We start from the raw sequence: 51,554 nt of genomic DNA on the forward strand, positions 1-51,554 counted from the left end.
GTATAACACATACCCAGCTCAAGTGTTTATGGGAGATACAGGAAGTTTAACTATTGGCGGTATTATTGCTGTAATAGCTATTGCTATTCGTAAAGAGTTGTTATTGCCTATTCTAGCAGGAATTTTTGTGGTAGAAAATTTATCGGTAATTCTTCAGGTTTCTTGGTTTAAATACACAAAAAAGAAATTTGGAGAAGGAAGACGAATTTTTAAGATGTCGCCCTTACATCATCATTATCAGAAATTAAGTTATCATGAAAGTAAAATTGTAGTTCGTTTTTGGATTGTCGGTATTTTACTAGCGGTAGTTTCTATAGCAACATTGAAATTGAGGTAAATGAAACGATTGGTAATTCTTGGAGGAGGAGAAAGCGGTGTAGGTACAGCCATTTTGGGTAAACAAAAAGGTTATGAAGTTTTTGTGTCTGATAAAGGAGAAATAGCATCAAACTATAAAAAAGTTCTTATACATAATGAAATAGATTTTGAGGAAAAACAACACACAGAAAGCAAAATCATAAACGCAGATGTGGTCATGAAAAGTCCTGGTATTCCAGAGAAAGTTCCTTTAGTTGTTATGTTAAAAAGATTAGCTATACCTGTAATTTCAGAAATAGAATTTGCTGCAAAGTATACAGATGCTACACTTATAACAATTACAGGCTCTAACGGAAAAACAACTACAACACTGCTAACGCATCATATTTTAAAAAATGCAGGGTTAAATGTTGGTATTGCAGGTAATATAGGGGTAAGTTTTGCGCAACAAGTTGCTGAACAAACCTATAAAAACTATGTTTTAGAGATAAGTAGTTTTCAGTTAGATGGTATTAAAGAGTTTAACAGCCATATTGCAATTTTAACCAATATTACACCAGACCATTTAGATAGATATGAATATGATTTTAACAAATATGTAGCTTCAAAATTTAACATTACTAAAAATCAAAAACCAACCGATTATTTAATTTATGATGCAGATGATGAAGTAATTAATACTTGGTTACAAACAAATAAAACAACAGCAAAATTAGTTCCTTTTTCAATTGAAAAAGAATTGAAATTTGGAGCTTACGTAAAAGACAACAATATAATAATCAACATAAACAAAGAAAAAATAATTATGCCACTATCCACCTTATCAGTAAAAGGAAAACACAATACAAAAAATGCTATGGCAGCTACAATGGCTGCGCAATTATTAAAAGTTCGAAAAGAATCTATCAAAGAAAGTTTGTCAAGTTTTGAAGGTGCAGAACACCGTCTTGAAAATGTTGTAAAATTAAGAGATGTTCAATACATAAACGATTCTAAAGCTACCAATGTTAATGCAACTTTTTATGCTTTAGAATGTATGGATAGGCCAACTGTTTGGATAGTAGGAGGTGTAGATAAAGGAAATGATTATAATGATTTGCTAGCTTTAGTAAGAGAGAAGGTAAAAGCAATTGTGTGTTTGGGTACAGATAATGACAAAATAAAAAACACATTTGGTAATGTGGTAGATATTATAGTTGAAACAGCAGGAGCAGAAGAGGCTGTAAAAGTATCTCATAAACTAGCAGAAAAAGGAGATGCTGTTCTGTTATCACCTGCGTGTGCAAGTTTTGATTTGTTCGAGAATTATGAGGATAGAGGACGTCAGTTCAAAAAAGCAGTAAGAAATTTATAGTATATTATGATTTCTGCTTAGGTAAGATATAATCATTAAAAAGAAATATATTAATATAATTCCTGTTTTCACAGGAATGACAAAAAAGAAATGAAAACCATATTTCAACATATAAAAGGAGATAAAACTATTTGGGCAATAGTGGCTATTTTGGCAATATTCTCGTTTATGCCAGTGTATAGCGCAAGCACAAACCTGGTGTATGTTGTGGGATTTGGTTCTACTTTTGGCCATTTGATTAAGCATATTGTCTTACTGTTTTTTGGTTTTTTAATAATCTATGGTGTACATAAAATTCCGTATAGATATTTCTCTGGCGGATCAGTTATAATGCTTCCTGTAGTTATTATTTTATTGATATTTACTTTGGCACAAGGAACAACAATAGGAGGCGCAAATGCAAGTAGATGGATTAGGATAGGTGGTATTGGTTTTCAACCTTCTACATTAGCTAGTTTGGTTTTAATGGCTTATGTGGCTAGGTATTTGGCAAAAAATAAGGAAAAAGAAATTAATTTTAAAGAAAGTATGTGGCAATTGTGGTTGCCTGTATCAATGGTTTTGTTATTAATTTTGCCAGCAAACTTTTCTACAGCAGCTATCATTTTTATGATGATTTTGGTTGTTGCTTTTTTAGGAGGATATCCGTTGAAGTACTTAGGTTTTATTTTAGGATCTGGCATAGTGGCATTGTCTATCTTTATTTTAATTGCTAAAGCTTTTCCAGATGCAATGCCTAATAGGGTACAAACTTGGGAAAATAGAATTTCTAGATTTTTTCCTTCAAAAGAAGAAGAGAGCCAAAAAAAAGGAACGCAGCATAATATAAAAAGAACTGAAAATTATCAGGTAGAAAAAGCAAAAATAGCTATTGCTACTGGTGGAGTTTTAGGGCTTGGTCCAGGAAAAAGTATACAAAAAAACTTCTTATATGCATCAGAGTCTGATTTTATTTTTGCCATTATAGTTGAAGAATATGGTTTGGTTGGTGGCTTTTTAATTGTCTCTATTTACTTTATTTTACTATTTAGAATTTTTGTGGTCGTAAAAAAAACAACTACAATTTTTGGAACATTGTTGGTGCTTGGTTTAGGAATTCCAATTATTGCTCAAGCAACTATAAATATGGCAGTTGCAACTAATTTGTTTCCTGTGACGGGGCAGACATTACCGTTAATTAGTAGTGGAGGAACGTCCATTTGGATGACCTGTGTAGCACTTGGAATTATTTTGAGCGTTAGTACATCTAAACAAGAAACAGAAGAAGATATTTTAGATGATAACCCTTTAGACATATTGCATGAAACAATCGATTAACATACTAATTTCTGGAGGTGGAACAGGGGGGCATATTTACCCTGCTATCGCCATTGCAAACGAATTGAAATTGCGTTTCCCTGATGCCAATTTTTTATTTGTTGGTGCAAAAGATAAAATGGAGATGGAAAAAGTGCCTCAAGCAGGTTATGAAATTAAAGGATTGTGGATTTCAGGAATTCAACGAAAAGCAATTATAGATAATTTTTCATTTCCTTTTAAAATGATAAATAGTTTGTCTAAAGCAGCAAAAATAATTAGACAATTTAAACCAGACGTTGCTATAGGTACTGGAGGTTTTGCAAGTGGACCAACATTAATTATGGCAAATAGAAAAGGAATTCCCACTCTAATTCAAGAACAAAATTCTTATCCAGGAATAACCAATAAATTACTTGGAAAAAGAGCGCATAAAATCTGTGTGGCTTATGATCATTTAGAACGTTTTTTTCCGGCCAACAAAATTGTAAAAACAGGAAACCCTGTTCGTCAAGACTTGTTGTCTATTCACTCTAAAACAGAAGAAGGCAAGTTGTTCTTTGATTTAGGAAGAGATACAAAAACATTGTTGATTTTAGGGGGTAGTTTAGGAGCTAAAGCAATAAACCAGTTGATAGAAAAAAATTTAGAATTTTTTAAAAAACAAGATGTACAGATAATTTGGCAGTGCGGAAAATCGTATTATCAAGAGTATAAAAAATATAATGATTTAGAACATGTGCAAGTTCACGAATTTTTAAATAGAATGGATTTGGCTTATGCCGCTGCAGATATTATTGTTTCTAGGTCTGGTGCAAGTTCTGTTTCTGAATTATGTATAGTTGGTAAACCAGTAATCTTTATCCCTTCACCTAACGTGGCAGAAGATCATCAAACTAAAAATGCCAAAGCAATAGCAGATCAGCATGGGGCATTACTGTTAAAAGAAAGTGAGTTAGGTACCTTTCCAATTGTATTTGAAACTTTACTAAAAGATAAAGGAAAACAAGAGCACCTTTCAGAAAATATACACGAATTGGCGCTACCAGGAGCAACAACTGATATTGTAAACGAAATCGAAAAGCTATTAAAAAATTGAAATTAAACAGCATACATACTATTTATTTTTTAGGCATTGGAGGTATAGGAATGAGTGCAATTGCTCGTTATTTTATAGCGAATGGAAAACAGGTTTCGGGTTATGATAAAACAGCTTCTCCTATAACCAAAGATTTAGAAAAATTGGGGGTGGTAGTTCATTTTGATGAAGCCTTAGCTAGTATTCCTATATCATATTTAAATAATAAAAAAACACTGGTTGTGTACACACCTGCTATTTCAAAAGAAAATACGGCGTTGACATATTTTATAGACAACAATTTTACCGTGCTAAAAAGAGCTGACATTCTTGGAGAAATTACCAAAACAACGTTTTGTTTGGCAGTTGCAGGTACACACGGTAAAACTACCACGTCATCTATTTTAGGCCATATAATGGTTCAAGAAAAGGCTACTTCATTTTTAGGAGGAATAGCAGAGAATTACAATTCTAATCTAATTTTGGGAGAAGATAAAGTTAGCGTTGTAGAGGCTGATGAATTTGATCGTTCGTTTTTAAAACTAAATCCAGATATAGCATGTGTAACGTCTATGGATGACGATCATTTGGATATTTACGGAGAACCAGAAGCCCTTAAAGAGTCTTTTATAGCTTTTGCAAACAAGGTTTCTAATACGCTAGTTGTAGCTAAAGGGTTGCCGCTTAAAGGGCTTACTTATGCTGTTGAAGAAGCAGCGGATTATGAAGCTTTTAATGTTAAAATAGAAAAAGGAAAATATGTTTTTGATGTAAAAACACCAACATCACAAATACAAAATATTCAATTTCATTTGCCAGGTAAGCATAATGTAATGAATGCTTTGGCTGCCTTAGCTATGGCAGATGTTTATGGTGTTTCTTTAGAAAAGATAAAAAATAGTTTAGCTACTTTTAAAGGTGTAATGCGTCGTTTTTCATATAAAATTAAAACAGATGATTTTGTTTTGATAGACGATTATGCACATCATCCAACAGAAATTAATGCCGTAGAAAATGCTGTGAGAGAAATGTATCCTAATAAAAAGGTTATGGTAGTTTTTCAACCACATTTGTTTTCTAGAACACAAGATTTTATTGATGATTTTGCTACTGCTTTATCAAAGTTTGATGAGGTAGTTTTATTAGATATTTACCCAGCTAGAGAACAACCGATAAAAGGTGTGAGTTCTAACTGGTTGTTACAGAGGATGGATCATCAACATAAAAAATTAAGTCAAAAAGAAAATATTGTAAAAGATATTAAGAACTCTAGAGCAGAAGTAGTTGTAATGTTAGGAGCAGGAGATATAGGAGTGTTGATTAATGAGGTTACTCAAGAACTTTTAAAAACAAAGGTAAATGAAGTTTAAAAAGACCTTAAAATACATAACATTCCTTTTGATGATAATAGGTTTGACGTTTTTGTATAGTTTTTCGGTAAAGCGAAATGCAGCAAAAAAAATTGAGAAAATAGTAGTGGAATTTGAAGCAGGAGTCAACAATTTTTTAACGCATGAGATGGTTAATAAATTGTTAATACAAAATGATACAACCTTGAAAAACCAAGCAAAAACTGTAATAGATTTATATAGTTTAGAGAACAACGTGCTTAAAAATCCATATGTAGAAAATGCATCTGTTTTTTTAACCATAGATGGTACACTAAAATCAATAATAAAACAACGTACACCTATTGCAAGAATTATGAGTAATAATTCTTCGTATTATATTGATAAAGAAGGGGTAAAGGTGCCTTTGTCAGATTTGCATTCTGCAAGAGTATTGTTGATTACAGGAGTAAATATGAGTGAAGATATTAAAGAGATATTACCATTGTTAGCTATCATTTTAGAAGATAATTTTCTAAAAAAAGAAGTAGTGGGTATTCATAAAAAGGAAGGAGAAGAGTATCAATTTTCCGTTAGAAGTGGAGATTATAAAATTGATTTTGGAACGTTGGCAGAAATTGAAGTAAAATTTAAAAAATTAAAAGCGTTTTATAACAAAGCATTTTTAGACAAAACGATAGAAAATTATAAAACGATTAATGTAAAATATCACAACCAAGTTGTGTGCACAAAATAAATCAAAATGGAAAATAACAAAATAGCTGTTGGTTTAGATATTGGTACCACCAAAATTGTTGCAATGATTGGTCGTAAAAACGAATACGATAAAATAGAGGTTGTTGGTATTGGTAAAGCAAAAAGTTTAGGGGTAAAGAGAGGAGTTGTAAGTAACATTACACAAACCATACAATCTATTCAACAAGCAGTAGATGAGGCAGAAAGTGTATCTGGTATTAAAATAGAAGAAGTTGTAGTAGGTATTGCAGGACAACACATTAGAAGTTTACACCATAGTGATTACATTACTAGAAATAATGCAGATGAAGTTATTGAAGACTCAGATATAGACGATTTGGTAAACCAAGTTCATAAATTGGTAATGCTACCAGGAGAAGAAATTATTCATGTATTACCACAAGAGTTTAAAGTAGATTCTCAGGCAGATATTAAAGAACCTATAGGAATGTACGGAGGGCGTTTGGAGGCTAACTTTCATGTAGTGGTCGGTCAAGTCTCTTCTATCAGAAATATTGGACGTTGCGTAAAAAGTGCAGGTTTAGGTTTAAATGAAATTACATTAGAGCCCTTGGCATCTGCATCTGCAGTACTAAGTCAAGAAGAAAAAGAAGCTGGAGTAGCATTGATAGATATAGGAGGAGGTACAACAGACTTGGCAATTTTTAAAGACGGCATTATTAGACATACGGCGGTAATTCCTTTTGGAGGAAATGTAATTACAGATGATATTAAAGAAGGATGCTCTATTATAGAAAAGCAAGCAGAATTGTTGAAAATTAAATTTGGTTCTGCGTGGCCAGGAGAAAATAAAGAAACAGAAATTGTTTCTATTCCTGGATTAAGAGGTAGAGAGCCCAAAGAAATTACTTTAAAAAATTTATCAAAAATTATACATGCAAGAGTTCAAGAAATTATAGAACATGTGTATTTAGAAATAAAAAATTACGGACATGAAACTGCAAAAGGAAAGTTAATTGCAGGTATCGTGTTAACAGGAGGAGGCTCTCAATTAAAGCATCTAAGACAATTAGTAGAATACATTACAGGTATGGATGCAAGAATTGGTTTTCCTAATGAACATTTGGCTGGCGATTCTGATGAGACACTGTCTAGCCCCTCTTACGCAACAGCTGTAGGTTTGTTAATGGAAGGTTTAGAAAGGTATACTAAAGATGAAATAGAAGAAGAGGTAGTGGAGGCCGAAGAAACATCAGAAAACATAGAAGAAGAGTCTATAGAAGAAACACCTGTAGTAGAAGAAAAACCAAAACGAAAAAAGAAATCGTTTTTTGAAAAGTTTACAGAAGGTCTTAAAGACTTTTTAGACAACGCAGAATAAGAAAAATAAAAAAATATATAACAATCATTAAAAAAGATAAACGTTATTATGAGCGCAGAATTTGATAACATTTTATTTGATATGCCAAAAACACAATCTAATACTATTAAAGTAATTGGTGTTGGAGGTGGAGGTAGTAATGCTGTAAATCACATGTTTAAACAGCATATTAAGGGCGTAGATTTTGTAATCTGTAATACAGATGCACAAGCTTTAGAAAACAGTCCTATTCCAAACAAAATTCAACTAGGAGCAAACTTGACTTCTGGATTAGGTGCAGGTGCAAATCCAGAAATTGGAGCACAAGCGGCCAAAGAAAGTATGCAAGAAATTCAGCAGATGTTAAATACCCAAACTAAAATGGTATTTATTACAGCTGGTATGGGAGGAGGTACAGGTACAGGAGCAGCCCCAATTATAGCAAAAATAGCTAAAGATATGGATATTCTTACCGTAGGAATTGTAACCATGCCTTTTGCATTTGAAGGAAGAATGCGCTCTAAACAAGCTCAACTAGGAATCGACCAACTGCGCCAAAATGTAGATTCTTTAATTGTAATTAACAATAATAAATTACGAGAAGTTTATGGTAACCTTGGGTTTAAAGCCGGTTTTTCTAAAGCTGATGAAGTTTTGTCTACTGCGTCTAAAGGTATTGCAGAAGTTATTACGCATCACTATAAGCAAAACATTGACTTGCATGATGCAAAAACTGTTTTATCTAATAGCGGAACAGCCATTATGGGGTCTGCAAGAGAAGAAGGTCAAAATAGAGCAAAAAATGCAATTGTAAAGGCTTTAGATTCTCCTTTATTAAATGACAATAAGATTACAGGAGCAAAAAACGTATTGTTGCTAATCGTATCTGGAACCAATGAAGTTACTTTAGATGAAATTGGAGAAATTAATGATTTTATACAAGATGAAGCTGGTTATGATGCTAACATCATTATGGGTATAGGAGAAGATGAGGAATTGGGTGATGCAATTGCTGTAACAGTGGTGGCTACTGGTTTTGCTGCAGATCAACAAAGTACAATAACTAATACAGAGGTAAAGAAAATAGTACACACTTTAGAAGACGAGCAAAAAGCTACATACAATTTTGGTGAGCAAAAAGTTACAAAATCGCCCGCTTTAGATCAGCCATTAACAATTCAAAAAGAAGAAAAAATTGTACACACTTTAGAAGATATAACAGAAGATGTTAAACCAAAAACAACTGAAGCAATAGAAGACTTAAGTGTAATTTTTGATGAAGTAGTGGTCGAGAATGTTTCTGAGGATGACTTTGTCATTACAGATATGACACCTGAAAAAGTAGAGGAAGTTCAAGAAGAACAAACTCACGTTCAAGCAGATTTGATGTTTGATTTACCATTACATTCAGAAAATGAAGTAAAAGAGAACGAAGTTCGTTATAATTTATCAGACAAAGAAGATTTAAATAATATAGAAGTTCATCAACCAGAAGAAATTACTTTAGAGACCAAAGAGATAGAAACTCGTTATGTTTTAGAAGATTTTGATGCTAAACCTACTATAGGTAAAAGCTCTAGTATCTCAGCACAAAAAAAAGATATAGAAGATGAGATTCAATTTGAACTAAAAAGTACAGTAAGAGATACAGAAACACAAGACGTTGATACTTATAAAAGTGATGAGGTTTCGCCTTTGGATTTAACGATTAGTGAATTGCAAAAAAGAGCAGAAGAGCGTCGTAAAAAAATGAAGGGATTCAACTACAAGTTTAATGATCAGCTTAACAAAAATATTGATGAGATTGAGCGCCAACCAGCATATAAACGTTTGGGTGTAGACCTAGAAGCTAATGCAGCAATAAGTAAAGCTAAAACATCCATTCAAAAAGACACTGATGATTTGGGGCTAAAATCAAACAATTCATTTTTGCATGATAATGTAGATTAATAAAAAAAGTAGTAAAAGTATAAAAAAGCCACATCAATTTTGATGTGGCTTTTTTGTGTAAAACGGTTTATCGAATAAACCAGTACCATTAGTCGATACTTAAAAGTCAAGAAGCAAAATACAAGAAATTAACTTCTTTTCTAATCTTACATTTGTCTAAAATCTAAAAAAATGAAACTAAAAGTACAAGACAGAAAGACAGCTACGATATCTATTTTTATACTATTAATAGGGTTGTTTAATTATGCTCAAGAAGCTCCATTCAATTGCGATTATAACGCATATTTATTTCAATACAATGATATTTACGCTTTAGATCTCGCTTCAGGAAATTCATATTTAGTTAAAGAAAATGTAACTACTGGAAACGTAAATGCTGTTGGATATAATCCTGCAGATGGTTACATCTGGGGTTCGTTATCAACGCCATCAAGATCTATAGTAAGAATAGGAAAAAATTTTAATACACAAGTATTTTACATTCCAGAGCTTCCAACAAGTAATAGATATGTGGGAGATGTAAGAGAAGATGGTATATACTATTTAAAACCAGGAGGAAGTACCTATTATTTGGTAGATATAAATCCCAACTCTTCAAATTATGGTAAATTCCAAGAAACCAAAACCTTAACGCAAAATTTAAATATTCATGATTGGGCATTTAATGCGGTAGACGGAATGTTGTATACTGTTGAAAAGAAAACCAATAACTTATATAGAATAGACCCAGAATCTGGAGATGTTTTAAATTTAGGAATTGTACCTATTTTGGAAGGCTTGAATTATACTTTCGGAGCTGTATATTTTGATGTAGAAGGTAGGTTTTATGTATCTGCAAATCAAACAGGAACAGTGTATGTAATTAATGATGTTCAAAACTTAGAATTGGGTTCTTCTATAGTTTCTAATTTATTTGCTTTTGGACCATCTAGTAGTTTAAATGACGGAGCAAGATGTCCTACAGCACCTGTACCTCAAGAAGATTGTGTAAATGGTATTGATGATGATGGAGATGGCTTAACAGATTGTGATGACCCAGCATGTTCTGGTATTGCAGAATGTCCTACAATAGATTTAGAAGTTTCTACAGGAAATGATGGAGGTTTGGAGAGTAATGATAGGCTATCCAGCTTAATTAATAAAAGAAATTATTTAAGAAGTAAATCTAACTATACATTTAACAAAGCTCACGCAAAAAAAGTCGTGAAGACTAAAAGCTATAAAAAAACAGCATCAAAGTCATCAGAATTTACCTTAAAAGATTTAATTCCTTTAGATATTATACCTGGTACAGAAGCAATAGAATCATCTCCTGCAGATTTATTAACAATTACAAATGCCACAGAACTTTTTTCGGTAGATTATGTAAAAGAAGACAAAACCATTGCTGTTATTTTGGCGACCAAAACAGAAAACGGAGTTTATGAACATACAAAATATATTTGTGATCGTTTATTAGGTGCAGAATTACTATCGGTTTCTACTATAGAAATAAAAGGACAAACGTTTATAAAGTCTATCATTAAAAATAGAGATGGCTCTAAAGAATTTGTGTTGAGTTTTTCAGGAAGATTGTCTCAAGACAATAATAATTTTTTAATAGAAAGCCATTGGAACATTGATAAATACACAGCCAACCAAACGTTTTATAATTTTCAAATATGGACAAATAAAGTAGATGACTTAATTACACTTGGTGCAGAAGCGTTAGAATTATTTGAAACCCAAAAAACGATTACAGCATATCATATTTCTACTCCACCACCAGTTTTTGTAAAGAAAGGAAAGTATGTAGACGGAGCTTTAGAGTTAGAAATTATAAACACAAATAAAACGCAAAATATTGTTTTTGATGCTGGTTTTAAAAGAACAGAATCTTCACAAACAGAGTACTCAAACAAAACTATTGCTCTTGATGGAAATTATATTACGACGTTAAGAATTAATACAGGAAACATTTTTGATATCGGTTTTAGAATTGAAAATGACAAAAACCAAACTCCAGATGATTTGTTTATGTCTGATGGACCTTGGGGTGTAGATGATTCCTCTGAAGATACCACAATTGATGCTTTTTTAATCTCTCAAAATGAGCAATTGTATGCTGGAAACGGTTATAGAGTAGAAAGAAACATTGCACTTAAAGCTACTACAAAATCTTATGTAGCTGCTTACAGAGCATTTACACCTAGATTTAAAGCTGTAGACTTATCTGATTTTGATGTATTAGAATTTGATGCTAGCGGAACAGGAACTATAGAAATCACTATCATAAAAGAAACTATTGCTGAATGGAAAAATCAATTTAAAACAACGGTAACATTGGATGATAATGAAAGTCATTACGCTATTCCTCTAGCGCATTTTAAGTCTTCGTTGATAGATAATATAGACTTAAAAGATGCAGTAAGTATTGTGTTTACAATGTCATCAAACGGAGTTGATGTAGTAAGCAAAGAAATGAACTTAAAAAATATTGATTTTTATAAACAAGTATTAAGTACTGGTGATGCTGTTTTTAATGAGAACGAAACAATAGTATATCCTAATCCTTTACAAATGAGTTCAGAATTGAGTTTTTATTCAGAAATAGCCACTACTTCAACATTAGAAATTTACAATTTAGCAGGAGTTTTAATAAAGAGTATAGTTGTAGAAGTAGAAATTGGAAATAACAGTATTCAGATATTTAGAGATAATTTAAAATCAGGATTGTATTTGATGAAGCTTTCTAACAAGTTTAGAAATTATACTGTTAAAAAATTGGTGGTAAATTAATAGTTGCTTTATTTTTTGAGTTTATGGTTTTATATAAAAGCTGACAATTTTATTGTTGGCTTTTATTTTTTTTCTCCTTCTCGTAAACCATGAATACTGTAAATTGTTGTTTTATAGAGAGTTTGTGAATTTTAGTTGTGTAACATTTTGAAATGGGTGTCGTCTACTTTATATAATCAATAAAACCAAACATGATGACATATTTACAAAAACAACCAGTAATTGAAAGAGGAATTCTAACATCTTCTTACAAAAGAGAAATCAAATATCAATCTCACAAAATTAAATCTAAATCTATTTCTCAAATGAAATCGATGATATTTAATCAACCCAATTTAGAAAGTCAAACAGGAACAATCTTAAGAGTTTCATTGTTTTTGGCTGCAATTATTATGATGATATCATAAAAAATCCCAAAGCATTGGCTTTGGGATTTTTAAAATAGTAGATAAAGCAATAAGGTTAACTCAATGCTTCTTTTATTCTTTTAATAGCTTCTCTAATTTGTAATTCTGAGGCTGCATAAGAAATTCTAATACAATCAGGAGCACCAAAAGCTTCACCGGTAACAGTAGCTACGTTTGCTTTTTCTAATAAAAATAAAGAAAAATCGCTTGCGTTATTTATGGTAATGCCATCGATAGTTTTTCCGAAGAATGCAGATACATCAGGAAAAACATAAAAAGCCCCATCAGGTACATTTACTTTAAAGCCATCAATTTCTCTAAGTAAATCAATAACAATACCTCTTCTGGTTTTAAATTCGTCAACCATATATTGTATTTTACTAACAGGTGCTAAAACAGCAGTAATTGCAGCTCTTTGTGCAATACAGTTTGTACCCGAAGTAATTTGTCCTTGCATTTTAGTACACGCTTTCGCTATCCATTCAGGAGCTCCTATATATCCAATTCTCCATCCTGTCATTGCAAATGCTTTTGCCAAACCGTTTACAGTAATGGTTCTATCATATAAACTATCAATAGCAGCTAAACTAAAAGGTTTTGTTTCATAGTTGATGTGCTCATAAATTTCATCAGACATGATGTAAATTTGAGGGTGTTTTTCTAAAACAGCAGCTAGTGCTTGATACTCTTCTTTTGTATAAATAACACCACTTGGGTTATTTGGAGAGTTAAATAAAATTAACTTTGTTTTAGGAGTAATTGCAGCTTCTAGTTGTGCTGGAGTAATTTTAAAGTTAGCTTCTATGGATGAAGGAATTTCTATGGATTTTGCTTCACAAAGTGTAGCAATAGCAGAGTAACTAACCCAGTAAGGACAAGGTAATAAAACTTCATCTCCGGGGTTAAGCAATACCTGCATTACGTTTGCAATAGATTGTTTAGCTCCTGTAGATACTACAATTTGGCTAGGTTTGTACTCAATAGCATTATCTCTTTTAAATTTTGTACAAATAGCTTCTTTTAATTCTAAATAACCATCTACAGGTGTATAAGAATTGTAATCTTGATGAATTGCTTCTACTGCAGCCTCTTTAATAAAATCTGGTGTATTAAAATCAGGTTCTCCTAAGCTTAAGCCAATGATATCTTTACCTTCTGCTCTTAATTCTCTTGCTTTTGCAGCCATTGCCAAGGTTTGAGACGCTGGCAAACTGTTAATTCTGTCCGATAATGGATGTGACATTTTTTATAAATTGTTGTTATTTGTGTTTATTGTGCTAATTCTGGTTTTTTTCCTAAAACGCCTAAGTGTCTAAAGTGTTCTATAATTGCTCTACGTGTAGTTTTGTATTCATTATAGGGTAAATTAAACTCTTTTGCGGTTTCTTTTACAATTTTAGCCAATTTACTATAATGAACGTGAGAAATATGCGGAAAAATATGATGTTCAACTTGATGGTTTAGACCTCCTGTATAGAAATTTACTAACCAATTACTAGGGGCAAAGTTAGATGTTGTGTATAGTTGATGGACTGCCCAAGTGTGTTCTAAGTTTCCGTTTTTATCTGGTACAGGCATTTCAGTTTTTGGTACAATATGAGCCAATTGAAAAACCAAGCTCAAAATCATACCAGCTGTATAATGCATTACAAAAAAACCTATAAGAACTTTCCACCAGGAAATATCTAAAACTAATATTGGCAAAACAATCCAAAGAAAATAATATGCAATTTTAGAAACCACTAGTTTTGTCCATTCTGTAGCAGGGTTCGGAAACTCTCCATAAGACAGCTTACGCTTTAAATACCTGCGCATTTGTTTAATGTCTGTAGTAATTGCCCAATTTATAGTTAATAAACCGTATAGAAATACCGAATAATATTTTTGAAATTTGTGAAAATTAAACCACTTTGAGTGTTGTGAAAAACGAATAATTCTTCCGGCATCAATATCTTCATCATGATCTTTTATATTGGTAAATGTATGGTGTAATACGTTGTGTTGTACTTTCCAATTGTAAACGTTACCTGCTAAAATGTAAATACTTCCGCCCATTAGTTTGTTAACCCATTTTCTTTTAGAAAAAGATTCGTGGTTTGCATCATGCATAACGTTCATTCCAACACCAGCCATTCCTATTCCTGTAAGTACCATTAATAAAACCATTATCCATTGTGGCATAGTAACGGTTAAAATGAGTGCAAAAGGAATTAAAAATAATGAAAACATAATAACGGCTTTGGTGTATAACTTCCAATTACCAGTTCTTTTAATATCGTTTTCTTTAAAGTAAGAGTTCACTCTTTTGTTTAAAGTTCTAAAAAACTTTGCTTTGTCTACTCTAGAGAAATTTAATGTCTTCATGAATTAATTTAATGTTTGCAAAAATAGTTTATTTAAAATAGCTTTATATGATAAACGTCAGTTTTTGTTAAGAATTGTTTGTTTCAAAAGCCTATTTTTGCATCAATATTTTACACATATGCAGATAATACACAAATATTTTAAAAATTTAACAGAAAACCAAATAGCACAATTTGCAAAACTGCAAGAGTTGTATAAAGATTGGAATTTAAAAATAAACGTGGTTTCTAGAAAAGATATAGATGAGTTGTATTTAAGACACGTGTTACACTCTTTAGGAATAGCTAAAGTAATGCAATTTAAGCCAAATACAAAAGTAATGGATGTTGGAACAGGAGGGGGGTTTCCTGGTATTCCACTAGCCATCTTATTTCCAGAAACAGAATTTCATTTGGTAGATTCTATTGGAAAAAAAATAAAAGTGGTAAATGAAGTTGTTGCTGGTTTGGGGCTAGAAAACGTAAAAACAACCCACGGAAGAGTAGAAGAAGTAAAAGAAACTTATGATTTTATAGTAAGTAGAGCTGTGGCACAAATGGAAACTTTTGTAAGATGGACAAAAGGTAAAATTTCTAAAAAACAACACCACGATTTAAAAAATGGTATTCTATATTTAAAAGGAGGAGATCTCACAGAAGAACTACAAAAATATACATCAGCTACGATTTACGATTTGCCAAATTATTTTGATGAACCATTTTTTGAAACTAAAAAAGTAGTACACCTGGGTATGAAATATGTGGGCGGAAAGTAAAATTTCATTATTTTTATATACTAATTCAAAAAAAAACGACTATCAAAAATTATAAGCATACATTTATACTCTTCTTTTTCTTAGGAGTTTATACCGTATTTTCACAAAATATAACACCGTCTTTACGTTTAGATAAAGACAGAGATATGTGGCAAAAATTTACCTATGATTTAGGAAACATAGCAAAATCTATGGGGCATGCATACTCTAGACCTTTGCACTGGAAAAAAGATCAGTTTTTAAATTTAGGATACATAACAGCAGGAACAGCGGCTTTATATATAATAGATGATAACGTTGATAATTGGGCTGATGGCTGGAGAAACGATGTACCACGTTGGGTTACCGATTATGGTAACGATATTGGTGGACCCAACAGAAATTTTGCACTTACAGGAGCTGTATATTTAACAGGATTGTTTACACAAAACCCAAAGTTAAGAAGAACAGGAGTTTTACTAATTTCTTCTGCAGCTGCTTCAGGGTTATTGCAGCAAATTTCTAAACGAATTATTGGAAGAGCAAGACCAAAAGCCAATGTAGGTAAAGATAAGTTTGATCCATTTCATTTAGATAGAGTATTTAATTACGATTCTTTTCCGTCAGGTCATACCATGTTGGGTTTTACCAATGCGTATGCAATTGCAAAACATTTTGATAGCCCTTGGGTAAAAGCAGGTTTGTATACCATTGGTTCTATTCCTGGTATTAGTAGAATTATAGACCGTTTTCATTGGTTGAGTGATGTTGCTTTCTCTACAGCAATTAGTATTTTTATTGTAGAAGCCATAGATAAGTTTTTAGATACTAAATACGATCAAAAATACAACGATAAAAGAGTTGAAAAAAAAGTAGTTTGGGACTTGCAAGTTACACCGCAGCGTTTTGGTATTACAATGAATTTTTAAGTTGTTAACTATTTCTTTGCAGCCAGCATAATATGAGGGCTAAAGGGGAGTAGGTATTCATCATTCTGCGTAAGTTTTTGTAATTTGTTTAATGTTTTTGATTTCTGTTTGTCTATCATATTTGCAAAATATTGATGATCTAACCAAACCAAACCTTCTACGGCAAATAGATTGATAAACTCTAAGTCTTGTTCTAAAAACTCTTTTTTTAATTGTTCTGGTTTATGGTAAAAAGCATCAGCCAACAAAAAAGGAAAATCTTTTGGTGCGTTGTGTATTCCTGTAGTCAATTCTTCTTTACACATTTCAAAAAAAGAATTCGCATGAATCATTCCGTTCATTAAACCAACCACAGTAGATGCAGTAGCATTTATAGCAAAACCTAAGACTACACCTCCTTTTCTTAATACTCTTTTGGCTTCTAGAATGGCTGCAACTCTATCTTCTTTATTTTGCAGATGATATAAAGGACCATGTAAAATTACTAAATCTGCACTATTATTTTTGTAAGGAAGTTTTTGTGCTTTTCCTTGAGTAATAGTAAAGCTGTTTTTAAGTTTTTTTGCTCTTTTTTCTGCGAGTTTAATATGTTTTAGAACAGGCTCTAGTAAGTGAACTGTATTTCCGTTTTTCGCTAACCATTCGCTATATTTTCCTGTACCACCACCAACATCTATTATTGTCGCATTGGGATGGTAGAGATGAAGTGATATAAGTTCTTTTATGCGCTCAAACTCAAAAATACCCATTCCTTTTTCTAAACGGGTTTCTTCTGAAGCAGTATTGTAAAAATCTTCTAATTCTTTAGAAATATAGCCCTTTTTCATAAAGTTCTATTAAAAAAATAATGATATTTTAAACTAAATAGCTCTTTCTAAAGCAATATAATGTGTTGTTTCTAAATAAGATAAAGGGTATACCTTTATTTCACATTTATAAGGAGTTTTATCTTTCTTATAATTTAAAACAATTTCTTTAAAAGGTTCATTTTTTTGAAGTTTCTTTCTAATTCTAGATTTTGTTGTTTGGCAAGTATTAGTTCCTTGTAAGAAAGAAGGTGTTTTGTGTAAACTATCATTTTTATTGTAACCGGTCATTTTTTTAAATCCGTTATTTACCCATAAAATTTCTTGCTTACTATTGGTGATTACTATAGCTTCGAAACGTTCATTTTCAAATATTTCGTCTACATTGTTTTCCCATTTGTGTTTTTTAGCAAAATGTTTTACCATATTGATGTCATTTTTTCTGTTCAATTTTTGAATTTCAGAACTAAAATTATCAATAAAAAAATTGAAACTGAGTATAGGTAACTGTATACTATTAGAAGGTATAAGTAAGTGTTTTATAGCATCGTAATTTTGTTGGCTTTGAGACGCAACAAAAAAATCCAGACACTTCATATTTACTAAATTATTTTTCATCAAATAGGTATTTGTTTAAAGTGGTAAAATTAAGCAAATTAGATTAGCTATTGTGTTAAAGTAATAAGTTTAAAGGTATATTTTTACATGTTTCTGCGGTATTGTCCGCCAACCTTAAATAATGCTTCTGTAATTTGCCCTAAAGAACAGGTTTTGGTAGCCTCCATTAGTTTGTCAAATAAGTTTTCATTTTGAACAGCTGCCTCTTGCAAAATTTTAATTTGTTTTTTTGAATGATTTCTTTGTGCTTGTTCCAGATTTTCTTTGGTTTGTATTTGGTTTTGTTTTTCTTCTTCCGTAGCACGTATAACTTCTGCAGGTAAAACGGTTGGAGAACCTTTAGAACTCAAAAAAGTATTAACTCCAATAATTGGGAATTCTCCATTGTGTTTTAGTGTTTCATAATACAAACTTTCTTCTTGAATTTTAGAGCGCTGATACATGGTTTCCATAGCACCTAAAACACCGCCTCTTTCGGTTATTCTATCAAATTCCTCTAAAACAGCTTCTTCAACTAAATCTGTCAATTCTTCAATAATAAAAGAACCTTGAATAGGGTTTTCGTTTTTAGTTAAACCTAATTCTTTGTTGATAATCAGTTGAATGGCCATAGCTCTTCTTACAGATTCTTCTGTTGGGGTGGTTATGGCTTCATCATAGGCATTTGTGTGCAGAGAGTTACAGTTGTCATATATTGCATATAGAGCCTGTAATGTTGTTCTAATATCATTAAAATCAATTTCTTGCGCGTGTAAAGAACGTCCAGAAGTCTGAATATGATACTTTAGCATTTGTGCTCTCTCATTTGCACCATATTTTAATTTCATCGCTTTTGCCCAAATTTTTCGAGCAACTCTACCAATTACCGCATATTCAGGGTCAATTCCGTTTGAAAAGAAAAACGACAAGTTAGGTCCAAATTTATTGATATCCATTCCTCGTGACAAATAATACTCAACGTAAGTAAAACCATTGGCTAACGTTAGCGCTAATTGTGTAATTGGGTTTGCGCCAGCTTCTGCAATATGATATCCAGAGATAGAAACCGAATAAAAATTTCGTACCTGTTTTTCTATAAAATACTCTTGTACATCACCCATTAATCGAAGCGCAAATTCTGTAGAAAAAATACAAGTATTTTGTGCTTGATCTTCTTTTAAAATATCTGCTTGTACTGTACCCCTAACTTTAGTTAATGTGTCTTTTTTTATCTGTTGATACACCTCAGAAGGTAAAACCATATCACCAGTAATACCTAACAATAACAATCCTAAGCCATTGTTTCCTTCAGGTAAATCGCCATGATATTTAGGTCTTTTTAAGCCATTATTATCATAAGTTTCTGAAAGTTTATCTTCTACAACATATTCAAGATTATGTTGTTTGATGTATTTTTCACAATTTTGATCAATAGCTGCATTCATAAAAAAACCAAGCAACATGGGCGCGGGTCCATTAATCGTCATAGAAACAGAGGTCATAGTATGGCTTAAATCGAAACCAGAATACAATTTTTTAGCATCATCTAAACAACAAATAGAAACACCAGCATTTCCTATTTTTCCATAAATATCTGGTCTGTTTCTAGGGTCATTCCCATATAAGGTTACACTATCAAAAGCGGTAGATAAACGTTTTGCATCCATACCTAAACTTACATAGTGAAAACGTCGGTTGGTTCTTTCTGGACCACCTTCTCCAGCAAACATTCTTGTTGGGTCTTCACCTGTTCTTTTAAAAGGATATAATCCTGAAGTATACGGGAATTCTCCAGGTACGTTCTCTTGTAAGTTCCATTTCAATAGATCACCCCATGCTTGGTATTTGGGTAAACTTACCTTAGGAATTTTTGAATGCGAGAGAGATTCACTATGCGTTTCTATATTGATTTCTTTATCTCTAACTTTAAATGTATAGATTGGATTTTTATATTGCTGAACTTTTGTATTCCAATTTAAAATGATTTCCCAATTATAAGGGTTTAAGTTGAGTTTTACTTTGTCAAATTGAGCAATTAGTAATTTGATGAAAACGATATCGTCATTCTGAACTTGTTTTAGAATCTTATCATTGTCAAGTCCGTTTTTTGAAAGAAAAGATTCTTTCACTGCGTTCGGAATCACAGATAAAATAGTTTGTTGAATGCCATATAATTTTTGTGCAACTACCACCTGTTTTTCAACGTTATCATCATAAGACCTGTTGCTTTCTGCAATTTCTGATAAATAGCGAACTCTTTTTGGAGGAATGACGTAAATTTTTTCAGACATTGCTACAGAAATTTCCATCTTAGATTCAAGGTTAGCACCTGTTTTTTCTACCAATTTATCCATAATCGCTTTGTAAAGCGAGTTCATTCCAGGATCGTTAAATTGAGAAGCAATTGTACCAAAAACTGGCATGTCATCCATATGAACATGCCATAAATTATTGTTACGCATGTATGTTTTTTTAACATCACGAATAGCGTCTAAAGCACCTCTTTTATCAAATTTATTAATGGCAACTAAATCTGCAAAATCTAGCATGTCAATTTTCTCTAATTGAGTGGCGGCACCAAATTCTGGGGTCATTACATAAAGAGAAGTATCAGAATGCTCTATAATTTCGGTATCAGATTGCCCTATGCCAGATGTTTCTAAAATAATCAAATCAAACTCAGCAGCTTTAAGAACTTCTACGGCTTCATTCACATGTTTGGATAATGCCAAATTAGATTGACGAGTAGCCAGAGATCGCATATAAACACGTTTATTATTAATAGCATTCATGCGAATTCTATCACCTAAAAGTGCACCTCCTGTTTTTCTCTTAGAAGGGTCTACAGAAATTAAACCTACGGTTTTTTGAGGAAAATCAATTAAGAAACGTCTTACTAGCTCATCTACCAAAGAAGATTTTCCAGCACCACCTGTACCAGTGATTCCTAAAACAGGTGTTTTTGAGTTTTTGTTTTTTATATGAATGTTGTCTAAAGTAGGTTTTGCGATTTCAGGAAAGTTTTCTGCGGCAGAAATGACTCTAGCTATTTTACCCGAATCTTTTTTAGGTAAATCATTAACCTTTATATCTACAGCGTTTCCTATTGCAAAGTCAGATTTTTCTACCAAATCGTTAATCATTCCTTGTAAGCCTAATTCTCTTCCATCATCTGGAGAATAAATACGAGTAATTCCGTAATTCATTAACTCTTTGATTTCTTCTGGTAAAATAACTCCACCTCCGCCTCCAAAAATTTTAATATGACTTGCATTTTTTTCTTTTAGCAAATCGTACATGTATTTAAAATATTCATTATGACCTCCTTGATAAGAGGTCATTGCTATAGCATTTGCGTCTTCTTGTATAGCACAATTTACAACTTCTTCAACACTTCTGTCGTGGCCCAAATGAATTACTTCAACTCCTGTAGATTGTATTATTCTACGCATAATGTTTATAGCAGCATCGTGTCCATCAAATAATGAAGCAGCAGTCACAATACGTACTTTATATTTAGGTTTGTAAGGAGTTGTTTGTAGCATTTGTAAAAATTATGATTTAAAACGGGTGTAATTTAAGAAAAACGTAAAAAAATACCATATTTATTAGTGTTATAAAAATCAAAAAACTATTACTTGATTTGATATTTAGAAATATTTATAATTTATCAGGGCAAATATTAAGAAAAAAGCCCTCTTTTTGGCACATTTATTGCTCAATATTGTTGAGTAACTCTCTAAAAACCATCTGATTTATCTAGATGAAATTGCATGGTTTTTAAATTATAAGGCTAAGAAAGGGAAATCGTATTAACTTAATAATTAAAACATTTATCATGAAAAACATATTTTTAATATCACTAATCTCTCTTCTTGTATTCTCTTCATGTAACTCATTACAAGTTTTTACAGATTATGATGACAAAATAGATTTTAGCAAATACAAAACCTTTGCTTTTTACAAACCAGAAATAGATAAGGCAGAAATTTCTGATTTAGATAAAAAAAGAATTTTAAGAGCCATAGAGTCTGAACTTACAGCAATGGGTATGGTAAAATCTGAAAAACCAGATATGCTAGTTGGTATTTTCACAAAATCTAGAGAACGAGTAGATGTAAATCAGAATAACAATATTGGATTTGGTTGGGGCTGGGGCTTTAACCCTTGGTTTGGTGGTGGTATTAATAATGTTAACGTAAGCCAATATACAGAAGGAACATTATTTATAGATTTTATAGACAAAGAAAAAAAAGAATTGATTTGGCAAGGTGTAGGAAGTGGTGCTCTTCGTCTTCAAAGTAAAGAGAAAAAAGAAGCGAGGATAAAAGAATTCGTTAAAGAAATTATAGATAGGTTTCCCCCAGAACAAAAAAAGTAAAACAAAAAAAGCGTTCATTAGAACGCTTTTTTTATGAATTAAAGTAATATTTTTGCAGTATGTATAACCAAAAAACACCCTTAGAAGCGGGAGATTTTTATGTAAACGAACAAGGATATAAGGTTTTTACAGAAAAATATCACTTTAAAAGAGGGTATTGCTGTAAAAGTGGTTGTAAACATTGCCCTTATGGATATGATAAAAAAACAGACTCCTTTATATAAAGGTGACTTTTTTGGGTAGTTTGTTTCTAAAAAGTATAACAGATAATTATGATAAAAAGAATTTTAATTTTAGTGGTGGCAATACAATTTGCAGGATGTGCAGAGTTGCAAAAAGTAGTAAACAATTTACCTAATGGAGGTGCATTAACTCAAGATCAAATAGGTAAAGGATTAAGAGAGGCATTAAATAATGGTATAGAACACCAAGTTACTAAATTAACGACAAAAGATGGTTTTTATAAAAATAGTTTAGTAAAAATACTATTACCAGAAGAATTACAAAAAGTAGACAAAGGGCTTAGAAATATTGGTTTAGGTAAATTAGCAGACGAAGGAATTAAAGGTTTAAATAGAGCTGCAGAAGATGCGGTAAAAACGGCAACACCAATTTTTGTAGATGCTGTTAAAGAAATTACATTTAATGATGCAAAAGATATTTTGCTAGGAAATCAAAATGCAGCAACAACATATTTAAAATCTAAAACTACAGAAAATTTATATGCAAGTTTTAGTCCTGTAATTCAAAATTCTTTTTCAAAAGTAGGAGCAGATAAAATTTGGAGTAATTTAATTAACAGATACAATAGTATTCCTTTTGTTAATAAAGTAAATCCAGACTTAACTCAGTATGTTACAAATCAAGCATTGCAAGGTGTATTTACAATGATAGCTGTAGAAGAAAAAGGAATTCGTGAAAAAGTAGGTTTACGTGATACTCCTTTATTAAAACAAGTTTTTGCTTTACAAGATAAAAAGTAAATGAATCTTATAAAAAAAAGAGCCTGTATCAAAATGATACAGGCTCTTTTTTTTTCTTATTTTAAAATCGTAGCCATTTCTAGTTGTAATTCTTTAGCTTTTAAAGCAGATTTTTCAGCAAAATCAATTTCTTTAGAGGCATAAATAATTCCTCTAGAAGAATTGATAAGTAAACCAATGTTGTTTGATAAACCATATTTACAAACATCTTGCAAATTACCACCTTGAGCGCCAACTCCTGGAACTAATAAAAAAGAATCAGGAACAATGTTTCTAATTTCTTTAAAGTATTCTGCTTTTGTAGCTCCAACAACATACATCAAGTTTTCAGAGTTTTTCCAATGTTTAGAGGTTTCTAAAACTTGCTTGTACAATTCTTTATCCGTTACTTTTTTTGTCTGAAAATCAAAAGCACCCTCGTTAGAAGTAAGTGCTAACATTATCGTATGCTTGTTCTTAAACGCCAAAAAAGGTTCAATAGAATCTTTACCCATATAAGGAGCAACGGTAACAGAATCAAAAGCTAAATCTTCAAAAAATGCCTTAGCATACATAGTAGAGGTGTTGCCAATATCTCCACGTTTTGCATCAGCAATTGTAAAAATTTCTGGATACTTTGTATTTAAGTATGCAATGGTTTTTTCTAAAGATCTCCAACCTATTAAGCCATAAGCTTCATAAAAAGCTGTATTAGGTTTGTAAGCAACACATAAGTTATGAGTAGCGTCTATAATGGCTTTGTTAAACTCAAAAATTGGGTCTTCAGTATCTAAAAGATGTGGCGGAATTTTGTTTAAATCCACATCTAGTCCAATACATAAAAATGATTTTTTTTGTCGAATTTGAGATATAAGTTCTTGTGTTGTCATCTATTTTCTAAAAGTTACGCAAAAGTAATTATTTTTGTGATGAGTAACACTTTCTTCTTGTAAGTAATCTAATTTTAAAAAGACAAAACAAAAAAATCACCTTATGGTAAAAAAAATAGCAATAGTATTATTTTTTATAATGACCAGTTGTAATTTTGAAAAACCAACTCAATTTTCTACAGAAGCTTTACAAGATACATTGTACGATGTATCTCATAAAAAATATTCTTTTCAGCAGGTCTTAGAGCAATACAAAGGCAAAAAAATAGTAATTGATGTTTGGGCATCTTGGTGTAGAGATTGTATAAGAGGTTTGCCTCAACTTAAAGAATTACAGCGTAAATTTCCTGAAGTAACTTATTTGTTCTTGTCTGTAGATACCAATGTAAATTCTTGGAAAAGAGGAATTCAACATTATCAAATTAAAGGAGAACATTACAATTTACCTAAGGGAATGAAAAAAGGAGCTTTGGTAGATTTTTTAAATGTAAGTTGGATTCCTAGATACGTTGTAATTGATGAAAACGGCAAAATAACATTATTTAAAGCTACAAAAGCATCTGATAAAAATATTGAAAAGGTTCTTAAAAATAGTTAATAAAACGTTTTAGTAACTATTTACCAAACCTCCTTTTTTTTGATTTCCATTTCTTAAATTTACATCCTTTAAATTAAGTAAAATTTACCCTAAAAAAGGGTTAAAAATAAAATTATGAGAACAAAGATAGTTGCAGGTAACTGGAAAATGAATAATGATAAGAAAGAAAGTAAAGCATTAATAAAGAGTTTAAAAAAAGCGATTAAAAAAGAATCGTTAAAAAACACTAGAGTAATTGTTGCACCAACTTTTGTAAACCTTTCATCATCTGTAAAAGTAGCAAAAGATTCTAAAATAGAAGTAGTAGCTCAAAATATGCACCAAGCAAAAAACGGAGCTTACACAGGTGAAATTTCTGCAGATATGCTAAAAGCTATAGACATTAAAACCGTTATTTTAGGGCATTCAGAAAGAAGAACCTATTTTAATGAGACAGATGAAACTCTGGCAGCTAAAGTAGACGCAATTTTAGAAAATGATTTAGAAACAATTTTCTGTTTTGGAGAATTGTTGGAAGACAGAAAGTCTAATAATCATTTTTCTATAGTAGAGCGTCAATTAAAAAATGCCTTATTCCATTTAGAAGCAACCGCTTGGAAAAGCATTGTCTTAGCATATGAACCAGTTTGGGCAATAGGTACAGGTGAAACAGCAAGTCCAGAACAAGCACAAGAAATGCATGCTTTTATTAGAAGTATTATAGAAAAACAATACAATGCATCAGTAGCAGATACCGTTTCTATATTATACGGTGGAAGTGTAAAACCGGCCAATGCAGAAGAAATTTTTTCTAAACCAGACGTAGATGGTGGTTTAATAGGAGGAGCTGCTTTAAAAGTAGAAGATTTTACAGCAATAATTAAGGCAATATAATAGCGTTGTCTTTTTTAAATAATAAATTTGCATCAAGGTATTTATCTTGATGCTTTTTTATGGACTAATTTTATGGATAATATATATATAGAATACGATTTTATAATAACCCCGAAAGAACCTGCAACTGAAATTTTGATTGCAGAACTGGGTAATATAGGTTTTGAAAGTTTTGTAGAAACTGATGGTGGAGTTACGGCATACATTCAAAAAGAAGATTGGAGTGAGCATATATTAGAAAGTATATTTATAATACAATCAGAAGAGTTTACCATAAATCATTCTGTAAAAGAAGTTGCACAAACCAATTGGAATGCAGAGTGGGAAAAAAATTTTTCACCTATACAAGTTGATGATTTGGTAAGCATTAGGGCTCCTTTTCATCAAAATCCAAATCTAAAATATGATATTGTAATAGAACCCAAAATGAGTTTTGGTACAGGACATCATGAAACTACACATATGATGGTACAGCATCTGTTACATTTAGAATTGACAGATAAAAAAGTATTAGACATGGGGTGTGGAACAGGAATTTTAGCAATTTTTTCCGAATTGAAAGGAGCAAAACCAATAGACGCGATAGATATTGATAATTGGTGCTATCTCAATTCTTTAGAGAATGTAGCACGCAATAATTGTAAGCATATCTCAGTTTATGAAGGTGATTCGTCATTGTTAAACCAAAAAAAATATGATGTCATCATAGCTAATATAAATAGAAATATCTTATTGATGGATATGGAAATTTACACCAATTGTTTACATAATAACGGAGTACTTTTGTTAAGTGGATTTTACAAAGAAGATATTCCAATTATAGATAAAGAAGTTTCTAAATTCAATTTAAAATTAGAAAGCCACATAAAGCGTAACAATTGGGTAGCCTTAAAGTATAATAAAGAGTAAAATATATTCATTATTTTTGTCATATGAGTACAAAAGAAAAAATTCAAGAAGAGGTTGATGTCTTAGAACAAGAAACACATCAACATGAAATAGTGTTACACAATGATGATGTAAATACTTTCGATTTTGTAATTGAATCTTTAATTGATGTTTGTGATCATACTTTAGAACAAGCAGAACAATGTACTATTTTGGTACATTATAAAGGTAAATGTACTGTAAAATCTGGAGAGTATAGAGACTTAGAACCTAGATGTTCTAAACTATTACAATTAGGGCTCTCTGCTGAATTGGTATAATTGATGGAAAACGTTTTAAAGTACTATGAATTTTCTGATTTTTTTACAGACAAATCAAAAGTGTTTTCTGGTAATCTAATAGCTTTTACAGAGTTAAATTCTACACATTTCTTAATTTTTGAAAAAAAAGAAGATACTTATACTTTGTTTGTCTCTAAGTATAAAAATGAAAAAGAGGTAGGTATAAACTCTCCAGAAATATTAGAATTGTTGGTAGAGGATTACGATAAGAGTAATCCCAAACATCGACTAATGATTAAGCAATACCTTTATTAAACTACCGTTCACCGAAAACAATCTAAAATAACGTATAATTTTTATTCATTTGTAGTGACTTTAAGAGAAATAATGAGTCATAATAATAGAAATAGATACAAAAGTGACTAAAAAAATAATAATTTTAATTCTACTAGTGTTACCAATGGCAGGTTATACACAAGTTGTACCACCACCAGTACCACCACCTCCTCCTCCTGGTTTGCCAATAGATGGATTAACAGGTGTTCTGTTTGCGTTAGGTATATTTTTAGGATTTAAAAAAATTAATAATAATAGTAGTAGTTAGTTTTTATACTAAGTTTGGTTAGACGAAAGTCCTTAAGCATTTGCTTAAGGACTTTTTATTATTAAGGCATTAAAAATATTATAAAAAAAAACTCACCTAAAAAAAGATGAGTTTTTGTGACCACGATAGGATTCAAACCTATAACCTCTTGAGCCGTAATCAAGTGCGCTATTCAGTTGCGCCACGTGGCCGTAAAATCGGGTGCAAATATAAAATCATTTTTTTGAATTCAAAAGGCAATTGCTAATTTTTATGAATTTATTTCTGCTTTGTAAGTGTCTACTATAAGTTGAGCTTTTTCTAGGTCTGAGTTTAATACATGTAATTCTACAGAATTCATTTGTTCTCCAAAACCCGCTAACCGAGCAGATTCAAATTTGTCTTTGATAATATAGTTTATATTCTTGTCTTCTAATAAGTTCTGTAAACCTTTAACAATAATAGAGGATCCTGAAAATATTTTAATGTGTGCTGTTGTCATAATTTTTGTTTTTTAATCAAGTGAATTTAAAGTTACATAAGCTTTCTATTTTATAATTAATAACTGAATTTTGGAAACTTTAGTAATATCTTGCCTTTTTTTAAAAGAGGTAAGATAAATTTATTAATCTTAGCAAACGTTTTAAAAAACTATTTTTTCATTAGTCGTAAATTATCAATCAAATTTACCAAAAATAACAACTCATTCTATAGTTGAATGAGTTGTTTGTGAACCAAGTTACTTTTTCTCAGACATCATTCTCTTAGCTAAATCTGCTCCAATTAAAGAGTTTAAAAGGTTATCGTTGTTGCCGTTTTTACTACCAGTTACATAGGTGTTTGGTAATTTTAAATCTTTTATTTGGCCTGCAACACCAACTGCAGTTTTATATTCCCATTCTGCTCTTTCTTGAGGGGTTAGACCCGCACTTACTAGTTTTGCATTTTCATAGTACTGTGCATCTGCAGCTACTTTTTTGCTTTTGGCCTTAAATTGCTCAACTTCAAATTGTTTTTTTTCTTTAATTAAGTTAAACCCAGCAACTTTTGCAGCAGTTTCAGCTTCGATGGTTTGCTGAATTTGAATTTTTTCTAATCGAGCCCTTTCTTTTGCTTTTTCAGATTCACCTTTAGCAACTTCTTTTTTAGCTCTATAATATTCGCGCTCAGCTTGCTGTTTTTCTAATTGTGTTTGTGCTACTTCATTTTTTTGCAAATCTAAACGCTCGTCAAAAGAAGACTCCCAATCAATACCAGTTACTTGAGCTTGATAGATTTTAAGACCATATTGTTTTAAGGTATTAGAATTGTCTCTTACAATGTTTCCGTCTGCATCTTTTTTTATTCTAAACTTTTTCTGTTTGCTAGATTTCCCAACATTTATTTTTCTTACTGTGGTTGTATCACCTAAAATTTCATTCGAATTTTCAGACTCATAATATTGTTCTACTTGATACATTCCATTTTCTAACTGATCTCTAAAATATCTATCAAAATCAGATGCTTGACCAGAAATATAATCTTGTGCATCCATCAATTTACAAGTGTTTTTTATAGCAGCATCAATGTTGGGCATAACTCTTCCAAATATTAGTTTAGCTTCACTTTTATTTCTGTCTGCCATATTCAAGAAAATTTCTTCATCATTTATATTTACACCTACAATTACAGATGTACTTATTTCTGCTTTTATGGCGTCACTAAACTCCCATTTTTGGGCTTTTCTGTTATAAATGCCTTGTCCATTTTGAGGTAATTCTGCTAGATCGTCAACAATAATATCTTTTATAGAAGTTTCATAAGATAACGGAATGATTCTTCCCCACCATTTTAATTTTAATCCCTGTGTGGTTATCATTTTATCTCCTCCAGATAAATATTGTACGGCGTATGCAGTACCAGCATCAGCATAAAAAAACATTCCATTTAAGGCACTTATTAATATGCCTAAAAACAGTATTTGTATACTTCTTTTGGTAGTAAACCAATTTAAAGAAGTGTTTGATTTTAATATATTTTTTAGAATAAAAAATGTAATTCCTGTAATAATTAATGTAATTCCTATAAGTGTTAACATAGCGTTTAAAGTTTTAAAAGTTGATTAAAATAAGATGTGTACTATAAATTCGATTAGTTTTTTTAAGGTATCCAATAAGATGACAATCATAATAGTTAGGTTTTTTTAAGTTAGTAATTTTAGTCAATTTCGAAATTGTTTTTTCAATATAGTATACTTCAAATCTGATCTCCAAAAAACATGTAATATATTTATCAAATAGATTTATAATTTATAACGTATAAATACATTTTGGTTTTAATGTGTAACATTATTAGTTTAAATTAAGTTTAATAAATAAACTAATAAATTATTTTTAGTAAAAATATGTTAGGTTGTAAAGGAGTGGTGCGATAGAATTTATAAAAGTAAAGCAATTATGATCTTTTTTATAATACCAAATAACCCTTTCTATTTTTTCGTTTCGTGCTAATGTGATAAAAACGTATCTTCGTTAAAAATTAAAATTGATGAATTTTTTACTAATTATTGGTGGTTTAGTATTGTTAATTTTGGGCGGAAATTGGCTGTTAAAATCGGCAGTAGGCTTATCTTTAAAACTAAATATTCCTAAAATTGTAATAGGAATGACAGTAGTTTCTTTTGCAACTTCTGCACCAGAATTAATAGTTAGTATAAATGCAGCATTAAGCGGAGCTCCAGATTTGGCTTTAGGAAACGTAATAGGCTCAAATATTGCAAACCTTGGATTGGTTTTAGGAATTACTTTACTTTTAGGGAGTATGCAAGTGCAAAAAAGTTTTTATACTACAGATTGGCCTGTAATGATGATTGCATCTATGTTGTTGTATTTTTTTCTGTCAGGAGATCAGGTTATTGTGCGTTATGAAGGCATATTCTTATTTTCTCTTCTAATCGTGTTTTTGGTGTATTTACTCCGTTTTCAAAAGACAGCAATCTTAGACGAATTACCAGAAGATGATGAGATTTTGTCTACATCAAAAATTTTGTTTTTTTTAATTATTGGTGGTGTTGGCCTTTGGGGTGGATCAGAACTATTGGTTTCAGGTGCTACTGCTTTGGCTAAAGAATTTGGAGTTAGCGAACGTGTAGTTGGAGTTACTGTAATTTCAGTAGGAACAAGTATACCTGAATTGGCAGCTTCTATCATAGCTGTTATCAAAAAGGAAAAAGCAATTTCTTTAGGAAATTTAATAGGCTCTAATATCTTTAATATTTTGGCCGTCTTGGGCATAACTTCTATAATAACCCCTATAACATTAAATGATAAAGGTTTATTAACCAATGATATTTTTTGGATGTTATCTATATCATTTGCAATACTTCCTTTAGTATTTTTACCAAGAAGTTATCGCTTAAATTGGAAAGATGGTATAGTACTCTTAATTGCTTATGTAATATTTATCTACATTACAATTTAAGATAATAAAAAAGGTTCGCATTTTCAAAATGCGAACCTTTTCAATTTATTCAATTATAGTGTTTACTATAGCTCCGCAGAGTTTACAGTCTTTATAATACGAGCTGCAATTTTGTAAGGATCTCCGTTTGAAGAAGGTCTTCTGTCTTCTAACCATCCTTTATAACCTTTTTCAACAGCAATTAATGGAATACGAATAGATGCTCCTCTATCAGAAACTCCCCAAGAGAAATCTGTTATTGCAGCAGTTTCGTGCTTACCAGTTAAACGTTCTTCGTTATGCGCTCCGTAAACAGCAATGTGCTCATCTACTACAGGACGGAAAGCTTCACAAATTTTAGCGTAAACATCTTTATCTCCACAAGTTCTTAATGTTGTGTTAGAGAAGTTTGCGTGCATTCCAGAACCGTTCCAGTCAGTATCACCTAATGGTTTTGGGTGATATTCGATGTACATTCCTTTATCTTCAGTTAAACGTTGTAATAAATATCTAGCAATCCAGATTTCATCACCCGCTTTTTTTGCTCCTTTAGCAAACAATTGAAACTCCCATTGTCCACAGGCAACCTCTTGGTTGATTCCTTCAAAGTTTAATCCAGCTTCAATACATAAATCTGCATGTTCTTCTACTAAAGATCTTCCAAAAGTATTTCTACCTCCTACAGAGCAGTAGTATTGACCTTGCCATCCGTGGTGAGGGAAACCTATAGGTAAGTTAGTTTCAGAATCCATAATAAAATATTCTTGTTCAAAACCGAACCAGAAATCATCATTATCATCATCAATTGTAGCTCTTCCGTTACTTGCGTGAGGAGTACCGTCAGCATTCATAACTTCAGTCATCACCAAGTATCCATTAATACGTGCAGGATCTGGATAAATTGCTACAGGAACTAATAAACAATCAGAAGAACCTCCTTCTGCTTGTAATGTAGACGAACCATCAAAAGACCAGTTACCTAACTCTTCTAACGTACCTTTAAAATCTTCATGTTCCTCAACTTTAGTTTTACTTCTAAGGTTTTGGGTTGGTTTGTAACCATCTAACCAGATGTATTCTAATTTAATTTTTGCCATAATATAAATAATTGTTTATGTGATGTTTGTGATACAAAAATCAAATATTTTAGCTACATATCAAAAAAATGAGGGGTTAAATATTAAAAAGTACTAAAAAATAATTTTATCCCTAATTTTGAAAGGGTATCTTTGTTTAAAATTAAAAATAAGCTGTAAAAATTAATAATATGTCAAGAATTAGATTTAATGCTTTAGAAGAAACATTGCATAGATTGCCTGTTAAAGTGGTTCAAAAAGAAAAAAGATCTACTCTTTTTGGGCAAAATGTCTTTAATAAATATGCTATGCAACAGTATCTTACACGTGCAGCATACGAAAGTGTAATGAGTGCTATAGAACATGGAACTAAAATTGATAGAAAAATAGCAGACCAAGTTGCTGTAAGCATGAAAGATTGGGCTATGGCTAAAGGAGCAACACACTATACGCATTGGTTTCAGCCACTTACAGGTGCTACAGCAGAAAAGCATGATGCTTTTTTTGAATCTATAAACGGTAGTCTAGCAATGGAAAAGTTTGATGGTAAGCAACTAGTTCAGCAAGAGCCAGATGCATCTAGTTTTCCTCATGGAGGAATTAGAAATACATTTGAAGCAAGAGGTTATACCGCTTGGGATCCTACATCTCCGGCGTTTGTTTATGAAACAACACTTTGTATTCCAACTATTTTTGTTGCTTACACAGGAGAAGCTTTAGATAATAAAACACCTTTGTTAAGGTCTTTGCAGGCTCTAGATACACATGCAACTGCGGTTTGTAGGTATTTTGATAAAAATGCGAATAAGGTAAATGCTACATTAGGTTGGGAACAAGAGTTTTTTTTAATTGATGATGCTTTGGCATTATCTAGACCAGATATTCAACTTACAGGAAGAACATTATTGGGCTACATGCCAGCAAAAGGACAGCAATTAGAAGATCATTACTTTGGTACAATTCCTGCCAGAGCTATGAGCTTTATGCAAGAACTAGAGCAAGAATGCATGTTGTTAGGTATTCCTGTAAAAACAAGACATAACGAGGTAGCACCAAATCAATTTGAAGTGGCACCCATTTTTGAGGAAGCTAATTTAGCGGTAGATCATAACTCTTTATTGATGGATGTGATGCAAAAAATATCTCGCAGACATAAATTTAAAGTACTCTTTCATGAAAAACCTTTTAAAGATATTAATGGTTCAGGTAAACATAACAATTGGTCCTTAACGTCAGACAAAGGGACTAATTTGTTAAGTCCAGGAAAAACACCTATGAAAAACCTACAATTCTTAACTTTTTTTGTGAATACCATAAAAGCAGTGCATAATAACGAAGAATTGTTAAGAGCTTCTGTAGCAACTGCAAGTAATAATCATAGATTGGGTACAAACGAAGCACCACCTGCAATTATTTCGGTATTTATTGGTAGTCAATTATCTGCGGTCTTAGATGAGTTAGAAAATGTAACAAAGGGTAAATTATCACCTAAAGAAAAAACAGATTTAAAATTAAATATCATAGGGAAGATACCAGAAATCTTATTAGATAATACAGATAGAAATAGGACTTCGCCATTTGCTTTTACAGGTAATAAGTTCGAATTTAGAGCTGTTGGAGCATCTACAAATTGTGCAATACCCATGACAGTTTTAAATACAATAGTTGCCAAACAATTAAAAGAATTTAAAAAAGAAGTAGATGCTCTTATAGATAAAAAAGGACTAAAAAAGGATGAAGCAGTTTTTAATATTCTAAGAGAATACATTAAAGACTCAAAACCTATACGATTTGAGGGTGATGGTTATGGAGAGGTATGGGAAAAAGAAGCTCAAAAACGTGGTTTAAGTAATAATAAAACCACACCAGGTGCTTTAAAAGTTAAAAGTTCTGAAAAAGTAATTTCACTTTTTGAAGAAATGAAAGTAATGAGCAGAGTAGAGGTTGAAGCTCGTTACGAAATAGATTTAGAATCTTATAGTAATAAAGTAGAAATTGAGTCTAGAGTATTGGTAGATATTGCAAGAAACCATGTGGTGCCAACGACAATCATATATCAAAATACGCTTTTAGAAAATACTAAAAACTTAAAAGAAATTTTTGGAGAGGATTATAAAAAAATTGCCAAAGAACAAATAGAATTGATTATGAATATTTCTAATCACATTACTCAAATTAATGCTTTGGTAATAGCACTAGAAAGAGAAAGACTTAAAGCGGCTAAAAAGACGGGTTTAAAATTAGCAGAACACTATAGTTATCTAATTAAACCTTTTTTCTCTAAAATAAGATTTCATTGCGACCAATTAGAAACTATGGTTGATGATAATTTGTGGCCTTTAACTAAATACAGAGAGTTATTATTTATCAAGTAATTTAAAAACATCCTACTTTACGGTAGGATTTTTTATGTAAAAGACTAAATTTGCAACTCATAATACAATGTAATGAGTCAAGAAGTTTCTAAAAGATACGCTCAAAGAGGAGTATCTGCATCCAAAGAAGATGTACATAATGCAATTAAAAATATAGATAAAGGACTATTCCCAAAAGCATTTTGTAAAATTGTACCAGATTATTTAACTAATGATGAAAATTATAGTTTGATAATGCATGCTGATGGTGCTGGAACAAAGTCTTCTTTAGCATACATGTACTGGAAAGAAACTGGTGATATATCTGTTTGGAAAGGTATTGCACAAGATGCATTAATTATGAATATTGATGATTTATTGTGTGTTGGTGCCACAGATAACATTATGTTATCTTCTACTATTGGTCGTAACAAGAGTAAAATTCCAGGAGAAGTTTTGTCTGCAATTATAAATGGAACGGAAGAACTGATTGAAGATTTAAAAGGTTTTGGCGTAACCATACATTCTACTGGTGGAGAAACAGCAGACGTTGGTGATTTGGTAAGAACAATTATTGTAGATTCTACTGTAACTGCTAGAATGAAACGTGCTGATGTAATTGATAATGCAAATATAAAGGCAGGTGATGTCATTGTAGGCTTAGCATCTTTTGGACAAGCAACTTACGAAACTGAATATAATGGAGGAATGGGGTCTAACGGATTAACTTCTGCAAGACATGATGTTTTTCATAAGTATTTAGCAGAGAAATACCCAGAAAGTTTTGATGCTGAAGTTCCTAAAGAATTGGTGTATTCTGGAAATACAAAATTAACAGATGTCGTTACAAATTCACCAATAGATGCTGGTAAACTGGTATTATCTCCAACCAGAACGTATGCGCCAATTATTAAAGAAATTTTATCGAAATACAATTCAGAAACTGTTCACGGAATGATACATTGTTCTGGTGGTGCACAAACTAAAATTTTACATTTTGTAGACAATTTACATATTGTAAAAGATAATTTATTTCCAATTCCACCTTTGTTTAAATTAATACAAGAACAATCTAAAACTGATTGGAAAGAAATGTATCAAGTATTCAATTGTGGACATAGAATGGAACTATATGTTTCTGCTGATATTGCAGAAGATATTATTGCCATTTCTAGATCGTTTAATGTTGATGCTCAAATTGTGGGAAAAGTAGAGCAGTCCGAAGATAAAAAACTTACTATTAAAAGCGAGTTTGGAGTTTTTGAGTATTAGACAAATTCCGTTTTGTTTATTATAAGTGTAGTTTTTAAGCATTCATTTCTTGTTAAGTAGATGATATCCAATGATTAATTTCAAAACTTCTTGAAATGTTGTTGTTAAGCAGTCTATACGTCAAACAATCATTTTGGAATTCTAAATCTATTTATTACAAGTTATTCGGCCATAAAAAATGTCCTCAATAATTTAGCCAGTTTGCTTGAATTATTCTTCATGCAGTCTAATAAATTGAGTTTTGAGCTAAGTTGTTCTTTAATGTCTGCCAATTATGATTCATTCATAAAAGGTTCTCCAAAGCTCACTCATCTTTAGTTTTAAAAATAGCTGCCAACTCCCATTGTTTATCTTAGAATGATTTTCTACAAAAATAAAGAACTCTTTAAATATTTAAAATATCTTTTATTTTATGCTTTCAAAAATAAAATCAACTTTAAAATCAGGTATAGAAACTTCCGCCTTTAAAAAGTTGTTTTCTTTGTAGTACAAAATTTTTTTAGGAAACTCGTTTTTAGCATTTTCAGCGATAAAAGAAGTATCTGTTTGTGAGGTTATTTTAAACAATGTTATATTTTTATTATTCCCTCTTACAGATAAGAATAATGTGTCGTTAAGGCTAATAATTTTTAAAATCTCTTTAAAAGTGGTGTCTTTATCTTGTAAAGTATATCCTATTCCTGTTAAATCTTCTTTCCAAGTTTCATAAGTTTTGTTTTCTTTTTTTTCATTTATACGTATCCAATTTCCTATTAAAAAATCAATTTTTTTAATTTTTTCAGTATTTCTTGTGCAACAAAACAATACAAATACACAAGATATGATTACAAGTGGTTTTATAAAAAAAAGTTTGGTTGTTCTAAATATAGTTATAAAAATTGTAAATTCGCATTCTTAGAAAAGATAGCAGATGTTAGATAAATTAAGAATTGTAAAGCAGCGTTATGATGAAGTTTCTGATTTAATTATTCAGCCAGAAATTATCATGGATCAGAAACGTTATGCACAATTAAGTAAAGAATATAAAGATTTAGGTGATGTTGTTAAGAAAGGCGATGAGTATGAGTCTTTATTGAATAATATTGAAGAAGCTAAAGAAATCATTTCTGATGGTTCTGATGCAGAAATGGTGGAAATGGCAAAGATGGAGATGGATGAAGCCACCACTAGAATACCTGAGATTGAAGAGGAAATTAAATTTTTATTGATTCCGAAAGATCCAGAAGATTCTAAAAACGCTGTTGTAGAATTGCGTGCTGGTACAGGAGGAGACGAAGCAAGTATTTTTGCTGGAGATTTGTTTAGAATGTATAGCAAATATTGTGAAAGTAAAGGATGGAAAGTATCTACCGTAGATTATTCTGAAGGAACAAACGGAGGGTTTAAAGAAATACAATTTGAAGTTTCTGGTAATGATGTATACGGAACGTTGAAGTTTGAGGCAGGTGTGCATCGTGTACAACGTGTACCGCAAACAGAAACACAAGGTCGTGTTCATACTTCTGCTGCTACATGTATGGTTTTTCCTGAGGCAGAAGAATTTGATGTAGAAATTAACCCAAAAGATGTACGAATAGATTTTTTCTGTTCTTCTGGTCCTGGAGGACAATCTGTAAATACTACGTATTCTGCTGTTCGTTTAACACACATTCCAACAGGATTGGTAGCACAATGTCAAGACCAAAAATCTCAGCACAAAAACAAAGAAAAAGCGTTCAAGGTATTGCGTTCTCGCTTGTATGATTTAGAATTAGCAAAAAAACAAGAAGCAGATGCAGCAAAAAGAGGATCTATGGTAACTTCTGGAGATAGAAGTGCAAAGATTAGAACTTATAATTATCCGCAAGGTCGTGTAACAGACCATAGAATTAATTTAACATTATATGATTTATCTAATATTGTAAACGGAGATATTCAGAAAATTATTGATGAATTAATGCTAGCAGAAAATACAGAAAAATTAAAAGAATTAGGAGACGGAATTTAGTGTCCACAACTAAAATAAAAGACCTCAAAATTTTATGATTTTGAGGTCTTTTTTATTTAGATAATTTTAAAAATGAAAAAGCGATTAAAATTGGGGTTCTAATCGCTTTTGACTTAAGAAAAAAAGTAACTCACTTGCTATATAAAAGTCTTATTTGGGGTATGAGATTACACATCAAAGATAAACCAGATTATAAAGCAAAACAATACCCATTAATGGGGTAATTTTTACTTCACTGAAAACCGTGAGAAAATTCACTGTTTTTGGGTAGACATCAATAATTCTAAGGCATAAAAAAAGCGATTAAAGTTTAGGGGGACCAATTAATCGCTTTCTATGTTAAACAAATATTAAGAAATCTTTAACATGATAATGTTGGGGATAAGATTGCTTATAGTTCAAATATAAGAGAGTATTTTTAATCCCACAATCCCCATTAATGGGGTATTTTTTTGCTCACGGTTTTCAGTGAAGATAATCACTGAAAACCGTGATATTTTGGTTATTTACCAAATAAATGTAATTCGGTAAATTCTTTATCAATTACTATAGAATTCGTTTCATTAGCGTTACTGCTTGATAAATCAATTTCTACATTGTCTATTTGAATTGAAGTGATTTCAAAAGGAAGGTTATGAAAAACAACATTAAACATTTTGTAATTGGCATCAAATTTACCTTGTTTATGTTGTTGAAGTATAAATTCGTTTTTCTTACCAGTTACACTAAATGTGCGTAGGCTGTATCTTCCTTTTTTGTAATCGTATCCATCATGAGCATCGTCAAAAAGTTGCGATTTTTCTTTACCTTTTTTATAGTAAACGTCTAAGGTAATTTCATTAAAATCTTTTTCACCTACATATTGCTGAACAGGGTATTTAGGAATCACAGCACCTTCTTTAATAAATATAGGCATACTGTCTAAATCTGCGTCTACCCAAATTTCTTTTCCCCCTTCTACAACTTCATCATTCCAAAAGTTGTACCATTTACCTCTTGGAATGTACATTCTTCTTCCTTTAGAATTTGGTTCTTGAATAGGGCACACTAAAATGTGTTCACCATAAACAAATTCGTCGCTTCTGTAATGTGTTTGAGAATCTTCTTGGTCAAAAAGAACTAATGATTTTAGAATTGGAGTTCCATTATTAATATGATTCCAAAAAGCAGTGTACAAATAAGGTAATAATTGGTATCTTAATTCTACAAACTTTCTAACAATATTTGTAATTTCTTCTCCAAATACCCAAGGTTCTTGGTCTCCATGATCTCCAGAAGAATGCACTCTACAAAATACATGAAAAACACCCAATTGAATCCAACGTGCAAATAATTCTCCTTGAGGTTGTTCTGCAAATCCACCAATATCACTACCTGCAAAAGAAAAGCCAGACATAGCCATTCTTTGCGCTTGGTTATTTGCTACTGCTAAATGCTCCCAAGTAGCAACATTATCTCCAAACCAAGTAGAGGTATAACGTTGTGTACCAGAATAAGCCGCTCTTGTAATTACAAAAGGACGTTTTGGATAAGAATATTTTTTTAAACCATGATAAGTTGCACGTGCCATTTGCATACCATAAACATTGTGCGCTTTTCTATGAGAACAAGGGTTGTCATCATAATCATGACGAACATCATCAGGAAAAGATTTGTTAGGAACATCCATTACAGCAGGTTCATTCATGTCATTCCAAACCCCTTTAACTCCAATTTCTTCTATTAATTCTTGAAATAAACCAGACCACCATTCTCTAACTTCTGGTCTTGTGTAATCTGGAAAATAACATTCTCCAGGCCAAACTTTACCTTTCATATAAGGGCCATCTGCTCTTTTACAGAAGTAATCTTTATCTAGAGCTTCTTTAAAAACATCATATTCTAAATCAATTTTTATTCCTGGGTCAATAATAACTACCGTTTTAAAACCGTCATCTTCTAATTCTTTGACCATGCGTTTAGGGTCTGGAAAATAATTTTTATCCCAAGTAAAACATCTAAAACCATCCATGTAATCAATATCTAAGTAGATTGCATCACAAGGAATTTGTAAATCTCTAAATGTTTTGGTTACCTCTTTTACATTGCTTTCTGGATAGTAACTCCATTTACATTGATGAAAGCCTAATGCCCATAATGGAGGTAAAGCATGAGGTTTACCTGTTAAATCTGTATAATTGGCAACAACATCAGACATTTGTGGTCCATAGATAAAATAATAATTCATCTCACCACCAGACGCCCAAAAACTGGTTACATTTCTTCTTTCTTGAGCAAAGTCAAAGTGCGTCTTAAAGGTGTTGTCAAAGAAAATACCATATGATTTATTGTTGTGTATAGAAGTGTAAAAAGGAATTGCCTTATATATTGGATCCGTATTTTTACCAAATGCATACGAGTCTGTTACCCAATTTTCAAAACGCTTTCCTTTTAAATTTACGTCTACTGGTTTGTCACCTAAACCATAATAACTTTCTGCTTTTTGAGAAATTTTACTCATTTTGACAATGTCTCCTCCGTATTGATAACTTTCTTCCCAATGAAAACCTATTTCGTCTTGATTGATTAGGACATTGTCTTTTGCGTCATATAAACTAACCTGTAAGCTTGCTTTTTCAACCTTACAAATTAATTTTGAGGTAGTTACGATATATTCTGTTTCTTTCTCTTCAACTTCCAAAAAATTATATCCTCTAGATGCGTGTATCGTTATTCCGTAAGAGAAGTCGTTTTCAAATTTTCCTGTGGTAGAGTATCTAAATCTTAAAACACTATCTCTTACAACAGTAAGTTGTAATACAACATTATTTTTTGTAGTAAAATATAAGGTGTCAACGTCTTTTTTATAGTTGATGATTTCTGAAGGAAATAGATTTCCTTTTTGTTCTAATTCTGTATTAACAATCATTATTTCGGTTGTTTATATGACTTGTATATAATGTAAAATAGATCTTAAAAATCATTTATTTTAAATTCTATACATTTAAATACATGTCTAGATTAATTACAAAAATATTGCTTATTTATTTAAAAATAAGCAGATTGAGAATTGTTTTGAAAGAATTTTTAATGTCTTAAAATAGGTAACGTTTTTTAAGAAGTATAAAAAAATATACCTCCTTTATTGTTATTTTGATAGTCAAATTAATAAAAGAGGTATTTGGTTGATTTATTTGTATTTAAAGGCTACCATTGCTAATGGGGGTAAATCTATTTCTATTGAATTAATTCTTCCATTCCATTCTTTGGCTTCTGTAATTACATTGGTGTTTTTATAGTTACCTGTTCCGTTGTATTCTTTACAATCACTATTAAAAATTTCTTGTAATGTTCCAGGTTTTGGAAAACCTACCCTATAGTTTTCTCTAGGCACAGGTGTTAAATTTAAAATTACAATGACATTTTGAGTTTCTTTTTCACCTTTTCTAATGTAAGAAAGCACTGAGTTTTCATGATCGCCGTGGTCTATCCACTCAAATCCTTCAGGAGAAAATTGTTTTTGATGTAAAGCAGGCTCTTTTTTGTATAATTTATTTAAATCTTTTACCAGGTTTTGTGCTCCTTTATGAACATCATATTGTAATAAATGCCAATCTAAACTGCCTTGAAAATTCCATTCTTTAGTTTGTCCAAATTCACCTCCTTGAAACAATAATTTGGCTCCAGGGTGTGTATACATAAAGCTGTATAACATTCTTAAGTTTCCAAACTTTTGCCATTCATCACCAGGCATTTTATCTACAATTGCTTTTTTACCATAAACTACTTCATCATGAGAAAGTGGTAGCATAAAGTTTTCAGTAAAGGCATAATTGAGACTAAACGTTAAGTCGTTTTGATGGTGTTTTCTATAAATAGGTTCTTTAGCAAAATATTCTAAAGCATCATGCATCCATCCCATCATCCATTTCATACCAAAACCTAATCCGCCAGAATATATAGGTCTAGAAACTTGCGGAAAAGAGGTAGATTCTTCTGCAATTGTTTGTGTATCTGGGTAGTTTTCATAAACAGCAGCATTCATTTCTTTTATAAAACGCATGGCATCTAAATTTTCTCTTCCTCCAAATTCGTTTGGCTCCCATTGTCCTTCTTTTCTAGAGTAATCTAAAAACAGCATAGAGGCAACAGCATCTACACGTAAACCATCTGCATGGTATTTGTCTAACCAAAATAGTGCATTACTAATTAAAAAAGATTTGATTTCATTTCTACCGTAATTAAAAATTAAACTTTTCCAATCTTGGTGGTATCCTTTTCTTCTATCTGGGTGTTCATAGAGGTGAGATCCATCAAAGAAACCTAAACCATGATCATCAGAAGGAAAATGAGAAGGAACCCAATCTAGCAAGACTCCGATACCTTTTTCATGAAATTTATCTACTAAATATTTGAACTCATCAGGGTAACCAAAACGCGAGGTAGGTGCAAAATATCCTGTTAATTGATAACCCCAACTAGGGTCATAAGGATACTCCATAATTGGCATAAACTCTACATGTGTAAAATTCATTTCATTAACATAATTAACCAATTCATTAGCCAGTTCTCTGTAGCTTAGAAATCTATTTTCTTCTACTTGTTTTTTCCAAGAACCTAAGTGAACTTCATAAACAGAAAAAGGTGCATCTAAGGCATTGTTCTTTTTTCTGTTTTTCATCCATTTTTTATCCTGCCATTCGTAATCATCTTCCCAAACTTCAGAAGCTGTTTTGGGTGGATGCTCGCATCTTCTAGCAAAAGGATCTGCTTTTTCTGTAATAACGTCGTTATTGTTACTTTGAATTTTATATTTGTAAATGGCACCTTTTGCAACTCCAGGAATAAAACCTTCCCAGATTCCACTTCCATCCCAACGTACGTTTAATTGATGTTCTCCTGCTAGCCAAAAATTAAAATCACCAATAACAGAAACCATTTTAGCTGTTGGTGCCCAAACCGCAAAATAAGTTCCTTTTTCACCATCTAATGTGGTTATATGAGATCCAAATTTTTCATAAAGGCGATAGTGTTTTCCTGCCTGAAAAAGGTTAATATCAAATTCTGTAAAAAGACTATGTACTTTTGTATATGCCATACTGTATTTGTTATAAATGTTTATGAGTAAAACTTAAAACATACGTATTTTATTTGTAGATTTTAAAAATATGAAAAGGTAGTGATGCGTCCAGCTGTACATAATTCCATTCATTATACCAATTATAGCTGTTTTTTGTAATCAAATCTACGACTTCTACTTTATGTCCATGATGAATACCTAAATCATTTAAAGGTAGTTGTACAGAGCCTGTTTGAGAATTCCAAGCATCTAAACTTATTACAGTTAAGGTTTCGTTAGATTTATTATCATTCCATTTGTAAAAAGCTAAAAGTTGATCATTTCCTGTCTCTAAAAACTTGATATTATTGGTTTGTTGGTAACTCTCGTTTTCTTTTCTAATATGGTTGATCTTAGAAATTAAAGTAGTTACTTTATTCTCTTTAAACCAATCATAATGGCAAAGTTGAAATTTTTCAGACATATAATACTCCTCTTTCCCATGAATAGGTTCACTAATCATTTGTTCAAAAACAGGTCCATAAATACCAATGTTAGAACAAAGAGTTGCAGCTAAAGCATAGCGTTGTAGGTATTTACTTTCTGGAGCATCTTGTAAATGAAAAGGATTAATATCTGGAGTATTTGGCCAAAAATTTGGCCTCATGTATTCTTTCTGTTCTGTTTGAGTTAAATTGTTCATATATTCAATCAACTCGTGTTTAGAATCTCTCCATGTAAAATAGGTGTAAGATTGAGTATAACCTTGTTTAGCCAATTGTGCCATAACTTTTGGTCTGGTAAAAGCTTCTGCTAAAAATAGAACATCAGGATGTTGTTTTTTTACTTCACCAATAAGCCAACCCCAAAAGTAATAAGGTTTTGTATGCGGATTATCCACTCTAAAAATATTGATTCCGCAATCTATCCAATACAATAAAGTATCTAAACATTCTTGCCAAAGATTTTTATAATCTTTGTTTTCCCAATAAATTGGAAGAATGTCTTGGTATTTTTTTGGCGGATTTTCTGCATATTGAACAGTACCATCTGGTCTCCATTTAAACCAATCTGGATGTTGTGTAACCCAAGGATGATCTGGTGCTGCTTGTAAAGCGTAATCCATTGCTATTTCTATACCTTGTTTTTTAGCTTCTACAATAAGGTGTTTAAAGTCTTCTATATTTCCAAGTTCTAGATGAATATCTTTATGACCACCGTATTTAGAACCAATACCCCAAGCAGATCCAACATCACCGTTTTGTGCTGTGGTTGTGTTGTTTTTTCCCTTTCTGTTTACTTCACCAATAGGATGAATAGGTGGAAAGTATAAGATATCAAAACCCATAGTAGCAATTCTAGATAGTAGTCGATGGCAATCATTAAAAGTACCGTGTTTGCCTTTTTCTTCTGATGATGATCTTGGAAAAAATTCATACCAAGTAGAAAATCTTGCTTTTTTTCTATCAACATAAACCTGATATTCTTCTGAAGTTGAAGTGTTAATTTTTTCAGGATATTTGATAAAAATATTTTTTAGTTTTTCAGAAACAGCTTCTTTAATAGCTTCGTTGTATGTCTCAGGATTCTTAAAAATATAGATTAGATGTAATAAATAGTCTTTTTCTTTTTCAGAAACTCTTTTTACTATTTTCTCTAAAAGTTCTGCGCCTTCTAATAGTTCAGAATTTACGTGTTGATAGTCGTCAATTTTGCGCCCTATACCATGTTGCCAATTTAGAGCGTAGTCTACCCAACCTTCTACTTTATATGAATAGAAACCTTGTTTTGTAGTTTGAAAGATGGCAACATACTCATCATTAAAAGTTGGATTCATTCTAAGTTCTGTCCAACTGTTATCATTTTCTTGTTTAAAATGAAGGGAAGCTTGAAGTACATCATGTCCATCTATTAAAACGTCTGCTGTTACATTTACAATTTCATCTACAACTCTCTTAATATATACTTTTCCACAATTAAGTTGAGGAGTTACATTTTCTACTACTATTCTACTTTGATTTAGCATTAGTTTGATTCGTTTTTTTGAAAATAAAACAAAAGGGTTTTAACCTATAATAGTTCCTTTAGCTATAGTTGCTTCTTTTTTAATAACAACAATACCTTCTTTAACCATATATGTGTCTGTTTCAATATCTTTTATATGTGGCCCGCCATTAATTCTTACATCATCACCAATTCTACAGTTTTTATCAATGATACAGTTATGAATATAGCATCTATCTCCAATTCCCATCATAATTTCAATATTATTTTCCTCCACTTGTTCTAAGGTTTCATAAAAATCGTTACCCATCATGTAAGTATTAGAAATTAATGAGTTTTTACCAATTCTAGAACGAATACCAATAACCGATCTTTCTATTTTTTCAGCATTTATCAAACAACCATCTCCAATGACAGTTTTGTCTAAAATAGTACCAGATATTTTAGAGGTTGGTAATATTCTTGCTCTTGTGTAGATACCTTTAGCGCTATACAAATCAAAACTAGGTATATCGTCTGTTAAACCAATATTAGCTTCAAAAAAAGAATCAATATTACCAATGTCTTCCCAGTATCCTTCGTATTGAAAACTTAAAGTCTTGTGATTTTCTATAGCTTGTGGTATGATTTCTTTTCCAAAGTCATTGGTGTCTGGATTATCCATCAATTTTTTAAGTAAATCTCTATTAAAGATATATATTCCCATTGAAGCTAGGTAATCTCTACCTTGGGCTTTCATTTCTTCACCAACATCAGAAGTCCAATTTGGCAATAATTCTGCTGCTGGTTTTTCTATAAAAGAAGTAATGATATTGTCATCATTTGTTTTTAGTATACCAAATGAAGTTGCATCTTTTGCGGTAACTGGATATGTTGCAATAGATATTTCGGCACCACTATCTTCATGTTTTTGGATCATATCATTAAAATCCATCTGGTATAATTGGTCTCCAGAAAGAATCAAAGCATATTCAAAATCATTTTGTAAAAAATGATGCATACTTTGTCTTACAGCATCTGCTGTTCCTTGAAACCATTTGTCGCTCTGTATAGTTTGTTCTGCAGCCAATACATCAACAAAAGCAGAACTAAAAAAACTAAAATGATATGTATTAGTAATGTGTTTATTTAAAGAAGCAGAATTAAACTGCGTTAATACGTACATCCTTTTAATATCAGAATTGATACAATTGGAAATAGGAATATCTACCAACCTATACTTACCAGCTATGGGAACAGCTGGTTTAGATCTGTCTTTTGTTAATGGATATAATCTTGACCCTTGGCCACCTCCTAAGATAATTCCAAGTACTTTATTGTTAATCATTTAGTTATTGTTTTAAGGATTTATATAGTTCTTCTACTTGTTTTGCGATTGAAATCCAGTCGAAATACTCTTCTACCCTTTTTCTCCCTTTGGCAGCCATTGTATTTCTTAGTGTGGGGTTTTCTATAATTTTATTGATTCCGTTTGCTAAATCTTTAGCAAATTTATCGGGGTTTATTGGTTCAAAAGGAGCTTCGTTTTGCTGTTCTACAGGAACTAAAATACCTGTTTCTCCATCTACAACTACTTCTTTAATTCCGCCAACAGCACTTGCAACAACAGCAGTGTTACAGGCCATAGCTTCTATATTTATAATGCCAAAAGGCTCATATATAGATGGACAACAGAAAACATCTGCATGAGAATACAGTTGAATGACTTCTTCTTTTGTAACCATTTTATCTATCCAGATTACATTTTCACGTGTTTTTTTAACTTCATTAACTGCGTTTTCCATTTCTATACCAATTTCTTTCGTATCTGGGGCACCAGCACATAGTACAATTTGCGTATCTGGGTTTATATATTTAATGGCGTTTACCAAATGTATAATTCCTTTTTGTCTGGTAATTCGTCCAACAAAAAGTACATAAGGCTTATGTTTATTAATTTTATATTCTTCTAGAGTAGATGTTTCTGATGTAGTTATATATTGTTGTAAATTTATTCCGTTATAAATAACTTTAACTTTATTTTCATCTACATTAAAGTGTTTTAAAACATCTTCTTTTGTTTCTTTTGATACAGCAATAAGAGCGTCAGCCATTTCAATTGCTGTTTTTTCTACCCAAGAAGAGGCATCGTAACCACGCCCCAGTTGTTCTCTTTTCCAAGGGCGCAAAGGTTCTAATGAATGTGTAGTGATTACTAAAGGAATACCGTAGCATAATTTAGCTACAATACCTGCAAAGTGTGCGTACCACGTGTGGCAGTGCACTACATCTGCATCTATTTTTTCAGCATTCATATGAAGTGCTGTACTTAAGGTTTTAAAAACAGCTTTTAGTTTATCATCAGATTCATCAAAAATAGGATTATCATATGGGAAACCTTTTACAGAAAGATTTTTGGTGTCGTCATCTTGATCTCCAAAACATCTAACATCAACATCCATAAGTTTAGATAATTCAGATGCTAGGTACTCTACATGCACACCTGCTCCTCCATATACATACGGTGGAAATTCTCTTGTAAAGAAAAGGGCTTTCATAAATTTTACGAAGTTAAATTAAGTTGGTTTTTTGATATGTTTTAAAATTTTAATATACAAAAACACCTCTAAATCAGCAAAACAAATGATAAGGTTTTTTTTAAAAAGCTTTATTGAAGTTTTGATAATAATACGTTTGTATTTTTCTAAAACACTGAATTTTTTTCATGCTTTTTTAAAATGCATAGCAAATACTGCAATAAATAGTAGGGTTATTTAAACATTTCTTTGTTTGTTGATTTCGTCTTGAAGTTGTCTTCTTAGCTTTTGTTCTCTTTCTAGAGATTTTTTTCTATGTATGTTAAACTCTTCTTCAACATCACTCAAATTGTTTTGAGCTTCTTTTGTTAAAATATTACTTCTAAAAAATTTAAATATAAAATAGACTAAACCAATTAATAGTATTATAATTATTGACCATAGAATTAAATTATAAGAAGTTTTTTTCAAAGGCATACCAAATAGTAGAATAGAATCTTCTTTCAGTAGCGCTTCGTCTCTTTCTAACTTTATTTTGTTTAGTTGGTTTTGAAGTGTTTTGGTTTTTTGCGTTTCATTAATGTATAGAGACTCTTTGTTTGAAATGATGTCTTTATGATTTTTAATAGAATCTAAAACATTAAGTTTTAATTTTTGAAAACGTTCTTTACTAATAACTTTATATTCTTGGTATGAGGTAGAGGTTCTGTAAATATTATCAAATTGATCATGTAAAGAATTAAATTTTTTGAGATCTTCTTGAGCAAAAGAACTATATGATACAGTTAAAAATATAAGGATAAGGTAAGTTTTCATTTTTTCTTTTTTTGAGAATATAAATGTATAAAAAAAACCCAAACAAAAGTTTGGGTTTTTTAATATAAGCAAGTATAATTATTTATTTTATTTTCTCTACAACTGCCTTAAAAGCTTCTGGGTTATTTACAGCTAAATCTGCTAAAACCTTACGGTTTAGTTCGATGCTATTAGCTTTGACTTTTCCCATAAACTGAGAGTAAGACATTCCGTGTAAACGTGCTGCTGCGTTAATACGCGTTATCCACAAAGAACGGAAGTTTCTCTTATTGTTTTTACGGTCTCTGTATGCATAAAGCATTCCTTTTTCAACCGCATTTTTTGCTACTGTGTAAACGTTTTTTCTACGTCCAAAGTAACCTTTTGCTGCCTTCAAGATTTTTTTTCTTCTGTTTCTTGAAGCTACTGAATTTACTGATCTTGGCATAATTCAAATTGTTTTTTGTAGTAGGCGATTCTGTTAAGAATACTTTTGATTTTGCCTAACTCCATGGTTAATAATTAAATTCCCTTATTAAACTTATTTTAAGTTTAATTGTTGCTTAATGTTAGCTTCATCAGACTTGTGTACTAAAGTATCATGAGTTAACTTTAACTTACGTTTTTTAGACTTCTTTGTTAAAATATGACTTTTAAACGCGTGCTTTCTTTTTAGTTTACCAGAACCAGTAACTTTAAATCGTTTCTTAGCGCTGGATTTTGTTTTCATTTTAGGCATCTCTCCTTCGTTTTAACTACTTGCTTATGTATTATTAATTTGATGTATTTTAGCAAAATACGCTAAACTTATCAGCTATTATTTTGTCTTTTTGGGAGCAATAAACATAATCATACGCTTACCTTCCAATTTCGGAAGTTGCTCTACTTTACCATATTCTTCTAGTTCTTGGGCTAGTTTTAATAGCAAAATTTGTCCTTGTTCTTTAAAGATTATAGAACGTCCTTTAAAAAATACAAATGCTTTTAATTTAGCACCATCTTGTAAGAACTTAATCGCATGTTTCTTTTTAAATTCATAATCATGCTCATCTGTTTGAGGTCCAAAACGAATTTCCTTAATCGTCACTTTAGTGGCTTTTGATTTTAAGGCTTTTTCACGTTTTTTCTGCTCATACAAGAATTTCTTGTAATCAATAATTTTACAAACAGGAGGTTTTGCTTTTGGAGATATTTCTACCAAATCTAGCTCTTGTTCTTTGGCCATTTCTTTAGCTTTCGCTAAAGGGTATACACCAACTTCTACGTTATCACCAACTACACGAACTTCATCAACATACTTTATTTTGTCGTTAATTCTGTGTTGGTCTTCTTTGATTACTCTTAGTGGTCTTCTAGACCTGCTTCTTCTAATTGCTATGACTTATAGATTTAAATTTAACTTATAACTGATGAACAGTTTCTTATTTAATATTCATTTAAGAAATTCAAATTTATTAAAATTTCTTCAATGTTTTGCTTTCTTCCTGTTTTATTAGTGAGGTAAATTCTTCAATGGTAAATGTTCCAATGTCTCCCTCACCGTGTTTTCTAACAGAAACGGTTCCTTCTTCTTCCTCTTTTTCACCTACAATTACCATAAAAGGTATTTTGCTAACTTCTGCGTCACGTATTTTACGACCCGTTTTTTCACTTCTATTATCTACGAGGGCGCGAATTTCGGAATTTTCTAACGATTCTAAAACTTTTTGGGTATATTTTTGATATTTCTCACTGATTGGCAGTATAATAACTTGATCAGGAGTCAGCCAAAGAGGAAAATTTCCTCCCGTATGTTCTAGTAAAACCGCTATAAAGCGTTCCATAGAACCAAATGGTGCTCTATGTATCATTACAGGTCTATGCAATCCGTTGTCAGCTCCTTTATAAGTTAGGTCAAAACGTTTTGGTAAATTATAATCCACTTGAATGGTGCCTAATTGCCAACTTCTTCCTAAAGCATCCTTAACCATAAAGTCTAGCTTTGGACCGTAAAAAGCAGCTTCACCTTCTTCAATTACAAAATCTAAACCTTTGTCTTTTGCTGCAGAAATAATAGCATTCTCAGCAATTTCCCATGTTGCTACGTCACCTATATATTTATCTAAATTCTGCATGTCTCTAATAGAAACCTGAGCAGTAAAATCTTCAAAACCTAAAGAACCAAACACATAAAGAACCAAATCAATAACTTCTTTAAATTCTTGATCCAATTGTTCTGGAGTACAAAAGATATGTGCGTCGTCTTGAGTAAAACCTCTTACACGTGTCAATCCATGCAATTCACCACTTTGTTCATACCTATATACAGTGCCAAATTCAGCAAAACGTTTGGGCAAATCTTTATAAGAGTATGGCTTAAAATTATAAACTTCACAATGATGAGGACAATTCATAGGTTTTAATAAAAACTCTTCATCCATTTTCGGAGTTTTTATGGCTTGAAAGCTGTCTTCTCCATACTTTTCATAATGACCAGAAGTAACATACAATTCTTTTTGACCAATATGAGGCGTCATTACCATTTCGTAACCAGCTTTCTTTTGAGCAACCTTTAAAAAGTTTTCAAGCCTAGAGCGTAAGGCAGCTCCTTTAGGAAGCCATAAAGGTAAACCTTGCCCCACCTTTTGTGAAAAAGTAAACAATTCTAGTTCTTTACCTAGTTTTCTATGGTCACGTTTTTTAGCCTCTTCTAAAAGAGCTAAATATTCCGTAAGTAACTTCTGTTTAGGAAAAGAAATTCCATAAATACGAGTTAACTGATTGTTCTTTTCATCACCTCTCCAATAAGCACCAGCGACATTCATTATTTTTACGGCTTTTATTAAACCCGTGTTAGGTATGTGTCCTCCTCTGCATAAATCTGTAAAATTACTATGGTCACAAAAAGTAATGTCACCGTCAGTTAAATTTTCAATCAATTCAACTTTATAAGGGTTGTTTTCTTTTTTGTACAAAGCCAAAGCTTCGGCTTTAGACACTTCACGCATTTTAAATTCGTGTTTACCTCGTGCAATTTCTAAGAACTTTTTCTCAATATCAGCAAAATCTTTCTCAGAAATAGTTTCTTCACCTAGATCTAAGTCGTAATAAAAACCATTATCAATAGCAGGTCCTATTGTTAATTTTGCATTGGGGTGAAAACTTAATATCGCTTCAGCCAATACGTGAGCAGAACTATGCCAAAATGCTTTTTTACCGCCTGCATCATTAAATGTATACAAAACTAGAGATCCATCTTTAGTAAGTGGGGTAGTGGTTTCAATTGTTACTCCATTATAGTTTGCAGAAATAACGTTCCTTGCCAATCCTTCGCTAATGCTTCTTGCAACGTCCATAGGAGTACTATTTACAGTAAACTCCTTAACACTTCCGTCAGGTAAAGTAATTTTAATCATTTAATGTCTAATATTTTGATGCGCAAAGATATTAGAAAACAATATTTCATACAATATATATAGATACTTATTAATCTGAAGTTTTTTTTCACAATGTTGTTTTCTTTTTTTACGTTTAATTAATATTTTGTGTTAGCATTAATTAAGTGTTAGGGTGTTTTTTAGTGTGTTAAGAAAAAAAAGGTGGGGCTTTCGGCACATGTTTTTA

The 51,554-nt window shown here is 31.5% G+C and carries 45 protein-coding genes and 1 tRNA gene (1 of these 46 running past the window's edge); 25 read left to right on the forward strand and 21 right to left on the reverse strand.

Annotation, left to right across the window (positions count from 1 at the left end; genetic code table 11):
• The 10 genes from mraY to DUT90_RS03930 all read left to right on the forward strand — a co-directional run.
• Positions 1-337 carry the final stretch of a phospho-N-acetylmuramoyl-pentapeptide-transferase gene (mraY, locus tag DUT90_RS03885; protein ID WP_114425545.1) on the forward strand. 890 nt of this gene lie to the left of the window's left edge, so the window shows 337 of its 1,227 coding nt (coding positions 891-1,227); its start codon lies beyond the left edge, outside the window; it ends in the stop codon at positions 335-337.
• Positions 338-1,672 (forward strand): UDP-N-acetylmuramoyl-L-alanine--D-glutamate ligase, encoded by a 1,335-nt coding sequence (gene murD / locus DUT90_RS03890; RefSeq protein WP_114425546.1) that lies wholly within the window; start codon positions 338-340, stop codon positions 1,670-1,672.
• 90 nt (positions 1,673-1,762) lie between these two features.
• Positions 1,763-2,989 carry an FtsW/RodA/SpoVE family cell cycle protein gene (locus DUT90_RS03895; RefSeq protein WP_114425548.1) on the forward strand — a complete coding sequence of 409 codons (1,227 nt, stop codon included), beginning with the start codon at positions 1,763-1,765 and terminating at the stop codon, positions 2,987-2,989.
• Positions 2,973-4,067, forward strand: a complete 1,095-nt coding sequence (murG, locus tag DUT90_RS03900) for an undecaprenyldiphospho-muramoylpentapeptide beta-N-acetylglucosaminyltransferase (RefSeq protein WP_114425550.1) — start codon at positions 2,973-2,975, stop codon at positions 4,065-4,067. The genes DUT90_RS03895 and murG overlap by 17 nt, the downstream gene beginning before the upstream one ends.
• A complete protein-coding gene (murC, locus tag DUT90_RS03905) occupies positions 4,064-5,416 on the forward strand; it encodes a UDP-N-acetylmuramate--L-alanine ligase (protein WP_114425552.1) in 1,353 nt (450 codons plus the stop codon). Before murG ends, murC begins: the two co-directional genes overlap by 4 nt.
• Positions 5,406-6,131, forward strand: a complete 726-nt coding sequence (locus tag DUT90_RS03910; protein ID WP_114425553.1) for a cell division protein FtsQ/DivIB — start codon at positions 5,406-5,408, stop codon at positions 6,129-6,131. The genes murC and DUT90_RS03910 overlap by 11 nt, the downstream gene beginning before the upstream one ends.
• A gap of 6 nt (positions 6,132-6,137) precedes the next feature.
• A complete protein-coding gene (ftsA, locus tag DUT90_RS03915; protein WP_114425555.1) occupies positions 6,138-7,472 on the forward strand; it encodes a cell division protein FtsA in 1,335 nt (444 codons plus the stop codon).
• A gap of 48 nt (positions 7,473-7,520) precedes the next feature.
• Positions 7,521-9,401, forward strand: a complete 1,881-nt coding sequence (gene ftsZ, locus DUT90_RS03920; protein WP_114425557.1) for a cell division protein FtsZ — start codon at positions 7,521-7,523, stop codon at positions 9,399-9,401.
• Between the two features lie 171 nt (positions 9,402-9,572).
• Positions 9,573-12,179 (forward strand): T9SS type A sorting domain-containing protein, encoded by a 2,607-nt coding sequence (locus tag DUT90_RS03925; RefSeq protein ID WP_114425559.1) that lies wholly within the window; start codon positions 9,573-9,575, stop codon positions 12,177-12,179.
• Between the two features lie 191 nt (positions 12,180-12,370).
• Positions 12,371-12,586 carry a hypothetical protein gene (locus DUT90_RS03930; protein WP_181858137.1) on the forward strand — a complete coding sequence of 72 codons (216 nt, stop codon included), beginning with the start codon at positions 12,371-12,373 and terminating at the stop codon, positions 12,584-12,586.
• Positions 12,587-12,641: 55 nt separating this feature from the next.
• On the opposite strand, the gene DUT90_RS03935 is transcribed toward DUT90_RS03930, so the two are convergent.
• The gene (locus tag DUT90_RS03935) at positions 12,642-13,829 is read right to left on the reverse strand and encodes a pyridoxal phosphate-dependent aminotransferase (RefSeq protein ID WP_181858138.1); all 1,188 of its coding nucleotides are present in this window, start codon (positions 13,827-13,829) and stop codon (positions 12,642-12,644) included.
• A 26-nt stretch (positions 13,830-13,855) separates the two neighbouring features.
• Complete coding sequence (locus tag DUT90_RS03940) at positions 13,856-14,950, reverse strand: acyl-CoA desaturase (protein ID WP_114425561.1); 1,095 nt, start codon at positions 14,948-14,950, stop codon at positions 13,856-13,858.
• Positions 14,951-15,068: 118 nt separating this feature from the next.
• Here DUT90_RS03940 and rsmG point away from each other — a divergent pair, with 118 nt between their 5' ends.
• Together rsmG and DUT90_RS03950 are read left to right on the forward strand one after the other, a co-directional pair.
• On the forward strand, positions 15,069-15,704 hold the full coding sequence (rsmG, locus tag DUT90_RS03945; protein WP_114425563.1) for a 16S rRNA (guanine(527)-N(7))-methyltransferase RsmG: 636 nt from the start codon (positions 15,069-15,071) through the stop codon (positions 15,702-15,704).
• Between the two features lie 146 nt (positions 15,705-15,850).
• Positions 15,851-16,612 (forward strand): phosphatase PAP2 family protein, encoded by a 762-nt coding sequence (locus DUT90_RS03950; RefSeq protein ID WP_114425565.1) that lies wholly within the window; start codon positions 15,851-15,853, stop codon positions 16,610-16,612.
• 8 nt (positions 16,613-16,620) lie between these two features.
• Here the strand turns inward: DUT90_RS03950 and DUT90_RS03955 are convergent, their stop codons facing one another.
• The 3 genes from DUT90_RS03955 to DUT90_RS03965 form a co-directional block, all read right to left on the reverse strand.
• A complete protein-coding gene (locus DUT90_RS03955; RefSeq protein WP_114425567.1) occupies positions 16,621-17,439 on the reverse strand; it encodes a class I SAM-dependent methyltransferase in 819 nt (272 codons plus the stop codon).
• Between the two features lie 33 nt (positions 17,440-17,472).
• Positions 17,473-18,036, reverse strand: a complete 564-nt coding sequence (locus tag DUT90_RS03960) for a PAS domain-containing protein (protein ID WP_114425569.1) — start codon at positions 18,034-18,036, stop codon at positions 17,473-17,475.
• An 83-nt stretch (positions 18,037-18,119) separates the two neighbouring features.
• Positions 18,120-21,560: a methylmalonyl-CoA mutase family protein gene (locus tag DUT90_RS03965; RefSeq protein WP_114425571.1), complete on the reverse strand. Its 3,441-nt coding sequence runs from the start codon at positions 21,558-21,560 to the stop codon at positions 18,120-18,122.
• 293 nt (positions 21,561-21,853) lie between these two features.
• Between DUT90_RS03965 and DUT90_RS03970 the strand changes: the two genes are divergently transcribed.
• The 3 genes from DUT90_RS03970 to DUT90_RS03975 are packed head-to-tail and all read left to right on the forward strand — an operon-like array spanning position 21,854 to position 23,379.
• Positions 21,854-22,396 carry a DUF4136 domain-containing protein gene (locus DUT90_RS03970; protein WP_114425573.1) on the forward strand — a complete coding sequence of 181 codons (543 nt, stop codon included), beginning with the start codon at positions 21,854-21,856 and terminating at the stop codon, positions 22,394-22,396.
• Between the two features lie 59 nt (positions 22,397-22,455).
• Entirely contained in the window at positions 22,456-22,620 is a 165-nt protein-coding gene (locus tag DUT90_RS13325) for a DUF5522 domain-containing protein (RefSeq protein ID WP_181858139.1), read from the forward strand.
• 48 nt (positions 22,621-22,668) lie between these two features.
• Entirely contained in the window at positions 22,669-23,379 is a 711-nt protein-coding gene (locus DUT90_RS03975; RefSeq protein WP_114425575.1) for a DUF4197 domain-containing protein, read from the forward strand.
• Between the two features lie 56 nt (positions 23,380-23,435).
• Here DUT90_RS03975 and pyrF read toward each other — a convergent pair whose 3' ends face one another.
• The gene (gene pyrF / locus DUT90_RS03980; protein WP_114425577.1) at positions 23,436-24,248 is read right to left on the reverse strand and encodes an orotidine-5'-phosphate decarboxylase; all 813 of its coding nucleotides are present in this window, start codon (positions 24,246-24,248) and stop codon (positions 23,436-23,438) included.
• Positions 24,249-24,351: 103 nt separating this feature from the next.
• Here pyrF and DUT90_RS03985 point away from each other — a divergent pair, with 103 nt between their 5' ends.
• The 6 genes from DUT90_RS03985 (at position 24,352) to DUT90_RS13330 (ending at position 27,492) form a co-directional block, all read left to right on the forward strand.
• A complete protein-coding gene (locus tag DUT90_RS03985; RefSeq protein WP_114425579.1) occupies positions 24,352-24,846 on the forward strand; it encodes a TlpA disulfide reductase family protein in 495 nt (164 codons plus the stop codon).
• 114 nt (positions 24,847-24,960) lie between these two features.
• Complete coding sequence (gene tpiA, locus DUT90_RS03990) at positions 24,961-25,719, forward strand: triose-phosphate isomerase (RefSeq protein WP_114425581.1); 759 nt, start codon at positions 24,961-24,963, stop codon at positions 25,717-25,719.
• A 72-nt stretch (positions 25,720-25,791) separates the two neighbouring features.
• The gene (prmA, locus tag DUT90_RS03995) at positions 25,792-26,628 is read left to right on the forward strand and encodes a 50S ribosomal protein L11 methyltransferase (RefSeq protein WP_114425661.1); all 837 of its coding nucleotides are present in this window, start codon (positions 25,792-25,794) and stop codon (positions 26,626-26,628) included.
• Positions 26,629-26,651: 23 nt separating this feature from the next.
• Positions 26,652-26,927: an ATP-dependent Clp protease adaptor ClpS gene (locus tag DUT90_RS04000; RefSeq protein ID WP_114425583.1), complete on the forward strand. Its 276-nt coding sequence runs from the start codon at positions 26,652-26,654 to the stop codon at positions 26,925-26,927.
• 3 nt (positions 26,928-26,930) lie between these two features.
• On the forward strand, positions 26,931-27,203 hold the full coding sequence (locus tag DUT90_RS04005) for a hypothetical protein (RefSeq protein WP_114425585.1): 273 nt from the start codon (positions 26,931-26,933) through the stop codon (positions 27,201-27,203).
• Positions 27,204-27,348: 145 nt separating this feature from the next.
• Complete coding sequence (locus DUT90_RS13330) at positions 27,349-27,492, forward strand: hypothetical protein (RefSeq protein WP_181858140.1); 144 nt, start codon at positions 27,349-27,351, stop codon at positions 27,490-27,492.
• Positions 27,493-27,609: 117 nt separating this feature from the next.
• Here the strand turns inward: DUT90_RS13330 and DUT90_RS04010 are convergent.
• The 3 genes from DUT90_RS04010 to DUT90_RS04020 form a co-directional block, all read right to left on the reverse strand.
• Positions 27,610-27,683 (reverse strand) — tRNA-Arg (locus DUT90_RS04010).
• Positions 27,684-27,742: 59 nt separating this feature from the next.
• Positions 27,743-27,973, reverse strand: coding sequence for a putative signal transducing protein (locus DUT90_RS04015; RefSeq protein ID WP_114425587.1), 231 nt, complete (start codon positions 27,971-27,973; stop codon positions 27,743-27,745).
• A 237-nt stretch (positions 27,974-28,210) separates the two neighbouring features.
• On the reverse strand, positions 28,211-29,548 hold the full coding sequence (locus DUT90_RS04020) for an SPFH domain-containing protein (protein ID WP_114425589.1): 1,338 nt from the start codon (positions 29,546-29,548) through the stop codon (positions 28,211-28,213).
• A 449-nt stretch (positions 29,549-29,997) separates the two neighbouring features.
• Between DUT90_RS04020 and DUT90_RS04025 the strand changes: the two genes are divergently transcribed.
• Positions 29,998-30,930, forward strand: coding sequence for a calcium/sodium antiporter (locus DUT90_RS04025; RefSeq protein WP_114425591.1), 933 nt, complete (start codon positions 29,998-30,000; stop codon positions 30,928-30,930).
• Positions 30,931-30,995: 65 nt separating this feature from the next.
• Here the strand turns inward: DUT90_RS04025 and DUT90_RS04030 are convergent, their stop codons facing one another.
• Complete coding sequence (locus DUT90_RS04030) at positions 30,996-32,006, reverse strand: glutamine synthetase beta-grasp domain-containing protein (RefSeq protein ID WP_114425593.1); 1,011 nt, start codon at positions 32,004-32,006, stop codon at positions 30,996-30,998.
• 170 nt (positions 32,007-32,176) lie between these two features.
• On the opposite strand from DUT90_RS04030, the gene DUT90_RS04035 reads away from it, so the two are divergent.
• Positions 32,177-34,360, forward strand: coding sequence for a glutamine synthetase III (locus DUT90_RS04035; protein WP_114425595.1), 2,184 nt, complete (start codon positions 32,177-32,179; stop codon positions 34,358-34,360).
• Between the two features lie 72 nt (positions 34,361-34,432).
• On the forward strand, positions 34,433-35,611 hold the full coding sequence (locus DUT90_RS04040) for an AIR synthase related protein (RefSeq protein WP_114425597.1): 1,179 nt from the start codon (positions 34,433-34,435) through the stop codon (positions 35,609-35,611).
• A 405-nt stretch (positions 35,612-36,016) separates the two neighbouring features.
• Here DUT90_RS04040 and DUT90_RS04045 read toward each other — a convergent pair whose 3' ends face one another.
• A complete protein-coding gene (locus DUT90_RS04045; protein WP_114425599.1) occupies positions 36,017-36,415 on the reverse strand; it encodes a hypothetical protein in 399 nt (132 codons plus the stop codon).
• Positions 36,416-36,521: 106 nt separating this feature from the next.
• Here DUT90_RS04045 and prfA point away from each other — a divergent pair, with 106 nt between their 5' ends.
• Entirely contained in the window at positions 36,522-37,598 is a 1,077-nt protein-coding gene (prfA, locus tag DUT90_RS04050) for a peptide chain release factor 1 (protein WP_114425601.1), read from the forward strand.
• 502 nt (positions 37,599-38,100) lie between these two features.
• On the opposite strand, the gene DUT90_RS04055 is transcribed toward prfA, so the two are convergent.
• The 10 genes from DUT90_RS04055 to thrS form a co-directional block, all read right to left on the reverse strand.
• A complete protein-coding gene (locus tag DUT90_RS04055; RefSeq protein ID WP_114425603.1) occupies positions 38,101-40,506 on the reverse strand; it encodes a glycoside hydrolase family 31 protein in 2,406 nt (801 codons plus the stop codon).
• Between the two features lie 261 nt (positions 40,507-40,767).
• Complete coding sequence (gene glgB / locus DUT90_RS04060; protein ID WP_114425605.1) at positions 40,768-42,675, reverse strand: 1,4-alpha-glucan branching protein GlgB; 1,908 nt, start codon at positions 42,673-42,675, stop codon at positions 40,768-40,770.
• A 49-nt stretch (positions 42,676-42,724) separates the two neighbouring features.
• Positions 42,725-44,662: an alpha-1,4-glucan--maltose-1-phosphate maltosyltransferase gene (locus DUT90_RS04065; RefSeq protein WP_114425607.1), complete on the reverse strand. Its 1,938-nt coding sequence runs from the start codon at positions 44,660-44,662 to the stop codon at positions 42,725-42,727.
• A gap of 39 nt (positions 44,663-44,701) precedes the next feature.
• Complete coding sequence (locus tag DUT90_RS04070; protein ID WP_114425609.1) at positions 44,702-45,967, reverse strand: glucose-1-phosphate adenylyltransferase; 1,266 nt, start codon at positions 45,965-45,967, stop codon at positions 44,702-44,704.
• A 4-nt stretch (positions 45,968-45,971) separates the two neighbouring features.
• A complete protein-coding gene (gene glgA / locus DUT90_RS04075; RefSeq protein WP_114425611.1) occupies positions 45,972-47,177 on the reverse strand; it encodes a glycogen synthase in 1,206 nt (401 codons plus the stop codon).
• 216 nt (positions 47,178-47,393) lie between these two features.
• Positions 47,394-47,972, reverse strand: coding sequence for a hypothetical protein (locus DUT90_RS04085; RefSeq protein WP_114425662.1), 579 nt, complete (start codon positions 47,970-47,972; stop codon positions 47,394-47,396).
• Between the two features lie 82 nt (positions 47,973-48,054).
• Complete coding sequence (gene rplT, locus DUT90_RS04090; RefSeq protein ID WP_114425615.1) at positions 48,055-48,399, reverse strand: 50S ribosomal protein L20; 345 nt, start codon at positions 48,397-48,399, stop codon at positions 48,055-48,057.
• A 93-nt stretch (positions 48,400-48,492) separates the two neighbouring features.
• Positions 48,493-48,690: a 50S ribosomal protein L35 gene (rpmI, locus tag DUT90_RS04095; RefSeq protein WP_109406025.1), complete on the reverse strand. Its 198-nt coding sequence runs from the start codon at positions 48,688-48,690 to the stop codon at positions 48,493-48,495.
• Between the two features lie 78 nt (positions 48,691-48,768).
• Positions 48,769-49,287 (reverse strand): translation initiation factor IF-3, encoded by a 519-nt coding sequence (gene infC, locus DUT90_RS04100; RefSeq protein WP_258848497.1) that lies wholly within the window; start codon positions 49,285-49,287, stop codon positions 48,769-48,771.
• Between the two features lie 118 nt (positions 49,288-49,405).
• A complete protein-coding gene (gene thrS, locus DUT90_RS04105; protein ID WP_114425619.1) occupies positions 49,406-51,346 on the reverse strand; it encodes a threonine--tRNA ligase in 1,941 nt (646 codons plus the stop codon).
• Positions 51,347-51,554: the final 208 nt, after the last annotated feature.

Origin of the sequence: Polaribacter sp. WD7 (assembly GCF_003335085.1) — a bacterium.
Lineage (GTDB): Bacteria > Bacteroidota > Bacteroidia > Flavobacteriales > Flavobacteriaceae > Polaribacter.

Coding starts and splice junctions, on each gene's coding strand:
- murD (WP_114425546.1), top strand. CDS start 338: ATGAAACGATTGGTAATTCTTGGAGGAGGAGAAAGCGGTGTAGGTACA.
- DUT90_RS03895 (WP_114425548.1), top strand. CDS start 1,763: ATGAAAACCATATTTCAACATATAAAAGGAGATAAAACTATTTGGGCA.
- murG (WP_114425550.1), top strand. CDS start 2,973: ATGAAACAATCGATTAACATACTAATTTCTGGAGGTGGAACAGGGGGG.
- DUT90_RS03910 (WP_114425553.1), top strand. CDS start 5,406: ATGAAGTTTAAAAAGACCTTAAAATACATAACATTCCTTTTGATGATA.
- ftsA (WP_114425555.1), top strand. CDS start 6,138: ATGGAAAATAACAAAATAGCTGTTGGTTTAGATATTGGTACCACCAAA.
- ftsZ (WP_114425557.1), top strand. CDS start 7,521: ATGAGCGCAGAATTTGATAACATTTTATTTGATATGCCAAAAACACAA.
- DUT90_RS03925 (WP_114425559.1), top strand. CDS start 9,573: ATGAAACTAAAAGTACAAGACAGAAAGACAGCTACGATATCTATTTTT.
- DUT90_RS03930 (WP_181858137.1), top strand. CDS start 12,371: ATGATGACATATTTACAAAAACAACCAGTAATTGAAAGAGGAATTCTA.
- DUT90_RS03935 (WP_181858138.1), bottom strand. CDS start 13,829: ATGTCACATCCATTATCGGACAGAATTAACAGTTTGCCAGCGTCTCAA.
- DUT90_RS03940 (WP_114425561.1), bottom strand. CDS start 14,950: ATGAAGACATTAAATTTCTCTAGAGTAGACAAAGCAAAGTTTTTTAGA.
- rsmG (WP_114425563.1), top strand. CDS start 15,069: ATGCAGATAATACACAAATATTTTAAAAATTTAACAGAAAACCAAATA.
- DUT90_RS03950 (WP_114425565.1), top strand. CDS start 15,851: ATGTGGCAAAAATTTACCTATGATTTAGGAAACATAGCAAAATCTATG.
- DUT90_RS03955 (WP_114425567.1), bottom strand. CDS start 17,439: ATGAAAAAGGGCTATATTTCTAAAGAATTAGAAGATTTTTACAATACT.
- DUT90_RS03960 (WP_114425569.1), bottom strand. CDS start 18,036: ATGAAAAATAATTTAGTAAATATGAAGTGTCTGGATTTTTTTGTTGCG.
- DUT90_RS03965 (WP_114425571.1), bottom strand. CDS start 21,560: ATGCTACAAACAACTCCTTACAAACCTAAATATAAAGTACGTATTGTG.
- DUT90_RS03970 (WP_114425573.1), top strand. CDS start 21,854: ATGAAAAACATATTTTTAATATCACTAATCTCTCTTCTTGTATTCTCT.
- DUT90_RS13325 (WP_181858139.1), top strand. CDS start 22,456: ATGTATAACCAAAAAACACCCTTAGAAGCGGGAGATTTTTATGTAAAC.
- DUT90_RS03975 (WP_114425575.1), top strand. CDS start 22,669: ATGATAAAAAGAATTTTAATTTTAGTGGTGGCAATACAATTTGCAGGA.
- pyrF (WP_114425577.1), bottom strand. CDS start 24,248: ATGACAACACAAGAACTTATATCTCAAATTCGACAAAAAAAATCATTT.
- DUT90_RS03985 (WP_114425579.1), top strand. CDS start 24,352: ATGGTAAAAAAAATAGCAATAGTATTATTTTTTATAATGACCAGTTGT.
- tpiA (WP_114425581.1), top strand. CDS start 24,961: ATGAGAACAAAGATAGTTGCAGGTAACTGGAAAATGAATAATGATAAG.
- prmA (WP_114425661.1), top strand. CDS start 25,792: ATGGATAATATATATATAGAATACGATTTTATAATAACCCCGAAAGAA.
- DUT90_RS04000 (WP_114425583.1), top strand. CDS start 26,652: ATGAGTACAAAAGAAAAAATTCAAGAAGAGGTTGATGTCTTAGAACAA.
- DUT90_RS04005 (WP_114425585.1), top strand. CDS start 26,931: ATGGAAAACGTTTTAAAGTACTATGAATTTTCTGATTTTTTTACAGAC.
- DUT90_RS13330 (WP_181858140.1), top strand. CDS start 27,349: ATGGCAGGTTATACACAAGTTGTACCACCACCAGTACCACCACCTCCT.
- DUT90_RS04015 (WP_114425587.1), bottom strand. CDS start 27,973: ATGACAACAGCACACATTAAAATATTTTCAGGATCCTCTATTATTGTT.
- DUT90_RS04020 (WP_114425589.1), bottom strand. CDS start 29,548: ATGTTAACACTTATAGGAATTACATTAATTATTACAGGAATTACATTT.
- DUT90_RS04025 (WP_114425591.1), top strand. CDS start 29,998: ATGAATTTTTTACTAATTATTGGTGGTTTAGTATTGTTAATTTTGGGC.
- DUT90_RS04030 (WP_114425593.1), bottom strand. CDS start 32,006: ATGGCAAAAATTAAATTAGAATACATCTGGTTAGATGGTTACAAACCA.
- DUT90_RS04035 (WP_114425595.1), top strand. CDS start 32,177: ATGTCAAGAATTAGATTTAATGCTTTAGAAGAAACATTGCATAGATTG.
- DUT90_RS04040 (WP_114425597.1), top strand. CDS start 34,433: ATGAGTCAAGAAGTTTCTAAAAGATACGCTCAAAGAGGAGTATCTGCA.
- prfA (WP_114425601.1), top strand. CDS start 36,522: ATGTTAGATAAATTAAGAATTGTAAAGCAGCGTTATGATGAAGTTTCT.
- DUT90_RS04055 (WP_114425603.1), bottom strand. CDS start 40,506: ATGATTGTTAATACAGAATTAGAACAAAAAGGAAATCTATTTCCTTCA.
- glgB (WP_114425605.1), bottom strand. CDS start 42,675: ATGGCATATACAAAAGTACATAGTCTTTTTACAGAATTTGATATTAAC.
- DUT90_RS04065 (WP_114425607.1), bottom strand. CDS start 44,662: ATGCTAAATCAAAGTAGAATAGTAGTAGAAAATGTAACTCCTCAACTT.
- DUT90_RS04070 (WP_114425609.1), bottom strand. CDS start 45,967: ATGATTAACAATAAAGTACTTGGAATTATCTTAGGAGGTGGCCAAGGG.
- glgA (WP_114425611.1), bottom strand. CDS start 47,177: ATGAAAGCCCTTTTCTTTACAAGAGAATTTCCACCGTATGTATATGGA.
- DUT90_RS04085 (WP_114425662.1), bottom strand. CDS start 47,972: ATGAAAACTTACCTTATCCTTATATTTTTAACTGTATCATATAGTTCT.
- rplT (WP_114425615.1), bottom strand. CDS start 48,399: ATGCCAAGATCAGTAAATTCAGTAGCTTCAAGAAACAGAAGAAAAAAA.
- rpmI (WP_109406025.1), bottom strand. CDS start 48,690: ATGCCTAAAATGAAAACAAAATCCAGCGCTAAGAAACGATTTAAAGTT.
- thrS (WP_114425619.1), bottom strand. CDS start 51,346: ATGATTAAAATTACTTTACCTGACGGAAGTGTTAAGGAGTTTACTGTA.